Source organism: Nocardioides lianchengensis (genome assembly GCF_900101465.1).
Lineage (GTDB): Bacteria > Actinomycetota > Actinomycetes > Propionibacteriales > Nocardioidaceae > Nocardioides > Nocardioides lianchengensis.
Genome location: NZ_FMZM01000006.1, coordinates 206,984 through 264,654, shown reverse-complemented (window position 1 = coordinate 264,654; position 57,671 = coordinate 206,984). Strand labels below are relative to the sequence as shown.

The following is a 57,671-nucleotide window of genomic DNA, read 5'->3' as shown; positions in this document are numbered from 1 at the left end:
GGGTGACCCCGGTCAGCTCGCCGCCACGGTCCGCGCCGCGTTCCAGGAGCGGTACGCCGCCCCGGCCACGGCTGTCGGTCGCGCACCCGGTCGGGTCAACCTGATCGGCGAGCACACCGACTACAACGCCGGCCTGGTGCTGCCCGTGGCCCTCCCCCATGCGACCTACGCGGCCTGGGCGCCGCGCACCGACGGCGTCCTCCGGGTGGCCAGCCGCCAGCAGGAGACGGTCTGGGAGGGACGGGTCGACGAGATCGGCCCGGACACGGTCGACGGCTGGGCGTCGTACGCCGCCGGGGTGGTGTGGGCGCTCCGGGAGGCGGGGATCGACCTGGCCGGCGGCGACCTGCTCGTCGACGGCACCGTCCCGCTCGGGGCGGGGCTGTCGAGCTCCGCCGCTCTCGAGTGCGCGGTCGCGGTCGCGGTGGCCCCCGACGTCGAGCGCCGACTGCTGGCGGCGGCCTGCATCCGGGCGGAGACCGAGGTGGCGGGCGCGCCGACCGGCGGCATGGACCAGTACGTCGCGCTGCTGGCCGAGCCCGACCATGCGCTGCTCATCGACTTCGCGAGCGACGAGACCACGCAGGTCCCGCTCGAGCTCTCCGGGCACACCCTGCTGGTCACCGACACCCGGGTCAGCCACGAGCTGACGGACGGCGGCTACGGCTCGCGCCGAGCCGACTGCGAGGAGGCCGCGCGGCTGCTCGGTGTCCCGACGCTGCGGGAGGCGGCGCTCACCGCGGTCGAGACGCTCGAGGACGAACGGATCCGGCGCCGGGCGCGGCACGTCGTGACCGAGATCGAGCGCGTCACCGCCGTCGTCGACGCACTGGGCCGCTCCGACTGGGACACCGTCGGGACGCTGTTCCTGGCCTCGCACGCCTCGATGCGCGACGACTTCGAGATCTCCACCCCCGAGCTCGACGCCGCGGTGGCCGTCGCCGTCGAGGCCGGCGCCGTCGCGGCCCGGATGACCGGTGGCGGCTTCGGCGGCTCCAGCGTCGCGCTCGTCCCCGACGAGCGGGTCGAGGCCGCGATGCGGGCCATCGACGCGACGTTCGTGCTCGAGGGGTTCACGCCGCCCGCCCACCTACGGGCCGTGCCGTCGGCAGGCGCGACGCCGGTCTAGGTCGAGCTGACCGCGATCCGGCCGGAGCGGAACGCGTCGACGAAGAGCGCGTGGTCGGCGCGGACCCGCTCGGCGTACTCGACGCCGAAGTCGGTGATCCAGCCCGTGAACTCGCGGCGCCGGCCGTCGAGCGAGGCGGCGATCGCCTCCTCGACCTGGAAGTCGACGAGGTCCTGGTCGCTGTCCTCGTCGGAGGCGCAGTGGATCTTGGCGGTGGCCCGGCCGAGCAGGTCGACCACGCCGGCGATGTCATCGGGCTCGGTGAGGCCGGACCAGTCCAGGTCCTCCTCGTACGGCGAGACCTCGCTGACGACGTACCCGGTCCCGTCGAGCTCGGTCCAGCCGAGCAGGGGGTCGGTGTGCACCTGCAGGGCCCGCTGGCTGACCACCGTGCGGTGGCCCTCGTTCTCGAAGTAGCGGTCCACCTCCGCGGAGTCGACGAACCGGCTGACCGCCGGCACGTTGGCCTGCTTCATCGACAGCACGACGTCGTTGTCGAGCGCCTGGCTGACCCCCTCGATGAGCAGGTTGTACGCCGGCAGCCCCGCCGAGCCGATGCCGAAGCCGCTCTTGCCGACGGCGTCGCGCAGGTCGTAGAAGAGCGCACGGTCGGATCGCTTGTCCTCGGGGATCGTCTCCAGGTAGCGGGCGTAGGCCTTCTCGACCGAGGCCCGCTCGCGCTTCGGGAGTCGGCGCTCGTGGGTGCCCTCGCGGAAGAGCCGGGTCCCGTCCACGCGCAGCGTCACCGTGTCCAGGAGGTCCGCGCGGCGTCGTTCGCGGGCGACGACCAGCGCGTCGTGGATCGGGCCCTCGGTGTTGTCGAGGTGCAGCTCGAAGCCGTGCGCGTCGTCGTCGGTGTCGACGTACGCGTCCACCTGGGCGAGATAGGCGCGCACGTAGCGGCCGATCAGCCGTCGTACGTCGTCCTCGGGCAGCGCCTTCTGCCAGCCGACCAGCGCGAGCGAGGCGGCGAAGCGCTGCAGGTCCCAGGTGAAGCGGCCCAGGTAGGCCTCGTCGAAGTCGTTGACGTCGAAGACCAGCCGGCCGTCGGAGTTGAGGTAGGTGCCGAAGTTCTCGACGTGCAGGTCGCCGTGCACCCAGATCCGGCCGCTGCGCTCGTCGGCGTACGGGTCCTGCTCGGCGGTCACGTCCGCATAGAACAGGCAGGCACTGCCCCGGTAGAACGCGTGCGGATCGGCGGCCATCGTGCGGTACTTGCCGCGGAACGCCACGGGGTCGGCTGCCATCAGCGGCGCGAACGCGTCGTCGAGGGTCGACACGATCAGGTCGGTGCGGTCGTCGGCACGGTCGGTCATGGCCGGGTCGGTGCCCGGATCTGAGCCGTCGTACTCAGGGGCGGTCGGGTACGTCGGCGGAGCCGCCCGGTCCGCGCGAGCGACAGGCTGGTCGCATGAGCACTCCGAAGCAGTCCACCAACACCACCGCCTTCTTCGCCCAGGCCGGGATCTCCTTCGCCGTCGCGCTCGGCGCGATGCTGTTCGCGATCCTCTACCTGCCCGTCGACTCGTGGACCCGGGCCTTCCTCGGCATGACCACGATCTTCCTGACGACGTCGTCGTTCACGCTGGCCAAGTGCATCCGCGACGCCCAGGAGAGCCAGTACGTCGTCTCCCGTCTCGACCAGGCCCGCGTCGACAAGCTGCTGGCCGACCACGACCCGTTCCGCAGCGTGTCGTAGGCCTCAGCCGGGGCCGGCGTGGCGGTCGTCGGGACGGGGTATCGGACCGGGGACCGTCCGTCAACGGAAGGAACCACCGTGCCCAAGAACCCGCTCGGCAAGCTCGTCGATGCCGCCGTCGAGACCGCCGTCGAGACCGTGAAGGACCCGATCGGCACTGGCCAGAAGGTGGTCGGTCAGGCGGTCGGCCAGGTCCGCGGCACCGTCGAGCTCGGCAAGCTGGTGGCCGGTCAGGCGACGAAGGCCGCCGTCGAGCGCGTGGGCGCCGTCACCGGTCGGGGCGCGCGGTCCACCGCACCGACGCGGGTCGAGACCGCGCCCGTCCCCTCGCCCGAGGCCCAGCCGCACGGTGACCCGGTGACGCCCGTGAAGAAGGCGGTCAAGGCACCCGCGAAGAAGACCGCGACCAAGAAGGCGGCTCCTGTCGCCACGAAGGCCGTCCCCGCCGCCAAGAAGGCCGTCCCCGCCGCCAAGAAGCCGGCTCCCGCCGCCACGAAGGCGACGCCGCCCGCCAAGAAGGCCGCACCCGCCGCCAAGAAGCCGGCTCCCGTCGCCACGAAGGCGACGCCGCCCGCCAAGAAGGCGTCGGCGCCCAAGAAGGCGGCCACGAGCATCGACGCCGCCGCCGATCCCGCGGGCGTCGACGTGACCCCTGCCGACATCGCGCCCGCCAAGAAGACGGCGGCCAAGAAGGCCCCCGCCAAGAAGGCCCCAGCCAAGAAGGCGCCCGCGAAGAAGGCCCCCGCCAAGAAGGCAGCTCCGCTGACCGCGGCCCAGGTCGCCGCCGGGGCCAGCTCGGAGCCGGACCTCCCGCCCGCTCCCCCGTCCAGCGAGCCGCTGCTCGACGCCGGCACCGCCAAGGCGGTCGCCACCGAGGCGGCCACGTCCGCGAAGGCGTCCGACCTCGACAAGGGCTGAGGGCGACGCCGACCCGGGCGTGTCCCCTCCACCTCCGTGCTTGAATCCGGGGAAACCACCCCCGACGGAGGGAGTCCGATGAGCGTCACCGCCCGGCTCAACCGCCTCAGGATCGTCACGACCGAGGTGGCGTCCGATGTGGCCCGGGCCACGGTCCGCGTCGCCACCCCGGTGGTGTCCGCGACGGCCACCAAGGTGCGGGCCCGGCTGCAGCGGGAGCCGCAGCCCCTCCGCACCGACCTGCCGGCGACAATGCCGGCACCCGGTGCGGAGCCCGGTGCGGAGCCGGGTGCGGAGCCCGGACGGGTCACGACCGAGCCCACCCGGACCGGGCCGAACCCGGCCACGGTGGCACGCAACATCGCGCCCCTCCCGCCCGCTCCGAAACCGGCTGAGAAGAAGACCGCTCGTCCCTCCGCCCCCGGCGCGAAGCTGCCTCCGCGCCGCAGTCAGGACTGATCGGACCTCTCGACACTCGTGCCCCTGACCGGGCGCCCAGGCGCTCGATCAGGGGCACGAGTGCGTCGGCCGACGGTCTACTTCAGCTCGGCGCTCGACAGGCCCAGGACCCGCCGGGCCACGATGAGCTGCTGGATCTGCTGGGTCCCCTCGAAGATGTCGAGGATCTTGGAGTCGCGGGCCCACTTCTCGAGGAGCTCGCCCTCCGTGTAGCCGACCGAGCCGCACAGCTCGACGCAGGACAGCGTGATGTCGGAGCCGACCCGTCCGGCCTTGGCCTTGGCCATCGAGGCCTCCAGCGAGTTGGGCTGTCGGTTGTCGGCCATCCAGGCCGCCTGCAGCATCAGCAGCCGGGCGCCCTCCCAGTCGGCCTCCATCTGGAGGAACTTGGCGGCGGCCGCGGACTGGGTGATCGCCGGGCGGTCGTAGTCGACGACCACCCCCGCCTGCTCCAGCAGGTCGCGGGTCAGGTCGAGCGCCGCCTTCGCGCAGCCGACCGCCATCGAGGCCACCAGCGGCCGGGTGTTGTCGAAGGTCGCCATCGCCCCCGCGAAGCCCTGCTTCGGGTCGACCTCGGCCGAGCCGAGGAGGTTCTCCTTCGGCACCCGGCAGTCCTCGAAGATGATGGTCGCGGTGTCGGACGCCTTGATGCCGAGCTTGTGCTCGAGTCGGTCGACCCGCATCCCGGGCGTGCCCTTCGGGACCACGAACGACTTGATCGCCGCCCGGCCGAGTGACCGGTCGAGGGTCGCCCACACGACGATGTGGTCGGCCCGGTCGCCCGAGGTGACGTAGATCTTCTCGCCGTTGAGGACGTACTCGTCGCCGTCGAGGACGGCGGTCGTCGAGATGTTGGCCGAGTCCGAGCCGGTCCCGGGCTCGGTGATGGCCATCCCGGCCCACACACCGGCGAACCGCTCCTGCTGCTCGTCGTTCGCCACCGAGGCGATGGCCGAGTTGCCCAGGCCCTGGCGGGGCATCGACAGCAGCAGCCCGACGTCGCCCCAGCACATCTCGGCGATGGACATCACCGAGGCCAGGTTGGTGCCGTTCTTGACGCCGGTGTCGGCCGACGCGTCGGCGTCACGTCGTACGCCGGCCGCGCCCGCGCCCTCGCTCGCCCCGGACTCGGAGAGCCCGTCGATCATCGCGGCGAGCATGTCGAGCTCCTGCGGATACTCGTGCTCGGCCTGGTCGTACTTGCGCGAGATCGGCCGCAGCATGTTCATCGCGACCTGGTGGGCCTGCCCGGTCAGCTGCCGGAACTTCTTCGGGTCGTCCAGATTGATCGCCATCAGACCAACACCACACCTTCCATGACTCCGACGGCCCGGAGGTCGCGGTACCACCGCTCCACCGGGTGCTCCTTGACGAAACCGTGGCCGCCCAGCAGCTGGACGCCGTCGAGGCCGATCTGCATGCCCTTGTCGGCGCACAGCCTGCGGGCCAGGGCGACCTCGCGCGCGACGTCCTTGCCGGCGGCGGCGCGGGCGGCCGCCTTGTATGTGAGCAGGCGCATGGCCTGCAGCTCGATCGCGATGTTGGCGACCATGAACGCGACCGACTGGCGGTGGGCGACGGGCTCACCGAACGCCTGGCGCTCCTTGACGTAGGGCGTCACGTAGTCGAGCACGGCCTGCCCGGTGCCGACGGCGAGCGCGCACCAGGCGAGCCGGGAGAGCCGCACGCACTCGGTGTACGTCGACCCGTCGTCCGCGCCCAGCAGGTGGGTCGCCGGGACGGTCACGTCAGTGAGCACCAGCCGGGTCATGCCGGCGGCCCGGACGCCCATGCCGGGGTCGGCCACGACCTCCAGACCCGGGGTGCTCGACTCCACCAGGACCAGCACGGGGCGACCGTCGAGCGAGGCGCCGACCACGAAGAGCTCGGCCTCGGCACCCCGGGCGACGGCCGACTTCACGCCGTTCAGCACCAGGCCCTCGGACGACCGGACGGCGGTGGTCGCCGGGCTGAGGACGTCGTACAGGACGGTCGGCTCGGAGAGCGCCAGCGCGGCGGCTGGGACCTCGCCCTCGGTGAACGCCGGCAGGTAGGTCTGCTGCTGCTCCTCCGTCCCCCAGAGCCCGAGCGCGGTCGCGACGGCGCCCGGGGCGAGCGACGCGACGGCCAGGCCGAGATCGCCCTTCGCCAGCGCCTCCGCGACCAGCGTCCCGGCCACCGCGGACCGCTCCTCGGCGATGCCGCCGAGGGCCTCGGGAACGCCGAGGATCGGGAGCCCGATCTCCAGGCCCGCCTTCAGGACGGCCTCGGGGGCGGCGCAGGCCTCGTCCGCCTCGGCGGCCGCGGGCCGGACCACCTCGTCGGCGAGCTCGGTGACGACGTCGACGAGCATCTGCTCGTCCTCGGTGGGGGTCAGGTCGAAGACCCCGGTGCGGGGAGCGTCGGTGGGTCGGACGCCCAGGGCCCCCGACCTTCCGGCCCGAGCGAAGGTACGGCCGGCCGCCGAGACGGTCTTGAACCCGCTGCGCGTGGTGGTGAACACCGCCTGCTCGGCCTGCTTGCGCAGGCCGATCCGGTCGAGGAGGTCGCTCTGGGCGAGGCGACTCAGCGCGGCGACGGCGTACCCGATGGGGTCGCGGGTCTCCTGGGAGGACACCCCGTGCTTCCCGCCGGGTCGGAGGCTCTGAAGGAGGGACATGCCGAAACTGTAACTCCGAGTTACACATCGGGCTACAGGCACTCCCCGTGGATCGGGTCACAGGGCGAGCGGTCGGTCCTCTAGGGTTCTCGCCGTGTCCGAGCACCCCGAGCCCCCCGAGAACGCGCCGTACGGCCCCCTCCCCACCGGGGGCACCGTGCGCCCGATGACCCGCTGGGGCACGCCGGTGATGCACCGGCCCCAGGAGCTCGTCACGTCGTACGACGACGAGCTGCGCTCGCTGGTGGCCGACATGGTCGCGACGATGTACGCCGCGGACGGCGTCGGGCTGGCGGCCTGCCAGATCGGGGTCGACCGCGCGGTGTTCGTCTTCGACTGCCCCGATGCGTCGGGTGAGCGCACGGTCGGGGTGGTCTGCAACCCCGAGCTCACGCTGCCCGAGGGCAAGGACCGGCAGCTCGACGTCGCCGAGGAGGGCTGCCTGTCGTTCCCCGGCGCGTTCGTCGACTGCGCCCGGCCCGACCACGCCAGCGTCACCGGCACCGGCCTCGACGGCGCGCCGGTGACGTTCGCCGGCGACGGCCTGCTGGCGCGCTGCCTCCAGCACGAGACCGACCACACCGTCGGCACGGTCTTCGGCGACCGGGTCCCGACCAAGCAGCGCAAGAAGCTCCAGAAGATCCACGACAAGGCCGCCGAGGAGTTCCCTCCCGAATGGCCCACGTGAGCGTGCCGTCGGTCCGGATCGTCCAGCTCTCCCCCGACGTCCTCCAGGCCCTCGCCGACGGCGACCTGGCCACCGCCGACGCCCTCGCTCCGGTGCCCCTGACCGCCTGGCTGGCGTCGGAGGATCGCGTCGCGACCTGGCGGATGCGGGCGCGTCAGGCGGTGGAGTCGCCCGAGGACCTGCCGTGGGTGACCGGCGTCGTCCGGGACGAGCAGGCCGGGCTCACGGTCGGCGCGGGCGGCTTCCACGCCGCCCCCGACGAGCGCGGGATGGTCGAGGCCGGGTACGGCGTCGACCCGGCGTACCGGCGGCGCGGCTACGCCCGGGCCGTCCTGGAGCTGCTGATCGACCGGGCCCGCACCGAGCCGGCCGTGACCGTCCTGCGGCTCACGATCTCGCCCGAGAACGAGCCGTCGCTCGCCCTGGCCCGGCAGTACCCGTTCGTCGAGGTCGGCGAGCAGTGGGACGAGGAGGACGGGCTCGAGACGATCTACGAGCTCGAGGTCTGAGCGCCGCTCACCTCGTCCGCTTGGCCTTCTTCACCGTGATCGAGGTCGTCGCGCTCGAGGCCGTGGTGGTCGTGGAGCCGCCGTACGTCGCGGTCAGCCGGAGGGTCCCCGCCTTGGCCTTCGGGAGCCTGAACGTCGCCCTGCCGCCGCGCAGCGGCAGGGTCGCCCGCTTCGCGCCGTAGCGCAGGACCACCGATCCGGTGGCGGGCGCCGTGCCGCGGAGGACCCGGACCGTGACCGTCGGCCGGGCCCCGGCCCTGGCGGTCCTCGGTGCGGTGAGCGTCGTGCGCGACGCGACCGGCGGGGCCACGACCGTGACCGTGCGGGCCGCGGACGTCGAGCCGGCCTGGTCCGGGCCGGAAGGGACGAAGGTGGCTCGGTAGGTGTGGGACCCGGGCGCGGCACCGCTCAGCACGAGCACCGCGCGGCCAGACACGACGGAGGCCGTGCCCACGTGTCCGCCCGCCTCCTCGAACCGGACCACGCCGGCCGGCTCCTCCCCACCGACGGCGGACACGCTCGACGTGAGGGTGACCGTCGTGGCGCGGACCGAGGGCGCCAGCGCGCTGCTCGTCGACGTCGGCAGCACCCTGCGGGTCTGGACCGCCGAGGACGAGCCCGCGTGGACGGCCGGGTCGGCCGGGAGGTACTCCGCCCGGAACGCGTGGTCGCCCGCCCCGACGACCCGCGACGTCGACGCCGCGCCACCGACCAGGGGGACGACCTGGAGCACGGTCGCGCCGTCGAGGAACTGCACCGACCCCGCCGGGGTGCCGGACCCGCTTCCGACGGTGCCGGTCAGGGTCACCGTCCGGCCGGCGACCGACACCCCGAGTGCCGTCGTCGTCGCGACCGGTTCCACCGGGGGCTGGTCGACGGTCCGGGTCGTCGGGGCCGACTCCGAGGGCGCCCAGGTGTCGTCGAGCGGTCGGTAGACGGCGATCAGGTCGTAGCTGCCCGGTGGCAGCGTGAAGCCGGCCAGGGTCGCTCCGTCGTGCAGCCCGACCGAGCTCACCGGCGGACCGGAGGTGGGACCGGCGTACAGGTCCACGGTGCCCGCCGGGACGCCGTCCGCGCTGGTCACCGCGGCCGACCAGGTCACCTGGGAGCCCTCGACGTCGACGGCCGTGAGGGTCGTGGTCGTCGGGCTCGCGCTGACCGACAGCGGGTACGTCGCGGAGACCGAGGACGCGTAGTCCTGCGGGTCGGCGGGGTGGAACTCGACCTCGTACGTGTGCGCACCGGTGGTGACACCCTGGACCACGAGGGTCGCCGCGCCGCCGCTGACGGGACGCTCGCCGAGCATCACCCCGCCGTCCCAGAACCGGGCGCGGCCCGTGGGGACCCCGAGCTCCGAGGTGGTCGTCGCCACGAGCGTCACCGCCCGTGCGCTGCGCTCGACGCTCAGCGCGGTCGTCGTGGGCACCGCCGGCAGCTCGACCGTGGTCGAGCCGGTGGAGCCGACGTACGCCGCGGCGTCGGACGGGACGAAGGCCGCGGTGAAGGTCCGCGGTCCAGCACCCACGCCCGTCACGACGTACGACGCCGACCCCACGCTGACCGGCACACTGCCGAGGTCGGCCGACCCCGCGCGGAAGACGACCGCGCCGGCGGGCGGGTCGGGCGCCGCGGTGACCTGGGCGGTCAGGGTGACCGTGCGGCCCGTCACCGTGGAGCTGACCACGGTGGTCGTCTCGGCCGGCGGGGTCGGACCGGACCAGGCGAGGGTGAACGGACCCGTGCCGGCGGGGATCCCGGGATAGCCGTCGACCGCGATCGCGTAGGTCGTGCCCGACGTGGCACCGAAGGAGACCCGGGACAGGTGGTCGGCCGCGCCGACGTCGTCGTTGCCCGCGACCAGGTCCAGCCCCGGCAGCGTACTGCCGGCGTAGACCGCCAGGGTGGTGTCGCGGTCGGCGATCGCGGACGAGGTGCTCAGGGTCACCGGTCCCGTCGCTGCGGCGGTCCACGAGAACCAGACCGAGGCCGCCCCGGCTCCCGCGAAGGCGGCCGGCGGGGACGGCTCCCCGGCCTCCGCGGTGGCCGCTGTGTTGTCGCCGGTCACCGAGCCCGAGGGCGCGGCCAGGACGGTCCGCGCGGCGAAGGCGTCGTTGGCCGGGGGGCCGGGGACCACGACGGTCGTCTCGGCGGCCGGGCCCGAGCCCTCGGAGTTCCGGGCGGCCACGCCCAGGGTGTAGCTGCCCGGCTCGAGGCCGGTGAGGTTCACGCCGGTCGTGGCCGCGGGCACCGATCCCACCTCGGTGCGGTCGACGTACAGGTCGTAGGCGGTCAGGGGCAGCCCGCCGTCGGACGCCGGCGCGGTCCACCGCCACTGCACCCCTTCGGTGGCGCGGCTCCATCGCGCCGTCACCGCCTGCGGAACCGAGGGACGCGCCGAGCGGGTGCTCGCCGAGATCGCGGCGCCCACCCCGGGTCCGCTGGCGTTCACCGCCAACACCGTGAAGAGGTACGACGTTCCGCTGCTCAGTCCGCTCCAGGTGTACGACGTCGTACCGGGTCCGAGGTCGACGACCTGGTCGCTCCCGGACCGGGTCAGCCGGTAACCGGTGATCGCGGAGCTGCCGGGGTCCGCGGGAGCGGTCCAGCCGAGCGTCACCGTGGTGGTCGTCTCCGCCGTCGCGGTCGGACCACCGGGCGCCCCGGGTGCACCGGCGGCGACGCCACCGTCGCACCCGCCGACCAGGTCCACGGTGTAGGCCCCCAGCGACCCGTAATCGTCGTACCCGTCGGTCCAGGTGCCGCGCCCCACCCCGTCGACCGACACGAAGTACTCGCCGGGCGGCACACTGGCGGTGATCGTCGCGTCCAGGCCCGAGGCCGTTCGGGCGTCCACCGTCGCCGAGGGCGGGTCGGCCGAGGCCACCACGGTCCCGGAGCCGTCCACCAAGGTCAGCCCGATGTCCAGGTCGGCTCCCCCGGCGAGGAGTGGCGCGGCCGTGACCGTCGCCGAGCCCGTGCAGGTCCCGAGGCGGTAGGTGTCGACGTCGGTCCGGCTAGAGACGTACGACGTGCCGCCCGGGACGGTCGGAGCGCCGGAGGTGGTCGACGGGGCCTCGTCGGTCCGCAGGCCGAGGATCCCGCCGATGACCGCGACGTCGTCCTCCTGGTTGTTGGCGGAGGCGTAGTCGCCCTTGCTCCACTGGCTGATCGGCCGGTAGTAGCCGAGGCCCATGATCGGCGCCCAGGACCCGTGCCCGGCGTCGTAGCCCTCCGTGGCGTTGCCGTCGTGGGCGAGGCCGAGCTGGTGGCCGACCTCGTGGGCGAGGGCCTCGGCGACGCTCTTCGGGTCGTTGCCGGTCCCCTGCGGGAAGACCCAGGCCGGCTGGAGGTAGCCGTAGCCGTTCCCGCCCGGCCCGTAGGCCGTGTCGAAGACGTCGAGGAAGGCGACACCGCCGCACTTCGAGTCGCAGATCGTGACGAACGCGTTGCTGGGCGAAACGAGCGCGTGCGCGCCGTAGACCGGGTCCGCCGCCGAGGACCGCAGGATGGCGGCGGCGCCGGGGTCCTGGGTGGTGACGTCGACGTCGAACGGCGCGAAGTCCTCGGCGACCCGGGCCCAGAGCTCCTGCACGATCGCGAGCTCGGGGTCGGAGAAGGCCGGACCGTCACCGGCCGGATCCCAGGCCGGATGGGTCGTCGGGGTCGCGGGGTACTGCGCGTGCCACTCGGTCCCGCTGACCGTCGCCCCGTCCACGTCGATGAAGATCGTGTGCTGCGAGCCGGGCTTGCTGTGCAGCGCGAAGGTCTGCGCCAGCGGGTACGACGCCGCCTGCGCCGGGGTGGGCCGTGCCGCCCGCTCGGCGACCACCGGCTCCTTGAAGTGCAGCAGTCCCCCGGTGGTCAGCCAGGCCGTGTCGTCGGTGCGCAGGACGTCGCGCAGCTGCGCGGTCGAGACGCCGTTCAGCTCGGCGGCCTCGTCCACCTGGTCGTCGAGGAGGCGCAGCGCCGTACGGCCCTTGACCGGGCGGGGCAGCTCGACCAGGTCGGCGTCCAGGGTCAGGGTCGGGTCCGCTGTCCGCTCGACCCTCGTCGAGGGAGCCGCGTCCGCGGCCGCGAGCGGCGCGAGGGCCGACAGCCCGAGCACCGCGGCCACCAGAGCCGTTCCTGCGCGCCTCATCCGTGTCCCCCTCGTAGCCGGCACCCACGCAGAGCATCGGCCACCCGGACCCGGAGCCGCAGGGAAAGCGTCGAACGCGTCAGCGGCGGGCCGTGACGTAGCAGGCCACGGCACTCGCGGCGGCCACGTTGAGCGAGTCGATGCCCTGGCGCATCGGGATGATCGCCCGCCGGTCCGCGGACCGCTCCCAGCGCGGCGAGAGCCCGTGGCCCTCCGAGCCCAGGACGAGGGCGACCTTGTCGAGCCCGGCGACCGCTTCGTCGATCGGGACGGCGTCCTCGGCGAGGGTGAGCGCGACGGTCGTGAAGCCGGCGGCGGAGAGGTCCGGCAGGGCGTCGTACCAGTCGGGGAGGCGGGTCCAGGGCATGGTGAACACGGCGCCCATGGCGACCTTGATCGCGCGGCGGTAGAACGGGTCGGCGCAGCGCGGGGCCAGCAGCACGGCGTCGAAGCCGAGGGCCGCGCCGCTGCGGAAGACGGCGCCGACGTTGGTGTGGTCGATGAGCTCCTCGAGGACCAGGACCGACCGGGCATCGGCGAGCACCTCGGCCACGCTCGGCAGCGCACGGCGCTCCAGCGACGCGAGTGCGCCCCGGTGCACGTGGAAGCCGGTGACCTCCTCGGCCAGTGCCTCGGACAGCACGTAGCAGGGGGCGTCGGTGGTGGCGAGGACGTCGGCCAGGCCGTCGAGCCAGCGGGGGGCCATCAGGAACGACCGTGGGGTGAATCCGCCCTCGACGGCCCGTCGTACGACCTTCTCGCCCTCGGCGAGGAAGAGCCCGTGCTCGGCCTCGAGGTGCTTGCGCAACTCGACGTCGCGCAGGTCGCGGTAGTCGGCCAGCCGCGGGTCGGCGGGGTCGGAGATCTCGACGACGGTCGCCATCAGGGTCTCGATACGCCGGTTCGTCCCTCACCGGCTACTCGACCACCGGAAGAAGGCGCGCCGGTTCGTCCCTCACCGGCTACTCGACCACGGAAAGCCGCGGGGTGGGCCACCGCCACCACGTCGCCGACCACGATGATCGCGGGCGGCTTCACCTGCTCCTCGGCGAGCCGGGCCTCGAGGGTCTCCAGCGTCGCGAGGACCGTCCGCTCCCCCGGCATGGTGCCGTCGCAGACCACGCCCACCGGGGTGTCGGCGGACCGGCCGCCGGCGAGCAGCGCCTCGGCGATCCGGGGGGCGTTCTCGACCGCCATCATCAGCACCAGGGTCCCGCCCAGCTGGGCGACGGCCGGCCAGTTGGTCAGCGAGTCGGCGTGCCCGGGCGGGATGTGCCCCGAGATGACGGTGAACTCGTGGGCGACCCCGCGGTGGGTCACCGGGATCCCGGCGGCGGCGGGGACGGCGACCGGGCTGGTGAGTCCCGGGATTACGGTCACCGGCACGCCCGCCTCGCGGCAGGCCAGGATCTCCTCGTAGCCGCGGCCGAAGACGAAGTTGTCGCCGCCCTTGAACCGGACCACCCGCTTGCCGGCGAGGGCGCGCTCGACGATCACCCGGTTGATCTCCTCCTGCATGGCGCTGCGCCCGCGCGGGAGCTTGGCGACGTCGACCAGCTCGACGTCCGGACCGAGGTCGCCGAGCAGCTCGCGCGGCGCGAGCCGGTCGGCCACCACGACGTCGGCGTCCATCAGCGCCTTGCGTCCGGCGATGCTGATCAGCTCCGGGTCGCCCGGGCCGCCGCCGACCAGGACGACGCCCGCCGTACGCTCGCGCTGCTTGGGCGCGGCGATGGTGCCCTCACGCATCTCCTCGAGGATCTCGTCGCGGATCCGGGCCGAGCGCTGGGGCTCGCGGTTGCACAGGACGGCGACAGTGACCCCGTCGTGGCGGCCGGTGGCCGGCGTCCAGGCGGTGGCCTTGGTCCCGTCGTCGGCGCGCACGCAGAACACCCGGCGCGCCTCGGCCGCCGCGCTCACCTGCTCGTTGACGGCGGTGTCGTCCGTGGCGGCGATGCAGTACCAGGTCTCGTCGAGGTCGGCGTCCTCGAAGCCCCGCTCGTGCCAGGTCACCTCGCCCGAGCCCACCAGCCCCTCGATGGCTGGCGTCACCTCCGGCGAGACGAGGTGCACGTCGGCACCGACGGCGATCAGCTGCGGCACCCGCCGCTGGGCCACGTGCCCGCCTCCGACCACGACGACGCGTCGGTCGGCGAGTCGGAGCCCGGAGGGGTACGTCGGGAAGTCGTCCACCGGCCCATCATCCCGTGTGGCCCTCCCGGACCCTGGGCACGGGTTCGGTGGCCGGACTACGTTCGGACGAGACCCTCGACTGCGATAGGAGACCGATGACCTCCCTGGACCGCCCCGTCACCCCGAACCCCTACGACCTGCTGCCCGCCGTACCGTCGTTCACGGTGACCAGTGACGACGTCACCGACGGTCAGCCGCTGAAGGACGACCAGATCAACGCCGCCGGCGACACCTCGCCGCAGCTGTCCTGGTCCGGTGCGCCGGAGGGCACCAAGAGCTTCACCGTCACCTGCTTCGACCCGGACGCACCGACCCCGAGCGGCTTCTGGCACTGGGTCCTGGTCGACCTGCCGGCCGACGTCACGTCGCTCCCGGCGGGTGCCGGCGCCGAGGGCGCCCCGTTGCCGGGCGGCGCCTTCACGGTCCGCAACGACGGCGGGACGCAGGCGTTCATGGGCGCCGCTCCCCCGCCCGGCGACCAGGTGCACCGCTACTTCTTCGTCGTGCACGCCGTCACCGAGGAGACCCTCGGCGTCGACGCGTCCGCGAGCCCCGCGGTCGTCTCCTTCAACCTGGCCTTCAAGACGGCCGGCCGCGCCATCCTCCACGGCACCTACGCCCACTGATCCCCGCCTGTGGATGACTCCGCCGAGTCGGCGCACATGTGCGCCGACCCGGCGAGTCTCTCCACAGGTCAGCGGCCGGAGGCGTTCCTCAGGAGCTGCTCGAACGGGGTCGGCTCCGAGAACTCGTCCTCGACCGTACGGCGGGCCCGGGCCGCGCCGGTGCTCTGCACCTTGCCGGCCAGCGCGGCGAGCTCGCCCGCGGCCTGCTCGATCCGCTGCTGCAGACCGGTGTCGCCGAAGTCGTCGGTGGCCGCGAAGACGCCCGTCGGCACCACGATCGCCCGCAGGTAGGCGAACAGCGGCCGCAGGGCGTGGTCGAGCACCAACGAATGCCGCGCCGTGCCGGCCGTCGCGGCGACCAGCACCGGCTTGCCGTCGAGCGTGCCGGCCTCCAGGACGTCGAAGAACGTCTTGAACAGCCCGGAGTACGACGCCGAGAACACTGGCGTGACCACGACCAGCCCGTCGGCCTCGCGGACCGCCGCGATGGCGGCCGCGAGGGCCGGGGCCGGGAAGCCGGTCAGCAGGTGGTCGGTGAGCTCGTGGGCCAGGTCGCGCAGCTCGACCTGGGTGAGCTCGACCTCCTCGAGCGCCTCGGTCGTCGCGGCGGCCAGCCGGTCGGCCAGCAGCCGCGTCGAGGACGGGTTGCTGAGGCCGGCCGAGACGACCACGATCCGCGTCGTCATGCGGACACCTCTTCGGCAAGCTCCTCGGCCCGGTGTCCGGTGACGTCGTCGACCGCGTGCACGGTCGTGTCGTGCGGGCCGCCGGCCTTGGCGACCAGCGACGCGTGGGTGGGCGCCTCGGGGGCGTTCGGGCTGCGGCCCTCGGCGAAGCCCTTGCGCATCTCGGGCAGGATCTCGCCGAGCAGGTCGAGCTGCTCCAGCACGGTCTTCAGCGGCAGGCCCGCGTGGTCGACGAGGAACAGCTGGCGCTGGTAGTCGCCGACGTACTCGCGGAAGGAGAGGGTTCGCTCCAGCACCTGCTGCGGCGAGCCGACGGTCAGCGGGGTGGCCTCGGTGAAGTCCTCCAGCGACGGGCCGTGACCGTAGACCGGGGCGTTGTCGAAGTAGGGCCGGAACTCCCTGACCGCGGCCTGGCTGTCCTTGCGCATGAAGAACTGCCCGCCGAGGCCGACGATCGCCTGCTCCGCCGTCCCGTGGCCGTAGTGCTCGAACCGGCGCCGGTAGAGGTCGACCATCTGCTTGGTGTGGCCGGCCGGCCAGAAGATGTGGTTGTGGAAGAACCCGTCGCCGTAGTAGGCCGCCTGCTCGGCGATCTCGGGGCTGCGGATCGACCCGTGCCACACGAACGGCGCGACGCCGTCGAGCGGGCGCGGGGTGCTCGTGTAGCCCTGGAGCGGCGTACGGAACTTGCCCTCCCAGTTGACGACGTCCTCGCTCCAGAGGCGTCGCAGCAGGGCGTAGTTCTCGATCGCCAGGTTCAGGCCCTGACGGATGTCCTTGCCGAACCACGGGTAGACCGGGCCGGTGTTGCCGCGGCCCATCATCAGGTCGACGCGACCGTCGGTGAGGTGCTGGATCTTGGCGTAGTCCTCCGCGATCAGCACCGGGTCGGTGGTGGTGATCAGGGTGGTCGCCGTCGAGAGGATGATCCGCTCGGTCTTGGCGCCGATGTAGGCCAGGGTCGCCGTCGGATTCGACGAGATGAACGGCGGGTTGTGGTGCTCGCCCGTGGCGAAGACGTCCAGACCCACCTCTTCGGCGTGCTTGGCGATCTCGACCGTGGCCTTGATCCGCTCGTGCTCGCTGGGCGTCCGGCCCGTGGTGGGGTCGGGCGTCACGTCGCCGACGCTGAAGATGCCGATCTGCATGACTGCCTCCGCTGCTGGGGTCCGGATGCCAACCCTAGTGGTTGAATCTCGAACTATCGAGTGAACCGTGGTCGGCACGTCAGTATTCCGTCGCCCCCGAGGTCCTCCAGCACTAGCCTCGGGCCAGTGACCCTGTACGCCGCGATCGCCTCCCGGGCGTTCCGCCGCTACAGCACCTACCACGCCGCGACCATGGCCGGCATCTTCACGAACTCGGTCTTCGGCGTGATCTATAGCTACGCCGACGGGTCGAGGCCCACGCCAGTGGCTCTCCTTCCCGTCCGACGCGAGCGCCGCGCCGATCGTCGCGGCCGTCGCGTCGTCGTACGACGTGGCCGACCTGTCGATCCAGGAACCCGACATCGAGGACGTTATCCGGGACCTGTACGCCGGGCGCTGAGCACTCCCGGCGCCCTACCCTTCCAGCATGGGCTACCGGATCCACGGCGCGCGGGTGCGGGACGAGTCGCTGCCGCGCTCCCACCGACTGTCCGCCCTCGGGTCCTGTCTCCAGCACTCCCAGGCCATGGACTATCCCGCTACTTGGACCTACCTCGAGCGGCGTCTCGGCCGCGCCCGACGCGACCCCGGCTTCCCGATCCTCGAGGCGCTGGCCGCGGTCGACGACGAGCGGCGACTCCGGGCCGTCGCGGAGGCGGCGTACGCCGTGCGGAGGCGGGCGCAGAAGGCGACGCCCCGGCGCCAGCTCCGTCTCACCGAGGTGACGCCGTCCTCGCCGCGGCGGTGGTTCGGTGACGAGGTCCGCGCAGCACGGCACGTCCTGGCCACCCGGTCGACCGGGCACGCAGGCCTCGTCACCGGCGTCGACCCGGCGGCGGATGCCGCTGCGGTGGACCTGCTCACGGCGGGCCCGCCCACGGATCCGACTCGGCTCGCGGCGCTCCAGGCGCTGCTGGCCCGCGCGCGGCGTCGCCGGGAGCTACCGACGCTGCTGGTGCTGGAGCAGGTGCACCTGGCGACGTACGGCGGGTTCCCGATGGGTGCCGACTGGGGCTTCACGTCCTCGGGCGGGCTCTGACCTGGGCCCCGGTCGGACGGCGACCCTCGCGCCGGGAGGCACCGGGTCTCGTCGTCGCTGCGCGACCGGCTCGACCACCGGCGACCCCACCGGTGGCGCGGCCTCGACCAGCGGTGGGCGACGACGTCGCTAGACCGCCGCTCAGGTCCAGCGCCGCGAGGCCGAAGGTGAGGCAGGCGTCCGAGCGCGCCGGAGAGGACCACGGATGCCAGCGCACGCCCGCCTGCCCGCGTGGGCGACCCGTTGCGGGTTCCTCGCGGCGTACGTCGCGATGGCGTTCGCGGGACGGGCGACGATCATCGACGGGCAGGCGCTGAGCCTGGTCTGGCCGGCGGCGGGGATCGCGGTGCTGTGGTTCCTGCGCCCCCGGAAGCAGCAGGAGTGGGTGCTGGACGTCGCCCTCCTCGCGCTGGCGACCCTCGCGGTGAACCGGCTCACCGGGGCGACGCTCGAGCTGGCGCTGATCGCCGTCGTCGCCAACGTCGGGCAGGCGGCCGTGGCGGCCCACGTCCTGCGCCGTCGTACGCCGGAGCTGTGGGGCGTCGGCGGTCGCACGACGTTCTCGACGACGGTCGGTCTGAGCGCCTTGCTGACCGCGGCACTCGCCGGCTCCCTGGTGGGGACGAGCGCAGGCTCGCTCGGGCTGGCGCTGTTCACCGACCTGGCCGGCTGGCAGAGCTCGCTGCTGTGGTGGGGTCGCAACCTCACCGGCATCCTGGCGGTCACCTGCCTGGTCCACCTGGTCGCGCACCGGCTGCGATTCGGCCCGGAGCTGACGCCCGCAGCGAGCGTGCGGACCTGGAGTCGGGTGCCCGAGCTCGCGATGCTGGTCGTGCTGTCGCTGGCCGGCTACCTGAGCGCGTTCCTCCAGCACGGCATGCCGATCGCCTTCCCGCTGCTCGGCCTGAGCGCCTGGGTGGGCCTGCGGTTCTCCCCTGTCGTCGCCGTCGCCCACTCCATCGGCTGTGGCACCGTGGCGGTCACCCTCACCCTGCACGACTCCGGCCCGTTCACGGCGGTCGGCAACCTCGAGGTCGAGGCCGCGCTGACCCAGCTCTTCGTCGCCGCCGTCGTCGTGGTCGCGCTCTCGCTGGCCACCATCCGGCAGGAGCGCGAGGTCGCGCTGGCCCGGCTGCGGTGGACCGAGAACGTCTCGACGGCCCGCGCCGAGCTGTGGCGAGCGGTCGCCGAATCGACGGCCGAGGGGCTCGTGGTGGTCTCCGCCGACGGCAGCATCGCGACGGCGAACGACGCCGCCCGCGCCCTGATGTCCCGCTCCCGGACGGGTCCGGTGAGCCGCGTCCAGGACCTGGACCTGCTCGACCTCGACGGGCACCGCCTCGACGCCCGCCACCACCCGCTGCTGAGCGCCGGTGCGGACGAGTCCGTCGGAGCCCACGACCTCGTCGTCGTCAACGCCGACCACACCGCCCGGTTCCTGTCGGCCACGGCGACCGGGCTGGCCAACATCGCGCCGTACGGCGAGGGCCCCGGCGCGGTCCTCCTGCTCCGCGACGTGAGCGAGGAGCGCGAGCGCCGCGACCAGCTCGCCGACTTCGCAAGCGTCGTCGCCCACGACTTGCGCAATCCACTGACCGCGCTCCGCGGCTGGCTCGACATCGGTCGCGACCTCGCCGGCGACGACCCGGTCGACCCGCCGGAGCTCCAGCTGGCCCTGGGCCGGGCGCTCGAGGCCTCGGTCCGGATGGGCGCGCTCATCGACGACCTGCTCGCCGACGCCCGCAGCGAGGGCCAGCAGATCGAGCCCGAGGTGCTCGACCTGCTCCCGCTGGTCCGCGACGCCGCCGCGCTGCACGGCATCGCCGACGAGGTCGTCGCCGCCCACGTGCCGGCGGTGCTCGCCGATCCCGCCATGGTCCGCCAGCTCCTGCACAACCTCGTCGGCAACGCCGTCAAGTACGTCGAGCCGGGCGTGGTCCCGCGCATCGTGGTCGCCGGACACGCCGAGGACGGCCATGTCGTGGTCGACATCTCCGACAACGGCATCGGGGTGCCGGCCGACCAGCGCGAGGCGATCTTCGACAAGTTCCACCGTGCTCACGCTCAACGCGCCGAGTTCTCCGGCACCGGCCTCGGTCTGAGCATCTGCCGCACCATCGTCGCCCGCCACGGCGGGACGATCGCCGTCCTCGACGGCCCGGGCGGCGCTGGGTCGACGTTCCGGATCACGCTGCCGGCGGCCCCGGCCGACGTCCCGGCCGCGATCACCGCCGAGGTCACCGCCGAGGTACGACGCCTGCGGGTCTCGGCCTGACCGACCACCGATGACTCCGACCCCCGGGCCGGGTCAGCACGCCATGACCACCTTCGTGCTGCTCCACGGCTCCGGCGACAGCGGCTGGGCCTGGCACCTGGTTCAGCGGGAGCTCCAGGATCTCGGGCACGACGCGGTCGCGCCGGATCTCCCGACCGACCGGGCGGACGCGACCTGGGCCGACGTGGCGACCGCGGCTGCCCACGCCGCGGGCGGTGCGGAGGACGTCGTGGTCGTCGGTCACTCGGCGGGCGGGTTCGCTGCTCCCCTGGCGGCCGGGCGCCTCGACGCCCGCCTGGTCGTCCACCTGGCCGGCCTGGTGCCGCAGCCGGGCGAGAGTGCCGCGGACTGGTTCGACCACGTCGGGTGGACGGCGGTCACGGACGACGGACCGGCGGCCACCTACTACCACGACGTCGACCCCGCCCTCGCCGCCGAGGCGATGGCCCGCGAGCGCCCGACGAGCGAGCGTCTCGGCACCGAGCCGTGGCCCGGCCCTCCGTGGCCGCCCGAGCGGACCCGATACGTCGTCACCGCCCACGACCGGTTCCTGGCGCCCAACCTCCAGCGCCGGGTCGCCGCCGACCGCCTGGGGATCACCGACCCCGACGAGCTACCCGCCGGCCACTGCGCACCCCTCAGCCGACCGGCCGCGCTCGCCGCGCTGCTCGTCGGTCTAGCAGCGGCCTGATCCCCGTCGAGGCCTGCCGATCGCTCAGGCGTCGGTAGCGAGGGTCCGGCCGAGGACCAGCACGGCCCGGTCGTCGTCGCCGCGGTCGACCTGGCGGACGATGCGCCGGGCCGCCCCGTCGAGACCGCCCGCCATCGCCTTGCGCGCGACCCCGCGCAGCCAGTCGATCCCGGTGTCGAGGTCGGCGTGCCGCGACTCCACCACGCCGTCGGTGTAGAAGAGGAGCGCGTCGCCCGGGCCGAGCAGCCCGGCGCTGAGGTGCAGCTCCGGGTCGGGTGCGATGCCGAGAGCGGTGCCGCGAGCGTTGTCGACCGACCACTCGCGGTCTCCGGCGTCCCAACGCAACGCGGGCGGGTGACCGGCGCTGAAGATGCCGTACTCGCCCGTCGGCAGGTCCACGAGGACGTGCACCGCGGTGGCGAAGGTCTCGTCGGAGTTCTGGCGCAGCAGGAAGTCGTTGGCGGCGGCGAGCAGCTCGCGCGGCGGCAGCGCACCGATCAGGCCGCCCAGGGCACCGGCGAACTGCAGCGCCCGCGGGCTCGCCTTCACCCCGCTGCCGATCACGTCGACCAGCACCATCTCGAGGCGACGACCGTCAGGAGAGAGCTCGGCGACCAGGAAGTCGCCGGCGTACCCGACGCCGTGAGCCGTGCGCATCGCCGACTGCGAGAGCCAGCCGGCGGGCAGCTCGGGCACCGTCGCCTGGGCCTGCTGGAGGTCGCGGAGGTCGGCGAGCATCGCCTCTCCGAGCGCGGCCGGGAGACCGGAGCGCTGCCGACTCGACTGGAACAGGATGATCGCCACCGAGACGGCCAGCGAGACGAGGGCCGAGACCCGGGCACCGTTGAGCGACATCTCGCTGACCAGCAGAGCGGCGACCGCCGCCGCGCTCGCCGTGAGCGTCAGCACCACCAGTGGCCGGAAGCGCAGCAGCACCATCCCGAGCAGGAGCCAGACGAAGTACGTGGTGAGCGGCATGATCTCGTAGTCGGTCACCGAGACGACGAACGAGACCGCCACGCCGACCAGCAGCGCGGCGAGCACCAGGAGCTGGCTCTGCTGGGAGCCCGAGCGCCAGCCGAGGACCCGCTCCTGGGCGTACCTCGAGACCCGGTCCGTGAACGTCCCCCGCTGGCCTCGCACGCGAGCAGACTATTCCGTTGGCCACCGACGTCACGGATCGACGGCGTGCTCCGCCGTTCACTGGAGCGACTCCAGTCCCCGTGTGCCGTTCGGTACGCCGGGTAACGGTCGGAGACCCCGCAGAACCGCGACCAGGAGGCGACCATGACCGACGTACCCCAGCCCACCGACGGCTCCGCCGTCGCGACCGCGCCGACGTCCGAGGCTGCCCTCGGCTCCACGACCGACAACGGGGCGCCGGCGCCCAGCGACCGGAACTCGCTGACCCTCGGCCCGGACGGCCCGCTGCTCCTCCACGACGTCCACTTCGTCAACCAGATGGCCCACTTCAACCGCGAGCGGGTCCCGGAGCGCAACGTGCACGCCAAGGGCTCGGGGGCCTTCGGGGTCTTCGAGACGACCGAGGACGTGTCGGCGTACACGAAGGCCGCGCTGTTCCAGCCCGGTGCCTCGACCGAGATGCTGGCGCGGTTCTCGACCGTCGCCGGCGAGCAGGGCTCCCCCGACACCTGGCGCGACCCGCGCGGCTTCGCGCTGAAGTTCTACACCGACGAGGGCAACTACGACCTGGTCGGCAACAACACCCCGGTCTTCTTCGTCCGCGACACGATGAAGTTCCCCCACTTCATTCGCTCCCAGAAGCGTCGCGGCGGGTCGGGGCTGCGCGACAACAACATGCAGTGGGACTTCTGGAGCCTCAACCCGGAGTCGGCCCACCAGGTCACCTACCTGATGGGCGACCGCGGCATCCCGCGGACCTACCGGCACATGAACGGCTACGGCTCCCACACCTACCTGTGGATCAACGCCGCCGGCGAGAAGCACTGGGTCAAGTACCACTTCCACAGCGACCAGGGCGTCGAGTCCCTGACCGACGAGCAGGCCACCAAGATCGCGGGTGAGGACGCCGACTTCCACCGCCGTGACCTCTACGAGGCGATCGCCCGCGAGGAGTTCCCCTCGTGGACGCTCTCGGTCCAGCTGATGCCGTACGCCGACGCCCGGACCTACCGGATCAACCCGTTCGACCTGACCAAGGTCTGGCCGCACGCCGACTACCCGCTGGTCAAGGTCGGCACGATGACCCTGAACCGCAACCCCGAGAACTTCTTCGCCCAGATCGAGCAGGCCGCCTTCGAGCCGTCGGCCCTGGTCCCGGGGATCGGGTTCTCGCCCGACAAGATGCTCCTCGGCCGGGCCTTCGCCTACTCCGACACCCACCGCTACCGGATCGGGCCGAACTACCTTCAGCTCCCGGTCAACCGCCCCCGCAGTGCGGTGAACACCTACACGCAGGACGGCCCGATGGCCTACGAGCACCGGGCCGACGACCCGGTCTACGCCCCCAACTCCTTCGGCCGCGGCTACGCCGACCAGGTGGGTGAGGTCGAGGACGGCTGGGAGACCGACGGCGCCATGGTCCGGCAGGCCTACACCCTGCGTGCGGACGACGACGACTTCTCCCAGGCCGGCGCCCTGGTCCGCGAGGTGTGGGGCGACGAGCAGCGCGAGCTGTTCGTGAAGACCGTCGCCGGCCACCTGCTCGGCGGGGTCGAGGGCGAGGTCCTCGAGCGGGCCTTCGACTACTGGCGCCGCGTCGACGCGGACTGCGCGAAGCGGATCGAGGAGCTGGTCCGCGCCGACGCCGACCTCGGTGGGCCGGGGGGTCAGGACGACGTCGCGAAGGAGGACGCCGAGGGCGCCTTCCGGGAGTCCGACACGCACGCCGGCTGAGGCCGGCTTGCCGTCGTCCGGGGTTTCGAGACGGGACTTCGTCCCTCCTCAACCACCGCCCCCCGGCGGTTGAGGAGGTCACGCAGCGACCGTCTCGAAACCCACCGAGCCCCGCCACGGCGTCAACCCGGGCCGTCGCTCGGCAAGACGGGTCTCGAGACGGGACTTCGTCCCTCCTCAATCACCGGCAGCGGGGCGGTGCGGCAAGGTCACCCGGAAGGTGCTGCCGACACCGACCTCGCTGTCCAGCGACACCGTCCCGCCGTGGGCGGCCACGATCGAGCTGACGATGTTCAGCCCGAGACCGGTGCCCGGGATGTGCTGGTCGAGGGCGTGGCCGCCGCGGAAGAACCGGGTGAAGACCCGCTCGACGTCGTCGGGCGCGATGCCGATGCCGGTGTCGGTGACGGACAGCTCGACGGTCTCGCCGAGGTCGCGCAGAGTGATCGTGGCCGAGCCGCCCTCGGGGCTGTACTTCACGGCGTTCGAGACCAGGTTGTCGAGCACCTGGCGGATCCGCTGCTCGTCGACGACCGTGACCAGTCGGTCGGGCAGCAGGACCGCGAGATCGACCTGGGCCTTGTCGGCGTCCGGCCGGGCCGCCAGGACGCACTCGCGCACGACCGCGCTCAGGTCGACGGACCGGGCCTGCAGGCGCAGACCGTGCTCGCCGACCTGGGCCACCAGCAGGAGGTCGGTGACCAGCGCTGCCAGCCGGCTGGCGTTGCGCTGCACGACCCGCAGCTGCGCCTCCACGCCCGGTGGGTGCTCCTCGTCGGCCAGCATCTCGAGGTGGCCGAGGACCGAGGTCAGCGGGGTGCGGAGCTCGTGGGACACCGACGACACGAACTCGTCCTGGACCTGAATCGCCCGCATCAGCTCGGTGATCTCCTGGTAGGCCAGGGCCGCCCCCAGCCGCTCGCCACTCGGCCCCCGCACCTGCCGGGCCGAGGTCGAGAACGCCGCCCGGGTCAGCGGGTCCGAGCCCACCCAGTAGGTGTAGCCGTCGAACTCCTCCCCTTGGGCCGCGCGGTACGACGGCATCTCGTCGCGGGTCATCAGCGTCTGCCCGTCGAGGTGATAGACGTGACCGAGCTGGCCGGCCGCTCCGTCGTGGCCGTCGGGGAACGGCAGCCGCATGGTCTCCTCGTGCCGCCGGTTCATCCGCTCGTAGCGGCCCTCGGCGTCGATCAGCAGCAGGCCCACGGTGACCGTCTCGAAGATCGCCTCGAGCGCGTTGCGCTCCTTCTCCAGGGCCGCGTTGGCGGCCTGCAGCCGCTGCTCGAACTCCTGCTGCTCGCTCACGTCGAGGATCTGCGAGATGAAGTAGAGCGGCTCGCCGTCGGGGTCGCGGACGACGGCGACGGACAGGTCTCCCCACACGACGTGGCCGTCGGCGTGCAGGTAGCGCTTGCGCACCCGGTAGTCGTCGATCTCGCCCTCGAGGGCGAGTCCGAACAGCTCGAGGTCGGCGCCCAGGTCCTCGGGGTGGGTCAGCTGCTGGAAGTCGCGCTGGGTGAGCGACTCGACGTCGTACCCGAGCATCTCGGACAGCGCCCGGTTGACCAGGAGCAGGCTGCCGTCGAGGTCGACCAGGGCCATCCCGACCGGGGAGTACTCGAGCGTCAGCCGCCACAGAGCGGAGTTGTCAGGTCCGTCCACCCCGCACCCCCTCGCTCGCTCGGTAGGGAGAACGGTAGGCGACGTCGATCCGTCAGCCCGCCAGCGGCGCCCGCAGGGTGACCCGGACGTCGTGCCGGTCGCCCCCGACATCCACCTGGTAGCCCCCGGCCGCCAGCTCGTCGGCCGTGACCGGGCCGTCGTGGCGCAGCAGCGCGAGGCCCACGCAGGCACCCACGGTCTCGCCCCAGGCCGCACTGGTCACCTGCCCGACCGGCGCGCCGTCGCGCAGCAGCAGCTCGCCGCCCCACAGCATCGGCTCCGGGTCGGCCAGCGCGATCGACACCACCCGGCGCCGGGCTCCCCCGCGGGCCAGTTCGGCTCGATGCGCCTCCAGCGCCGCCCGCCCGAGGAACGGCTTGTCGCCGGCCAGCGCGGTGGCGAAGACCAGGCCGGCCTCGACCGGCGTGAGCACCGGGGTCAGCTCGCGCCCGAAGGCGCGGTAGCCCTTCTCCAGGCGCAGCGACTCGATCGCCGAGTAGCCCCCGTCGACCAGCCCGTACGACGCTCCGGCCGCCGCGATCGCGTCGTACACGTCGGCCGCCTCGGCGACCGGGACCATCAGCTCCCAGCCCAGCTCGCCGACGTAGGTCATCCGGGTCGCGCGGACGGTCGAGCCCGCGAGCCGGACCTCGCGGCTGGTGGCGAACGGGAAGCCCTCCTCCGACAGGTCGGCGGGGGTCAGGCTCTCGAGCAGCTCGCGCGAGCGCGGGCCCATCACCCCGAGCACGGCGTACGCCTCGGTGACGTCGGTGCCCCGGACGCCGACGCCGGCCGCCGTGCTCTGCCGCCGGATCCAGTCGAGGTCGCGGATCGTGGTCGCCGAGCTGGAGACCAGCAGGAACTCCTCCGGGCCGGTCCTGGTCACGGTGAGGTCGGCCTCGTAGCCGCCGCGGACGTTGAGGAACGGCGTGTAGACGCAGCCGCCGACCGCGACGTCGACGTCGGCCGCGCACAGCCACTGCAGCGCAGCGAGGGCCTGCGGGCCGGCGACGACGTACTTGGAGAACGAGGTCTGGTCGAAGATCGCGACCGCCTCCCGGCAGGCCCGCTGCTCGGCGGCCGAGGCGGCCAGCCAGTCCGGCCGGCCCCAGGTGTGGTCGAGCTCGGCGGGGCCGAGGACGAGCGGCCGCTCCCAGCCCATCCGGGTGCCGAACACCGCGCCCTTCGCGGCCAGTCGCTCGTGCAGCGGCGAGACCCGCTGCGGACGGCCCGACTCGAGCTCGCGGTGCGGCCACGGGATCGCGTAGTGCAGGCCCAGCACCTCGGCGACCCGCGAGCGCAGCCAGGCCTTGTCACCGTGGAACGGCGCGAAGCGTCGTACGTCGACGCCGACCAGGTCGTCCTGCGGCTCCCCCGCCACGATCCACTCGGCCAGCGCTCGGCCGGCCCCGCCCGCCGAGGCGATGCCGACCGAGTTGAACCCGGCCCCGACGAAGAAGCCGTCCAGCTCGGGCGCCTCGCCGAGCAGGAACTGGTTGTCGGGCGTGAACGACTCGGGCCCGTTGTAGAACTTGCGGATGCCGGTGTGCTCGAGCGCCGGGATCCGCAGCAGCGCCTCGTCCATCAGGACCGAGAAGTGGTCCCAGTCCTCCGCCAGGAGCTGGAACTCGAACGGGTACGGCAGGTCGTCGGGCGAGCGCCAGGGCTTGGCCTCGGGCTCGAAGCCGCCCACGACCAGGCCGCCGACCTCCTCCTTGAAGTAGGTCCAGCCGTCCGGGTCGCGCATGATCGGCAGGTCCGGATGGGCGCCCTCGATCGCCTCGGTGACCACGTAGAAGTGCTCGGCGGAGTGCAGCGGGACGGTCACGCCGACCAGGTCACCGAGCGCCTTGGCCCACTGACCGGCGCAGTTGACGACCACCTCGGCCTCGACGTCGCCCCGGTCGGTCCGCACCGCGGTGACGCGTCGCCCGGCCGGGGTCTCGGTCACGTCGAAGCCGGTGACCCGGACCTTCTCGACGATCCGCGCGCCGCGCTGCCGGGCTCCCTTCGCGAGCGACTGGGTCAGGTCGGTCGGGTTGACCTTGCCGTCGCCCGGCAGCCACAGCGCGCCCAGCAGGTCGTCGACCCGCATCGGCGCCCACAGCTCCTGCGCCCGCTCCGGGCTCACCAGCTCGCAGGGCAGGTCGTAGGCCGCCGCGTTGGCCGCCGTACGGCGAAGCTGCACCATCCGGTCCTCGGTGCGCGCGACGATGACGCCCCCGACGTTGCGGTAGCCGGTGGCCAGCCCGGTCTCGGCCTCCAGGGAGTCGTAGAGCTCGGCGGAGTACTGAACCAGGCGGGTGCCGCTCTCGGAGGCCCGCAGCGGGCCGACCAGGCCGGCCGCGTGCCAGGTCGTCCCGCCCGAGAGTCGGCCCTGCTCCAGCAGCAGCACGTCGGTCCAGCCCAGCCGGGTCAGGTGGTAGGCGACCGACGTGCCGATCACGCCCCCGCCCACGATCACGACCCGGGCGCGCGACGGGAGGTCAGCCACTGGTGGCCACCGTCTCGAGCAGGCGGGGCAGCCCCGGCGAGCGGAACCGCGCGACCGCCTTCTCGTACCGTTCCAGGCCCCAGCCGAAGAAGTCGAAGTCGACCGGGCTCGCGGTCGCCTGGATGAAGCCCCACAGCGCCCAGCCGTACTCGCTGCACAGCGCCTGGACCTGCACCCGGGCGAGGTCGGCGGGCGTCGGGTCGCCGAAGTAGGCCACCGTCCAGGCCTCCACCTGCTCCGGCGTGAAGTCGCACTCGGTGCTGGTGTTGCCGAGCTCGAAGCAGGCGTCGTTGGTGCCCGAGTACTCGTAGTCGATCAGCCGCACGTTCTCCCCGTCGTCCACGTAGTTCGCTGCCAGCAGGTCGTTGTTGCAGGGCACCCCCGGACGCGGCGCGGCGGCCAGCGCCCGTCGTACGTCGTCCCACGCGGCCGCGTGGTCGTCGTACGACGCGGGGAGCCGGAAGCCATGCTCGCGCACCGTCGAGCGGTACGACGCCTGCCGCTCGAACATGTCGAACCGGCCCGTGAAGGCGGGCCCGGCGTGCAGCCGTCGGCAGGCGTCCGCCGCCCGCTGCAGGACCCCCGGGTCCGCGAAGTCCGCGTCCTCGAGGGTGCGTCCCTCCAGGAAGCTGATCACCAGCATCCCGAGATCGGGCCGGTACTCGACGACCGGCGCCCCCACCCCGGCCGCCGCGGCGGCCACCGTGTTCGCGTGCTCGGCGTCGCGGTCGATGCCGAGCAGTCCCGGGTCGCCCTGGGAGCAGCGCACCACCAGGTCCAGCGGCGGTCCACCGTCGGTGGTGGTGACCCGGACGTTGCGGTTGGTCAGCCCGCCGGGCAGGTCGGACCCGACCCAGGACCGCCCCGCCAGGCAGGCGAGGCGGTCCAGGCCGACGTCACCGGTCGTCCCCGTCACGATTGGGTCAGTCGTCGAAGGCCTCGATGACGGCGGTGTCGATGGTGTGCTTGGGCCCGGTGAACCACTTCTTCGCCGACACGTTCCACCAGATCGTGAGCAGCAGCAGCGCTCCGAAGGTGAGGATCGGGGCGTAGTTCACGAACTTCCACGTGAAGGCGTCGTCCCACGGCACACCCGCCGGGTAGAGGGGCAGGATGAAGTAGATCGAGATGATGACGATCTCGGCGGTCGCGACCAGGTTCATCCACTTGTACTTCGAGCCGTTGGTCCAGGACCCGGCCTCGAAGGCGTCGCCGATCTTCCAGCGCAGGAAGATCGGGATGGCGAAGGCGAGGTAGAGGCCGATCACCGCCACCGACACCACGGCGTAGAACGCGGTCGGGACGATCAGCGGCTCTTCGGGCGTCCCGATGTTGACCTCGATCAGGGCCGGGAGGGTGATCAGGACACCGACCACGGCGCACAGGAGGACGGCGTTGACCGGGATCTTGTTGCGCGCGACCTTCGACCACAGCGAGGACCCGGGGATGGCACCGTCGCGGCTGAACGCGAAGGACATCCGCGAGGCGCTGGTCAGGCAGGCGGTCGCGCAGAAGAGCTGTCCGGCCGTGGAGATCACCAGGATCAGGATGTGCCAGCCGTCGCTCAGCGCCTGGCCGAAGATCACGTCCGCGCCGTTCAGGCCGGAGTTGATGCCGGCAGTCACGCCGTCGGGGTCCTGCACCGCGAAGAGGAACGACAGCAGCAGGATCCAGCCACCGATGGCGGAGTAGAAGATCGAGCGCCAGATGCCCTTGGCCGCGGCCGAGGACGCCGCCGAGGTCTCCTCGGACAGGTGGGCCGAGGCATCGAAGCCGGTGATCGTGTACTGCGTGAGCAAGAAGCCGAGCGGCAGCACCAGGAACCAGTAGACGCCACCGCTGTTGGACCCGGCGTCGTAGCCGGAGTTGTTGATCCGCTCGCTGATGACGAACGAGATGTCCTGGTGGTGGTCCGGCACGATGACCAGCACCAGGATCACCACCGCGGCGCCGGCGACGTGCCACCACACCGAGATGTTGTTGATGAGCGCCAGCAGGTGCGCCCCGAACGCGTTGAGCAGCACCGCGAGCAGCATGATCAGCACGAAGAGCACGAAGACCCGGGACAGGCTGTAGTCCTCGGCCCAGCCGGTGCTGATGGTGCTCAGCGTGATGTCGAGGAAGGTGGCCGCGCCGTACGCGACGGATGCGGTGACGGCGATCAGGCCGATCAGGTTCAGCCACCCGGTGAAGAACCCGGCCGCCGGGCCGCCGAGCTTCGCCGCCCACCAGTAGATGCCACCCGAGGTGGGGTACGCCGAGACCAGCTCCGACATGGTGAAGCCGATGATGAGGATGAAGATCGAGATGATCGGCCAGCCCCACGTGATCGCGACCGGTCCGCCGTTGCTCCACCCCTGGCCGAACGTCGTGAAGCAGCCGGCGAGGATCGAGATGATGGAGAACGAGATCGCGAAGTTCGAGAAGCCGGACCAGGTCCGGTTCAGCTCCTGCTTGTAGCCGAGCCGGGCGAGGTGGGCTTCGTCCTCGTTCAGCGGCGGGGTCTCTGCGGTCATGCGACACACCTTCCGGGCTGCTCGTGCATTCGTGAACCGGAACCTAGACCCGTCGGAATCCGGGTGTAAACACTCTCCCGTAAAATTGGTATGAACCCAGACCTTTACTCTGTGGGGACGATTGACGCACCACCCCCGCCGACCAGAGGATGAACCGCATGACCGCCGACCCCGCAGCCGGGCTGCCCGAGGCGGTCCTGCGGCCGGTGCGCGGCCACCACGCCTTCGAGGCGTGCGTGGAGCAGCTGGCCACCGCGATGCGGCTCGGCGTCTACCCGCTCGGTTCGGTCCTCCCTCCCGAGCGCGAGCTGGCGGCGCGCCTGCAGGTCTCCCGGGCCACCCTGCGGGAGGCGATGGCGGCCCTGCGGCAGGCCGGACTGGTCGAGACCACCCGGGGCCGCGGGGGCGGCACCGTGGTCACGCTCAAGCCACGGTCACCGTCGGCCCGCGCGGCCGCCCGGGTGTCGCCGGAGCGGCGCGCGGACTGGCTCGACTCGCTCGACTTCCGCCGCGTCATCGAGCCCGGGGCGGCCGCGCTCGCCGCGAGCCTGCCGCTGTCCGAGCCGGCCCGTGCCCAGCTCCAGCTCGCGCTGGACGACGTCACCACCGCCCGCCGGCCCGCCGACCACCGGCAGGCCGACTCGCGGTTCCACCTGACCATCGCCACGCTCAGCGCCTCACCCCGCATGGTCGAGGCGGTGACGTCGGTGCAGTCGGCGCTGCACGAGATGCTGCTGGCCATCCCGGTGCTGGAGACGAACATCGCGCACTCCGACCGGCAGCACGCGGCCGTCGTACGCGCGATCCTCGCGGGGCGCCCCGAGCGCGCCCGAGCGGCCATGGAGGAACACTGCGACGACACGGCCGCGCTCCTGCGTGGTCTGGTGGGCTGACCCGATGAGGAGCACCGATGAGGAGCACCGCATGACCCTGCGCAACGAGCGACACCTGAGCATGAACGACCTGGTCGCCCGGATCGGGGCGGGCGAGATCGACACCGTGATCGTCGCCTTCACCGACATGCAGGGGCGGCTCCAGGGCAAGCGCCTGCATGGCCGCTACTTCGTCGACCACGTCGTGGGCCACGGCACCGAGGGCTGCAACTACCTGCTCGCCGTCGACGTCGACATGAACACCGTCGACGGCTACGCCATCTCGTCCTGGGAGCAGGGGTACGGCGATATGGAGTTCGTCCTCGACGAGCGCACGGTCCGCCTGCTGACCCACCTGCCCCGCACCGCGCTCGTGCAGTGCGACCTGGCCCTCACCGACGGCTCCCCGGTCCCGCAGTCGCCCCGCACCATCCTGCAGACCCAGCTGGACCGCTGCGCCGAGCAGGGCTGGACCGCGCTGGCCGGCACGGAGCTCGAGTTCATCGCTTTCGACACGACGTACGAGGCCGCCCACGACGCGGGCTACCGCGGCCTGACGCCGGTCAACCAGTACAACGTCGACTACTCGATCCTCGGCACCACCCGAGTCGAGCCGCTGCTGCGCTCTATCCGCAACCACATGTACGACGCCGGCCTCGACGTCGAAGGCGCCAAGGGCGAGTGCAACTTCGGCCAGCACGAGATCGGCTTCCTCTACGCCGACGCGCTCACCACCGCCGACAACCACGTCGTCTACAAGAACGCCGCCAAGGAGATCGCCGCCCAGCAGGGCAAGGCGATCACCTTCATGGCCAAGTACGACGAGCGCGAGGGCAGCTCCTGCCACATCCACCTCTCGCTGCGCGGCACCGACGGCGAGCTGGTGTTCTGGAAGGACGGCGAGCGGACGCCGCTCTACGACCGGTTCGTCGCCGGCGTGCTCGCCACCGTCGCCGACTTCACGCTGCTCTTCGCGCCGAACGTGAACTCCTACAAGCGCTTCGCCGACGGCTCGTTCGCGCCGACCACGATCGCCTGGGGCCTCGACAACCGCACCTGCGCCGTACGCCTGGTCGGGCACGGCGCGGGCGCGCGGATGGAGAACCGGGTGCCCGGGGCCGACGCCAACCCCTACCTCGCGCTGGCCGCGATGCTCGCGGGCGGGCTGCACGGCATCGAGCAGGGCCTGGAGCTGGAGCCCGAGCTGGTCGGCAACGCCTACACCTCGGGCCGGCCGAAGGTGCCCGCCACCCTGTCCGCGGCCCGGGAGGCGTTCACGACCTCCGCGGTGGCCCGGGCCGCCCTGGGCGACGCCGTGGTCGACCACTACACCAACATGGCCGACGTGGAGATCGCCGCGTACCAGGCCGCCGTCACCGACTGGGAGCTGCGTCGCGGCTTCGAAAGGCTGTGAGCTCGGGCATGTCCGACCTGTTCACCCTCGTCAACCCGGCCACCGCCGTCCCGATCCAGGACGTCCCGCTGGCCTCGCTCGGGGAGGCCGACGCCGCCATCGCAGCCGCCCACGAGGCGTTCGCGTCCTGGCGCGCCGTCGCACCCGGCGAGCGCGCCCGGCTGCTGCGCTCCTTCGCCGCCGTCGTCGACGCCCACGTCGAGGAGCTGGCCGGCCTGGAGGTCCGCAACGCCGGCCACACCTGGGGCAACGCCCGCTGGGAGGCCGGCAACGTCCGCGACTGCCTGAACTACTACGCCGGGGCGCCGGAGCGGATGTTCGGCCGGCAGATCCCGGTGCCGGGCGGCACCGACGTGACCTTCCACGAGCCGCTGGGCGTCGTCGGCATCATCGTGCCCTGGAACTTCCCGATGCCGGTCGCGGCCTGGGGCTTCGCGCCCGCCCTCGCCGCCGGCAACACCGTCGTCCTGAAGCCCGCCGAGCTGACGCCGCTCACCGCGATCCGGCTGGGCGAGCTGGCCCTCGAGGCCGGCCTGCCCGAGCACGTGCTGACCGTGCTGCCGGGAGCCGGCCCGGTCGTCGGGGAGCGCTTCGTGACGCACCCGCTGGTCCGCAAGGTCACCTTCACGGGGTCCACCGCGGTCGGCAAGCGGATCATGGCGGGCTGCGCCGAGCAGGTGAAGCGGGTGACCCTCGAGCTGGGCGGGAAGTCGGCCAACATCGTGTTCGCCGACACCGACCTGGCCACGGCCGCCGCGACCGCGCCGTACGCCGTCTTCGACAACGCGGGCCAGGACTGCTGCGCCCGCTCGCGGATCCTCGTCGAGCGCTCGGCGTACGACGAGTTCCTGACCCACCTGCAGCCCGCGGTCGAGGGGTTCCGGGTAGCAGTGCCGGAGACCGACGAGGGCGCGGAGATGGGACCGCTGATCTCGGCCGGCCAGCAGGCCCGGGTCCGCTCCTACCTCGACGAGGCCGAGGTCGCGTTCGCCGGGACCACCCCGGGCGGCGACGGCTTCTGGGTGCCGCCGAGCGTCGTGACCGTCGACGACCCCGGCGCCCGGATCTGGCGCGAGGAGGTCTTCGGGCCCGTGGTCGCGGTGATGCCCTTCGACGACGAGGGGCACGCCGTCGAGCTCGCGAACGCGAGCGACTACGGTCTGTCCGGCTCGATCTTCACCGACGACCTCGGCCGCGGGCTGCGCGTGGCCCGCGCCGTCGAGGCCGGCAACCTCTCGGTCAACAGCCACTCCGCGGTGCGCTACTGGACGCCGTTCGGCGGCTACAAGCAGTCCGGTCTCGGCCGGGAGCTCGGACCCGACGCGCCGATGTCGTTCACCGAGGAGAAGAACGTCTTCATCAGTCACTAGGTCTCGATACGCCCCGCTCGTTCCTCACGGGGCTACTCGACCACCGAAAACCCGAGACGCCCCGCTCGTTCCTCACGGGGCTACTCGACCACCGAAAACCCGAGACGCCCCGCTCGTTCCTCACGGGGCTACTCGACCACCGAAAACCTGAGACGCCCCGCTCGTACCTCACGGGGCTACTCGACCACCGAACGGAGAGAAATGGCAGGCAGGATCCAGGACCGGGTCGCGGTCATCACCGGCGGCTGCTCGGGCATCGGCCTGGCGACCGTCGAACGCTTCGTCGAAGAGGGCGCCAAGGTCGTCATCGGCGACATCGACGACCAGCGCGGGCACGAGATCGTCGGTCAGCTCGGCGGGCCCGAGTTCGCGACCTACGTCCACGTCGACGTCACCGACAAGGACCAGGTCGACGCGCTCTTCCAGACCGCGAAGGACACCTACGGCTCGGTCGACATCGCGTTCAACAACGCCGGCATCAGCCCGCCCGAGGACGACTCGATCCTCGACACCGACCTGGACGCGTGGCGCAAGGTGCAGGAGGTCAACCTGACCTCGGTCTACCTGTGCTGCAAGGCCGCCCTCCCCCACATGCTCGAGCAGGGCCGGGGGTCGATCATCAACACCGCGTCCTTCGTCGCGGTGATGGGGGCGGCGACGTCCCAGATCTCCTACTCCGCGTCCAAGGGCGGGGTGCTGTCGATGACCCGCGAGCTCGGCGTGCAGTTCGCGCGGCAGGGCGTGCGGGTCAACGCGCTCTGCCCGGGCCCGGTAAACACGCCCCTGCTGCAGGAGCTGTTCGCCAAGGACGCCGAGCGGGCCGCCCGCCGCCTGGTGCACGTCCCGATGGGTCGCTTCGGCGAGCCGTCGGAGATGGCGGCCGCCGTCCTCTTCCTCGCCTCCGACGACTCCTCGTTCATGACCGCCAGCACGTTCCTGGTCGACGGCGGCATCTCCGGGGCCTACGTCACCCCCCTCTGATGTCGGTCCCGGTCATCGGCCTGTCCACCTACCGCGAGGACGCGGCCTGGGGGGTCTGGCGGCAGCGCGCCGACCTGCTGCCGACGCAGTACGCCGAGGCGGTGGAGGCCACCGGCGGCGTCCCGGTGCTGCTGCCGCCACAGGGGCCGGCCTCGGCCGAGGCGGTCGTGGTCCGGCTCGACGGGCTGGTGATCAGCGGCGGGGCCGACGTCGACCCGGGACGCTACGACGCGCCCCCGCACCCCCGGACCGCCGCCTGGCGGGCCGATCGCGACGCGTGGGAGCTGGCGCTCCTCGACGCCGCCGAGCTCCGCGGCCTGCCCGTCCTGGGCGTCTGCCGCGGGATGCAGCTGATGGCCGTGCACGCCGGCGGGCAGCTCGACCAGCACACGCCCGACCTGGTCGGCGACGAGCGGCACAGTCCCGGCGGAGACGTCTTCGGTGACATCACCGTCGCGACGGTGGCGGGCACCCGGGTCGCCGGACTGGTCGGCTCCGAGCTGGTCGTCAGCTGCCACCATCACCAGTCGGTGCGGACACACCCGGGGTACGTGCCGGCCGCGCACGCCGCTGATGGCACGCTGGAGGCCATGGAGGATCCCCAGGCCCGGTTCCGCGTGGCCGTCCAGTGGCACCCCGAGACCGCTGCCGACGTCGGGCTGCTCGCCGGCCTGGTCCGGGAGGCGGCGTCGTACGCGTTCGGGCGGGACGTGCAGTGAGGCCGCGCGACCCGGTCCTGCTCAGCGCCCACCGGTGCGGCGCCGGCGGCGACAAGGATCTGGAGAACACCCGCGAGGCGCTCGACCGGGCGCTCGGCCTCGGCGTCGACTACGTCGAGTTCGACGTGCACCGCAGCAGCGACGGCGAGCTGCTGCTCCACCACGACGACTGGATCCAGGTCGACGGGCGCAAGCGCTGGGTGCGCGAGTCGACGCTGGCGCAGTTCCAGGCGACCCGGCCCCACGTGCTGCGCTACGACGAGGTGCTGCAGATCCTCGCCGGCCGGGCCCGGGCGCACATCGACCTGAAGTTCTCCTCCCCCGGCGGCGCCCACGAGATCGCCGCGGTCGCCCGGGCCGTCGAGGTGATGGGTGCCGAGAACATCGTGGTCACCACGCTCGACGACCGGTCCGTGCGGGCCGTCCGCGAGTGGTCCGACGCCGAGGGGCTGCCGGTGCTGGCCGGCCTCTCGCTCGGTCGGCGCGTGCGCGGCCTCCCGCTGCGGGCCGCCGTGCGCATCCGGCTGTCGGAGCTCTTCCCGCGGCTGCGCTACCGCGCGTCGCTCGCCAACGTGATGGTCGCCAACCACACCCTCGCCCGCTACGGCGTCGCCCGCTTCGCCCGCCGCCGCGGCCTGCCGCTGCTGGTGTGGACGATCGATACCGAGAAGTCGCTGCACTACTGGCTCAAGCCGGGCCGCGCCTGGCTGGTCACCACCAACCACCCCGACCTGGCGCTCGAGGTCCGGGACCGGCGGGCTGCCAGACTGCGCGCATGACCGAGACCGACATCCTCGGCGAGCCCTACGTCGTCGAGACCCTCGCGCTCGCGCCCGACGACGAGGGCGAGGTGGTCGCCACCCTGGTGCACCGTCCCGCCGACGCCCCGACCGGGCGGGCCGTGCTGCACGTGCACGGCTTCGCCGACTACTTCTTCCACACCGCGTACGCCGAGTGGTGGACGTTGCGCGGTTACGACTTCTACGCCCTCGACCTGCGCAAGTACGGCCGCTCGATCCGGCCGCACCAGACCCCGACGTACGTCGCCGACCTCGACGAGTACACCGAGGACCTCGACGCGGCGTGGGAGGTCGTCACCGGCCGGGACGGGCACGATCACGTCGTGATCTCCGCGCACTCGACCGGCGGACTGACCGTGTCGCTGTGGGCCGACGCCCGCCGGCCCGACGGGCTCGCCGGGATGGTCCTCAACTCGCCCTGGCTCGATTTCCAGGCCGGGCTGCTGATGCGCACCGTCGGCACCGCCGTGGTCAAGCAGCTCGGGGCGCGCCAGCCGCTGCGCGAGATCCCGCGCAAGGTCAGCGGCCTCTACGGCCGCAGCCTGCACCGCGATCACGACGGCGAATGGGACTTCGACCTGACCTGGAAGCCGCTGGAGTCGTTCGCGGTCACCACCGGCTGGCTGCGGGCGATCCGGATCGGGCACGCCCGGCTGCAGCGCGGGCTCGCCGTACCCTGCCCGGTGCTGGTGCTCTCCTCCGGCGCCTCCGCCAGCCCCGTCGAGATGGGTCCGGAGGTGCACGGCTTCGACATCGTCCTCGACGTGAAGCAGATCCGGCGCTGGTCCACCGCCGTCGGCCCGCACGTCACCTACGCCGCCATCGAGGGCGCCCGCCACGACGTCGTCCTCTCCCTCCCCGGCCCCCGCGCGCAGGCGTACGACGAGATCGCGCGCTGGCACTGCGCCTACGTCGACTAGATGACCAAGTCCCGCGGAGCGTGCGAGCCCTGGGACTTGGTCATCTAGGTGAGCGGCTCGCCGTCGAACGTCTCGAGCGTGACGAAGTCGGCGACCTCCTGCCGCTTCAGCCGGGTCAGCTGCTTCACCGGCCGTCCGAGCGGGACGACGGCGGCGAGCGCGTAGCGGTCCGGCGCTCCGAGCAGCGCCAGCACGGCCGGCTCCTCGGCGACCGCCATGGTGGTGATGGTGCCGCCGTACCCCTCGGCGCGGGCGGCGAGCAGCACGTTCCAGACCAGGGGGTAGACCGAGCCACCGGCGACGAGGCCGACCCGGTCGAGGTCCTGGTCCGTGGCCGCGACGACGCCGAGATCGACCAGGAACACGAGCACGGCACCGGCGGTGCGCAGCGGCTCGGTGAACGCCGCCGGCACGTCGGTCGCCGCGATCTCCGCGGCGCTGGGCGTCGGCTCCTCCAGCGGGTTCCACGGGCTCTGGCCGGCCTTCGCCTGCGCGACGTAGCGGCGGACCGCCGGCTCGTTGAGCTCGGCCAGCCGCTCCCGCGTGGCGTAGTCGCGCACGACGACCACCCGCGTCCCCTGCCGGTTCCCGCCGCTCGGCGCGAACCGGGCCTGGTCGAGGATCCGGTGAAGCACCTCGTCGGGCAGCGGGTCGCCGGTGAACTCGCGGACGGCCGGCGTGGTGCGCATGACGTCGTACAGGTCCATGTGACGAGAGTGTCACGTGTTTCGGCGAAGGCCTGCGCCGTCCCGCCCGGACCCGGAGAATCGTTCGGTGCTCCGTCGTCTTCTCCTGTTGGTGGGCGTCCTCAGCGCGCCGACCCTGCTGCCCCTCCCCGCCCTCGGCGCGACGTGGTCGGACCGAGACGCCTCGCGCGACGTCGTGGTCACCACCTACGCCTCCGAGCCCGAGCCGTGCGGCACCTGGACCGATCGGGTGGACCCGGCGGATCGGACCCAGGACATCACCCGGGTGGGCGTCCGGCACTCCCGCAGTCAGGTCCGGGTGACGGTTCGGTTCCGCGACGTCGCCCCACGCGATGCCCGCTCGACCACCGTCTACCTGCGGACCCAGAGGCGCGACGTCGAGATCGAGGTCTCCCGGTTCGCCGGCAGCTCGGCGACACGCGTCGCCCTGATGACGTTGCCGGACTACGACGCGATCGACGTCGAACCGACGGAGGACAATCCGTGCGGGACCTTCGCCATCGCCGGTCCTGACGCGAGCTGCCGCGGGCTGCGTGGGCGCATCGACCACGCCCGCGACCGGGTCGTGGTCGTCGTCTCGCGTCGATGTCTGCGCGACCCGCGATGGGTGCGGGCAGGCGTGTCGTCGTACGCCTTCGGTGGCGACGAGAACGAGACCCTGCGCTCGGACCGCTGGGAGCCTCGGGGCGCCACCCCCTCGACGAGTATCGACGGTCCCTACGGTCCCCGGGTCCGCGTCGGCTGAGCGCCGGCCCGCTAGGGTCCGGGGCATGAATCCTGTGACCGGACTCTCCCTGGGCCGCATCGTCGTCGGCGCCGTCGCGCTGGCCGACCCCCGCCTCGGCGGTCGGCTGCTCAACCTCGACACCACCGGCAACCCGCAGCTCCCCTACGTGACCCGGCTCTTCGGCTCGCGCGAGGTGGCGCTCGGCGCCGCGACCCTGTTCGCCCGCGGCGGCACCCGCCGCAACCTGGTCCTCCTCGGCACCCTCGTCGACGCCGCCGACGCCGGCACCGGCTACCTCGGCATCCAGGACGGCACGGTCCAGCCCAAGGCCGCCGGGCCGTTCATCGGCGTCGCGATCGGCGCGGTGCTCGCGGGCTTCCTGGGGCTGCGGACCAAGAAGAAGGTCAAGGCCGTCGCCTGACCGGCGGGCCCCTAAAGACGCCGCTTGGTCACAAACGTCAACTGAGAGCCGTCTTAGTTGCTGAATGTGACCAACCAGCACCACCGGGTCAGACCGCGAACGACACCAGGGCCGCCAGCCCGACCACCACGATGACCGCGCGCAGCACCGTCGGCGGCAGTCGCCGGCCCACCGAGGCGCCGAGCTGCGCGCCGACGACGGCTCCGGTCCCGATGAGCAGGACCAGCCACCAGTCAACATCGGCGACGAAGACGAACAGCACTCCGGCGACCCCGTTGACCACTGCGGCGAGCACGTTCTTCACCGCGTTCAGCCGCTGCAGCGACTCGTCGATGCCGATTCCGAGGATGCCCATCAGGATCACGCCCTGGGCGGCGCCGAAGTAGCCGCCGTACACGCCGGCGAGGGCGGTCGTCGGCCAGACCCACCAGGGGTCCGGGCGTGAGGCGGGCGCACCGGCCGCCTCCCGACGGGCCGCGACCCGGCGCGACAGCCGCGGCTGGACGACGACCAGCACGATGCCGAGCCCGATCAGCACCGGCACGATCGTCTCGAACGCGCCCTCGGGCAGCACGATCAGGAGTACGGCGCCGAGCAGGCCGCCCAGGAACGACCCGCTGACCAGCCGCAGCACGCGGGCGCGCTGACCGACGAGCTCGCGGCGGTAGCCGATCGCGCCGGACACCGAGCCCGGTGCCAGGCCGATGTTGTTGGAGACGTTGGCGACGACCGGCGGGACGCCGAACGCGAGCAGGGTCGGGAACGTGATCAGCGTTCCCGACCCCACCACCGCGTTGATCCCGCCCGCGGCCACACCCGCGAGCAGGATCGCGAGCGCCTCGAGGAGGGGCGGCACCTAGGGGGCGGGCGCCGGCGGTACCTCACCGGGATCGATCGAGGGATCGGTGCTGCCGACCTGCTCCGGCTCGGCGGGCTTGCGCGGGTTGGCCGCGGACTGCGCCTCGGCGATCGCGGCCTCGACCGCGGCATTGGCCTTCGAGACCTCGGCATCCTCGCCGCGCGCCTCGGCCACCTGCGGCTGGGTCGGGCCCATGTCGACCCGCTTGACCGGGCCGTCCACCTCCTGCGGGATCCCCTGCAGGCTGTTCATCGTCGAGCCCAGGCCCTCGAGCGCCTTGCCGATCTCGCTCGGGACGATCCACACCTTGTTGGCGTCGCCCTCGGCGATCTTCGGCATCATCTGGAGGTACTGGTAGGCCAGCAGCGACTGGTCGGGGCGACCGTCGTGGATCGCCTGGAACACCGTCTGGATGGCCTGGCCCTCGCCCTGGGCCCGCAGGATCGCAGCCTCACGGTCGGCCTGGGCTCGCAGGATCTGCGACTCCCGGTCACCCTGCGCCGACAGGATCGCCGACTCCTTCTGGCCCTGGGCGGTCAGGATCGCCGACTGTCGCTGGCCCTCGGCGGTCAGGATCGCGGCGCGCTTGTCGCGGTCGGCGCGCATCTGCTTCTCCATCGTGTCCTTGATGGACGGCGGCGGGTCGATGCTCTTGATCTCGACCCGACCGACTCGGATGCCCCACTTGCCGGTGGCCTCGTCGAGCACCCCGCGCAGCCCGGAGTTGATCGTCTCGCGGCTGGTCAGGGTCTGCTCCAGATCCATGCCGCCGACGATGTTGCGCAGCGTGGTCATGGTGATCTGCTCGACGGCCTGGATGTAGTTGGCGATCTCGTAGGTCGCCGCCACCGGGTCGATGACCTGGAAGTAGATGACCGTGTCGATCTCGACGGTCAGGTTGTCCTCGGTGATCACCGACGAGGGCGGGAAGCTCACCACCTGCTCGCGCAGGTCGATCAGGTAGCGGACCTTGTCGATGAACGGCACCACGATGTTGAGGCCGGCCGGCAGGGTCTGCTTGTACTTGCCGAACCGCTCCACGATGCCGGCGCGCGCCTGGGGCACGATCCGCACGGTCTTGGCCATCACCGTGACGATGAACAGGAAGATCAGGCCCAGCAGGACGAGGACGATGACGCCATCCACGAGGGCTCCTTTCCGAGAGCTTGGTGTGTAGAGCTGTGGGGTCGAGCGCTAGGGGTCGAGGCGGGGGACGGGGTGGACGTACGCCGTGGCGCCGCGGATCTCCAGCACCTCGACGGCCTCGCCGGGCTCGATGGCCAGCGTGTCGTCGTACGGCGCGGCCGACCAGAGCTCGCCGGCGAGCCGGACCTGGCCGACCTCGACGCCGGTGATCCGGGAGACCGCGACGCCCTGGCTGCCGACCAGCCGACCGTGGCTCATGGTCAGGTCGGGTCCGCCGTGCAGCCGCTTGATGAGCGGCGGCCGGAGCAGGAAGAGGGTCGCGCCGGCGGTGCCGAGGGCCAGCAGGAACGAGACGAGGAACGCCGCTCCGAGCGCGGAGGAGACCAGGCCGACCACGGCCCCGAAGGCCAGCATCGCGAAGATCAGGTCGAGGCTGAACACCTCGATCACGCCGAGCGCGACCGCGGCGCTCAGCCAGCCCGCCCAGTGGTTGTCGCTCAGCCAGTCCATGACCGGACCCTACCGGCGCCGGGTGCGCCGTCGGGCCGCCCAGCGGCCGTCCTCGTGGCTGAGGACCAGCGGCATGCCGAACGTGGCGGACAGGTTGGCCTCGGTCAGCACGTCGTCGAGCAGGCCGGCGGCCATCACCCGGCCCTCCCGCAGCAGCAGGGCGTGGGAGAAGCCCGGCGGGATCTCCTCGACGTGGTGGGAGACCAGCACGGTCGCGGGCGAGTCGGGGTCGTAGGCGAGCACGGACAGCGTCGCCACCAGGTCCTCGCGCCCGCCCAGGTCGAGGCCCGCGGCGGGCTCGTCGAGAAGCAGCAGCTCGGGGTCGGCCATCAGCGCTCGGGCGATCTGGACCCGCTTGCGCTCCCCCTCGCTCAGCGTGCCGAAGGTCCGGTCAACGAGGTGCGTGGCGCCGAGCTCGCGGAGCAGGCTGGTGGCCCGGTCGTGGTCGAGGTCGTCGTACTCCTCGCGCCAGCGGCCGACCACGCCGTACGACGCCGAGACGACCACGTCGTGGACCCGCTCGGAGCGCGGGATCCGCTCGGCGAGCGCGGCGCTGGTGAGCCCGATCCGCGGCTTGAGCTCGAAGACGTCGACCGTGCCGAGGACTTCCTCGAGGATCCCCGCGACGCCTTCGGTGGGGTGCATCTGCGCGGAGGCGACCTGGAGCAGCGTGGTCTTCCCGGCACCGTTCGGGCCGAGGATCACCCACCGCTCGTCCTCCTCGACGGTCCAGCTCACGCGGTCGAGGAGGGTCGACTGCCCGCGCCGCACGGTGACGTCGGCGAAGTCCAGCACGGCGCTCATGAGGCAACCCTATCCAGACGGCTCCACGGCCCGGCGTAGTGTCCTCGGCCGTGACTTCACCGCTGCCGCCCGCCGCCCGTCTCGCGTGGTGGGGCACCTCCTGGCTGCGCGGGTACGTCGTGGCGGACCTGCTCGTCGACGCGGTCGTGGACGACGACGCCACCCACGTCGTCGCCTCCCTCTCGGGCCTCGGCCTCGGGGGCGGCGACGCCGCCGAGGGCCTGCTGACCGGGCTGGGCCGGCTCCGGGCCGAGGGCGCGACCGGGATCGGCGCCGCGTTCCCGGTGGAGGGCGACCCGGTCGGCCTGGGCGGGCCCCGGACGTTCAACGACGCGGCGCTCGACGCCGGTGAGGCGGTCGTGGCCGTCGACGCCGGAGTGGGTCTGGTGCCGGTACGCGTGGGCGCTGCCGTGACCTGGGTGGCCCACCGTGCGGAGCGGCGCCAGATGCCGGACGTCGGCGAGGCCGACCGGGGTCTGCGGGCCGCGCTGATCGAGACGGCGCAGACCCTGGCCGACCTCGACGTCGCCCGCTGGCGTCCCGAGGTGGCCGACCGGCTGATGAACCTGCGGCACCGCGAGCCGCTGAGCGCGCCCGACGGCGTCCCGGCGCGCTGCGTCGAGCTGGCCGCCCGCGGGCTGCAGGCCGCCGAGATCGTCGACCTCGCGCTGGAGGACGACGGCGGCGCGGTGTCGTCGTACGAGATCGCGGCCCGGCGGGAGGCGCTCCAGCCGCTCGCCCGCGCCGGCCGGCGCGCGCTCGTCGCCGCCTGCTCGCCGGAAGGCTGGCCGCCGGCCTAGGGCAGGACGTCGTACGACGGCTGCGCGCTGCGCGAGGATGACCGCGTGCCGACACTTCCGCAGCTGACGCCCACGCAGGCCGACCGCGCCGCCGGCGCACTCATCGGCAGCGCGGTCGGCGACGCACTCGGCGTGCACTACGAGTTCGCCACGCCTCCCGGAGCAGGTCAGGATGCCGCGATGCTGGGCGGCGGGCTCGGCGACTTCGCGCCCGGAGAGTGGAGTGACGACACCTCGATGGCGATCGTCATCGCCGAGGCCGTGCGAGCGACGGGTTCGGTCGCCACTCCGGCAGCGCTGGACGTGATCGCCCAGGGCTTCGTCCGCTGGTACAGGTCCTCACCGCCGGACATCGGGATCCAGACGTCGAGGGTGCTCGGAGCGGCGTCCTCCCGACTGGAGGCCGGCGAGGACGGGCCGGGTCGGGTGCCCGCCCAGGAAGCGACGATCGACGCCCTCGACCATCCCCGCTCAGCCGGAAACGGCGCGCTGATGCGGACCGCCCCCGTGGCGCTCGCCCACCTCGACGACCGAGTGGCGCTCGCCGACGCTGCCCGACGGGTGGCGAGTCTGACCCACGCCGATCCGCTGGCCGGCGACTCGTGCGTCCTGTGGAGCGAGGCGGTGCGGGTGGCGGTCGTGGATGGCCGAATCGACCTGACCGCGAGGCTCGACCTCCTGACCTCGCGGTCCGAGCAATGGGCGGACTGGCTCGCCGACGCGCTCAGCCCGGAGCGGCGGTCCGAGGACGTCCCGGGCCAGGAGTTCACTCCGAACGGGTTCACCGTGACCGCCCTGCAGGCAGCAGCCGCTGCCATCGCCCACACTCCGGAGACGCCAGGTCAGCTCGAACGCGGGCTGCACGGCGCGATCCGGATCGGGGACGACACCGACACGGTGGCCGCGATCGCGGGCGGATTGCTGGGTGCGCGCTGGGGAGCGAACGCAGTCCCCGAGGAGTGGTGCCGCGCGATCCACGGATGGCCCGGCTATCGGTACGCGGACCTGCTCGCGCTCGCGCCAGGTCACTAGCTCGTCGACCACACCCCCAGCTCGGTGCCGCTCGGGTCGGTGAAGTGGAACCGGCGGCCGCCGGGGAAGTCGTAGGGACCCTCGGTGACCGTGCCGCCGGCAGCGCTGACCGCCGCGACGCTGGCGTCGAGATCGTCGGAGAACAGCAGCACCAGCGGCCCGCCGGGCGCGGCGGGGCGACCCGGGGTGAGGCCGCCGACCTCGCCACGGCCCGACGGAGCCCGGATGCCGGCGTAGGCGGGGCCGTAGGCGTTGAACTCCCACCCGAAGGCGGCTGCGTAGAACGTCTGGGCCGACGCGAGGTCGGCGACGCCGATCTCGACGTAGTCCAGGCCGTGGTGCGGGTGTGGCCGGCCGCCGTCGGTGGCGACCGCGTCGGTCCAGACCTCGGTCAGGTCGACGATCGAGCCGGACTCGTCGAGGGTCGCGAAGGAGGCGACGTAGTAGGTCACGGGCTCGGCGGACACCCGGGCCCGGAGGACTCCGGTCGAGCCGGAGGCGACGACGTCCTCGAGGGCGAAGGTCCACGGTCCCGGGTAGTCGCGGTTGAACGCGACGAAGCCGTCCCGGTCGAAGGTCTCCCCCGTGTGCACCAGCCGGGCAGCGAAGTCGGCGGCCAGCAGGGCGGCCAGCCCGTCCCAGTCCCGGGTGGCGATCGCGTCGGCGAACCGGGTCAGGGTCTCGTGGGGATCGGGCCGGGCGTCGAGGTCAGCATCCATGTCCACCACCCTGGCCCAGACCACCGACAGGACTCCAGCAGCGATAGCCTCGGCCCACGATGGCCACCGACGCGAAGCCCGAGACCCTCCTCATCACGCTGACCGGGAAGGACCGGCCCGGCGTCACCTCGGCCGTGTTCGCCACCCTCGCGCGGGCCGGCGTCGAGGTCGTCGACGTCGAGCAGATCGTGCTCCGCCGACGCCTCGTCCTGGGTGTCCTGGTCACCGCGCCCCGCGACTGGAAGCGGCTGCGCACCGCTGTCGAGCAGGTCGCCGACGAGCTCGGGATGAGCGTCGACGTCGACCGCGGCACCGGCGACAACCGGCCCCGCCCCGAGGGCCGCTCCCACGTCACGGTGATCGGCAGCCCCCTCAAGGCGACCGCGATGTCGGCCATCGCCGGTCGCATCGCCGACGCCGGCGCCAACATCGACCGGATCGAGCGGATGGCGCGCTACCCCGTCACCGCCATCGACCTGCACGTCTCGGGTGCCGAGCCCGACGCGCTGCGTGCCGTGCTCGCGGTCGAGGCCGCCCGCCAGAACATCGACGTGGCGGTGCAGCCGGCCAACCTGCTGCGGCGCGGCATGCGGCTGATCGTCATGGACGTCGACTCCACGCTCATCCAGGGCGAGGTGATCGAGATGATCGCCGCCCACGCCGGCTGCGAGGCGGAGGTCGCCGCGATCACCGAGCGGGCGATGCGCGGCGAGCTCGACTTCGAGCAGTCGCTGCGCGAGCGGGTCCGGCTGCTGGCCGGCGTACCGGCCTCCGCCCTCGACGAGGTGTACGACGCCATCCTGCTCGCCCCGGGCGCGCGCACGATGGTCCGGACCCTGCGACGGCTGGGCTACCGGTTCGCGATCGTCTCGGGCGGCTTCACCCACATCACCGACCGGCTCGCCGCCGACCTCGGGATCCACTTCGCCCGGGCCAACGAGCTGGAGATCGTGGACGGCCACCTCACCGGCGACATCGTCGGCGCGGTCGTCGACCGGGCCGCCAAGGCGCAGGCGCTGCGCGAGTTCGCCGCCGAGGTGGGGGTCTCCGAGGCCGCCACGATCGCCATCGGCGACGGCGCCAACGACCTCGACATGCTCAACGCGGCCGGCCTCGGCATCGCCTACAACGCCAAGCCCCTGGTCCGCGACGCCGCCGACACCTCGGTCAACGTGCCCTACCTCGACGCGATCCTCTACCTGCTCGGCATCTCCCGCGAGGAGATCGAGGCCGCCGACGCCGAGGCCGGCTTCGTGACCCCGGCGCCGCCGGTCTGACGACGGGCTGCGGGCCGGCGACACCCCGAGGTGCCACCGGCCCGCCGATCGTGCGAGCGCCCGCTCAGCGCCGGACGCGCACCACCACCCGCGTCGCCGACGCCTTCACCTGCGCGTTGCCGAGGTAGCGGACCGCGAGCACCTTGCGCCCGGGCCGTCCCAGCTTCGCCAGGCGCACGACCAGGCGTCCGTTCGCCGTGACCGTCCCGCGCCCGACGACCTTGCCGCCGGACCGGACCACGACCGGACCGGTGACCGGCCGCGACGCGGTGACTTCGACCGTCAGCCGGGGCCGGGTGGTCCGGGTGACCGCCTTCGGGCGAACCTTCAGGACCCGGGTCTGGGAAGCGACCTTGGCCACGGGTGCGGCGACGACCCGGACCGGTACGGCGGCCGACGTGCCCGCCGCGGTCAGGTCGTCACCGGCGTACGACGCCGTGACCGGGATCGAGCCGGCCGTGGTGAACGGGCCGACCGTCCCGCGGCCGGTGCCGTCGGCACCCAGGACGATCTCCCCGACCGCGACGCCGCCGGCGCGGACCGTGACGGTGCCCGAGGGCGCCAGGTCAAAGTCGTTCTCGGCGGTCACCGCCACCGTGGCGGTCGCCGTACGGCCCTGCTGCAGGCTGGTCGGCGAGACCGTGAGCCTGACCTCCGGCGTCGCCGCCTCGGGCTCCCAGGCGGGGTCGGCGATCCACTTGCGATAGCCGCGCCCGTCCGTCCTGGTCGGGTCGTAGCCCGCCTCGACGTTGCCGGCCGCGTCGACCGCGTACCAGAGGACCCGCGTGCCCTTGGGGACCCGGACCCGCTCACCACCCTCGCGGTCGCCGGCCGACTTCCACTCGGTCGCGGTGCTCGTGGTGGGGACGGTGCCGTCGAGCGTGTAGAAGATCTCGACCGCCTCGTCGGAGGTGAACACGAACTCGACCTGCTCGGGGTCGGACGTCTCCACGAACTCCAGCGCCGTCTTCGGGGCCGTCACGTCGACGTCGTGGTCCCGGGCGACGCGGAGCAGCTCGACGAGGCCGTTGGCGTACTCCATCGCCTCCTGGTGCGCCCCGGGCCCGGTGGGCGTGAGCGACTCGAACGGCGGCTGGAAGGTGCGGCCGACCTCGAAGTTCCAGCCGTAGAGCCCGTACTTGTACCAGGCGAGGTCGCCGGAGTTGCCGGCCGCGGAGTAGAGCACGTCGATGATCGGCCCGGTCCGGGCCGGGGTGACCGTCATGCCCCGCTCACGCTTGATGGCGGTGAGGATCCGGTTCGAGGCCTGCCAGAAGTAGGCCTCCTCGCCGACGCTCGGGCGCGGTGCCGTCTCTCGACCCGCGTCCTTGTAGGAGCCCGGCGCCCACATGAAGTAGTCACCCGACGAGTGCATGTTCATCGAGTAGCGCATGTTGGGCCGCGCCATCATCCAGTCGACGTTGCGAGCCTCCGGCTCCGAGAGCTCGGTCGGGCCGGCGTAGGTGTCGCTGGTGCAGTTGGTCGCCGACGCGCCCGAGTAGCCGTCGTGCGCGCTGTACTCGGTGAAGTTGCGGTTCAGGTCGACGCCCCAGCTGTTGCGGCCGGTCGCGTCGTACACCCCGCCCTTCACGCAGTGCCGGGTCATGTTGCGGCGCTGCGAGGCGAAGTCGAAGAACGAGTAGTGGCCACCGTCGGGGTTGATCGACGGCGCGATCCAGATCTCCAGGTTGTCGACCAGCTCGCGGGTCGGCGCGTGCGTCGCGTAGTTGCGCAGCAGCCGCTCCGCCGCCTCGAGCGTCACCAGCGGGGGCACCCACTCGCGGGCGTGCTCCTGGGCGTAGGCCAGGACGCCCGGCTTGGATCCGTTCCGGGTCTTGCCGATCTTCAGCGCGTAGACCGGGTGCGGGTCCCGCGAGACCCAGGCCGGAGCGTTGAGGTTGTCGCTGAGGCGGACCACCGGGGTCGCGCGAACGACGCCGCTGCCGGTCTCGGTCCGGTAGGGGTAGGCGTCGACCAGGGCCGCGGCAGCGGGCTCCGCGAGCAGCGCGGCGATCACCTGGGTGGCGGTGCTGACGATCGCCCCGGCGCCGTCGGTCGCGGCACTCACGGTGATGGCCGTTCCGGTGACGCTGACGCTCAGCGGCGCGTCGGGCGCGGCGGGGTCGACGACCTGGACGGTGACGTCGTTGCCGCCCTCGTGGCCCCAGGCCAGCGACTCGACGCCGATCCGCGAGCTGTTCGGGACGACCGCGGCCGGCACCAGACGACCGGTCACCGTGCTGCCGCCGTTGCGGATCCGGGTCGCGTCCATCAAGGAGATGCCGACGGTCGGCAGCGTGACCGCCGTCGAGCCGCCGGTCGGCGTGGCACTGCCGCTCGGCGCGGACGCCAGGCCGGTGGTGGCGTTGACGAGCGCCACGGCGACGGCGCCGGCATTCTGCGCGTTCAGCACCTTGTCCGCGAGGCTGCACTCGCCCCGGTCGATGACCGCGATCGCGCCGGTCAGCCCGCTCAGGGTGCCGCACCCCATGGCCGGCGTCGCTGCGGGCCAGGCAGGGTTCGCCGCGGCGCTCACCCGTCGTACGGCGACCGCCGACGGGGTGGTGCCCGCGGTGGGCGCCAGCGTCGCCCAGGCCCCGCTGGTCGCGGCGGCATACGGCAGGTCGACGTCCTGTCCGCTGATCGTCGCCGTCAGGCGGTTGGTCGGCTCCAGCATCGCCTGAGCCTTGCGCCGGTAGCCCTGCGAGGCGTTCGGGAGGGTGACCACCTCGGCGAGGTCGGGGTACGTCGCGGCCAGCTGCTCGACGCGCTGGTAGAGCTCGGTCGGGACCAGGTACTTCGAGATGAAGTCCTCCTGGTAGCCCGCCCCCTTGAACGGGTCGTCCTCGGTCCCGGTGGGCAGCCAGTCGTTGACCTTCGCGATCGCCACGTCACCGCTCGGGCTGGTGATCTGGATCCGGTCGGGACGGACGGACTCCCCGCGGACGTCGACGTTCACGTTGGTCGCGCCGAGGTGGTAGAGGTACACGCCGGCATCGACGAAGCGCGAGACGGTCTGCGTGCCGCCCGAGCCCATCGGCGTCCCGGGCCCGCTGTCGCGCTGCACCGTGAGCGGGGGGCTCGTGGTGCTCGCCGGAAGCAGCTTCGCCTCGACGGACAGCACCCCGACCCCGAAGCTGGTGTAGTAGTCGGCGCGGATGATCCGGACGTCCGAGGAGTCCGCCGGGGTCGAACCCGGGAGCGCCCGGAGGCCGGTCTTCGCCCCCCGCGCGACGGCCCGGTTCGCGGCGGAGTCCGCCGCGATCGTGGCCTCGCGCCCGGCGAGGGCGGCAGCCGAGTCGTCGGCGGTGTAGAGGACCTCACCGAACTCGTAGCCGGCCTTCTTGAGAGTGGCGATCTCGCTGTCGGTGACGACGGCGCGCACCTTCAACCCATCGGGGGTGCGCTCGACACCGTGATCCAGGTCGACGCCGGTGGCGACGAGCCGGTCCATCTCAGCCGTGTCGTCGAGGAGGACGTCGACGACCATCGGCTCCTCGCCGGGCTCGCGCTGCAGCACGACGGGCGGCGATCCGGGCTCCGCGCCGACGCCGGGCAGATCAGCCCCGGCGAGGGTCGTGACGACCAGCGCCACGGGTCCCAGCAGAGCCAGTCCTCGCGCCGACCAGCGGCGCCTCGGGGGGTGAACAGACATGCCACTCCTTCGTGAGGGGACGCTCGCGCCCACCCAGGACCGCCCGTCGAGGGCGGTCGGGGCGGAGATGAGGAGCAGGTGGCGGCGAGGTGTCCGGGGGGTGGCTGAAACCAATCAGATTGCCTGACAATCCGTCAACGGGTTCCTAGTACTTGGTCTTAGCAATTAACCGGGAGGACCCAGGGATCCCAGGTAACGGCGGGTGATCGCGCGCTGCGTCAGCCGTCCGACAGGTCCCGCCAGGCGCGTGAACCACCGCCCCGGCCGAGAGAAGGCTCGGATCACGATCCAGGTGCCGTCCGGGCGCCGTTCGACCGAGAACAGCTCCTCGCCGCACTCGGGGTGGCCGGGCAGGGTGCCGTAGGCGAACCCGCCCCGGTCCGGCTCGTCCAGCACGCCGACCACCTCCACGGGAGCGCGCAGCGGCCCGAGTCCCAGGACGGTGCGCAGGCCGACCGTGGCCGGAGCGAGCAACGGGTCGACGCAGAGACCCGCACCGCGCTGGAGTCCCCAGCCGAGCACGTGCGTCACCGCGTCGTCGTACGACGTCCGCGGGCCGATGCGGCGCTCCACCGAGAGGTGGTGGTAGCCCGCGGGCAAGGGGCCGGCGAGCGTGGCGCCGACCTCCGGGTAGGTCAGCTCACCCACGACCGACGTGGAAGGCCACCACCCGGGCGCCCGCCTCGTCGAGGTCCTCCCAGTCGCCCTCGACCTCGAGGACGGTGGTCGCGCTCGTGGGGTAGCCGACGACCATCTCCGCGCTCGCGTCCTCGTCGCCCTCGCCGTCGTCGAGCAGCTGGGCCAGGTAGGCCACCGTCGGGTTGTGCCCGACCACGATTAGGGTCCGGACGTCGTCGTCGACGCCGCGCACCAGGTCGAGCGCGCTCTCCGGACCGGCCGCGTAGAGCGCTTCGTCGTACGACGCCACGTCGGCGTCCCAGCCCGCACCCTCGGCCACGGCCTCCCACGTCTGGTGGGTGCGCACCGACGCCGAGACCAGGGCGGCGTCGGGCTCCACGCCCTGCGCGGCCAGCCAGGCGCCCGCGGCCCGCGCGTCGCGCTCGCCGCGCTCGGCCAGCCGCCGGTCGAAGTCGGTCGTGCCGTCCTGCTCGGCCTTCGCGTGGCGCATCACGACGAGGGTCCGCTTCTGCTCGCTCACGGGGTGAAAGTCTGGCACCCCCTAGGGTGACTGTCATGGCCCGGGGACCCCTCATGATCATCGGCGGCGCCGAGGACAAGCTGCGCAAGCGCACGATCCTTCGGGAGTTCGTGGCCGCGAGCGGCGGTCCCGACGCACGCATCGCGGTCATCCCGACTGCCTCGTCGCTGGGCGCCGAGGTCGTCGAGGTCTACGACGCCCTGTTCCGCCGCGAGGGGGCCGCCGAGGTGGTCGCGATCCGGCCCGAGTCGCGCGACGACGCCCACGACCCCGTGCTGGTGAAGTCGCTGGCCGACGCGACCGGCATCTTCATGACCGGCGGCAACCAGCTGAAGCTCTCGGCGATCATCTGCGGCACCCCGCTCGGCGACGCGATCGTCGACGCCCACGAGCGCGGCGTGGTCGTCGCCGGCACCTCCGCGGGGGCCAGCATCCAGTCCAGCCACATGGTCGCCTTCGGCGTGGGCGGGTCGACGCCCAAGCAACGGATGACCCAAGTCGCGGCCGGCCTCGGACTGCTGCGCTCCAGCGTGGTCGACCAGCACTTCGCCCAGCGCGAGCGGTACGGACGGCTGCTGATGATCGTGGCCCAGTCACCCCAGCTGCTCGGGATCGGCGTCGACGAGGACACCGCCGCGATCGTCGAGCACGAGGTTCTCGAGGACGGCACCGACCGCGAGGTGCTGCGGGTGCGCGGCCGGGGCGCCGTGACGGTGTTCGACCCGGCCCGGATCACCACCAACGCCTACGAGGCCAAGCGCTCGGCGCCGCTGCTGGCCAGCGGCGTCGTCCTGCACGTGCTGCCGGAGGGCTCGGCCTTCGACCTCACCGCGCGCGAGCTGCTGCCCCACGTCGCGGAGGTGGCGGCCGAGGACGTCGCCGAGCTCGCCGAGGCCGGCCAGGACCTCCGCCGGCTGGCCCGCGACATCGCGGCCGGCGACGTCTCCCCCACGACCCTCAAGCGACGCAAGGCCCGCCAGACCAAGAAGAACCCGCCGTCATCTCGGCAGGACGGAGCTTCCACGTGACCGAACGCCCCACCCCCGACCTCAGCATCGAGGAGACGCGGGTCTACCGCGGCGCCAACGTGTGGTCCTACGACAAGGCCATCCACCTGGTCGTCGACCTCGGCGTCCTGGAGCGCTACCCCACGAACACGCTGCCCGGCTTCACCGACAACATCCTCGAGATGCTCCCCGGCCTGCGCGAGCACTCCTGCTCCCGCGGCAAGCGCGGCGGCTTCGTCGAGCGGCTGCACGAAGGCACCTGGCTCGGCCACGTCGCGGAGCACTCCGCGCTGGCGCTCCAGCAGGTCGTCGGCCACGACGTACGACGGGGCAAGACCCGCGGCGTCAAGGGTCGTCCGGGCCATTACAACGTGGTCTTCGGGTACGTCGACGAGCAGGTCGGCCTGGCCGCGGCCCGGCTCGCCGTACGGCTCGTGAACCACCTGGTCGAGGCCGACCCCGAGTTCGACTGGGACGCCGAGCTGGAGTCGTTCATCACCCGCGCCCAGCGCACCGCGTTCGGGCCGTCGACGCAAGCGATCCTCGACGAGGCGGTGTCGCGGGACATCCCGTGGCTGCGGCTCAACCAGTACTCGCTGGTCCAGCTCGGCCAGGGCGTGCACGCGAAGCGGATCCGGGCCACGATGACCTCCGCGACCAGCGCGATCGCCGTCGACATCGCCTCCGACAAGGACCTGACGACGTCGCTGCTGAGCGCGGCCGGCCTGCCGGTGCCCAAGCAGGAGACGATGCGCACCGTCGAGGCGGCGGTGCGGGCGGCGGAGCGGATCGGATACCCCGTCGTGCTCAAGCCGCTCGACGGCAACCACGGGCGCGGGGTCATCCTCGACAACGAGAACGCCGACGACGTGCGCGCGGCCTTCGAGCTCGCCCAGGCCCAGTCGCGGCGCGGCGCGATCCTGGTCGAGCAGCAGATCGTCGGCAAGGACTACCGCTGCCTCATCATCGACGGCAAGGTGGCCGCGATCGCCGAGCGGGTGCCCGCGTCGGTCACCGGCGACGGCACCTCGACCGTCGAGCAGCTGGTCGACACCGCGAACGCCGACCCGCGCCGCGGCGTCGGGCACGAGAAGGTGCTGACCCGGATCAAGGTCGACGACGCGGCCGTCCTGCTGGTGCGCGAGCAGGGCTACGCGATGACCGACGTACCGCCGGAGGGGGCGCACGTCCGGCTCGCCCTCACCGGCAACATGTCGACCGGCGGCATCTCGATCGACCGCACCTTCGAGGCGCACCCCGAGAACGTCGAGATCGCCGAGGAGGCGGCCCGGATGGTCGGGCTCGACATCGCGGGCATCGACTTCATCTGCCCCGACATCACCGAGCCGGTGCGCGAGACCGGCGGCGCGATCTGCGAGGTCAACGCGGCCCCGGGCTTCCGGATGCACACCCACCCGACCATCGGCGAGCCGCAGTTCATCGCCAAGCCGGTCGTCGACATGCTGTTCCCGCCGGGTGCGACGTCGCGGATCCCGATCGTGGCCGTGACCGGCACCAACGGCAAGACGACCACCTCGCGGATGATCAGCCACATCTTCAAGGGCATGGGCCGAAAGGTCGGCATGACCTCGACCGACGGCGTCGTCATCGACGAGCGCCTGGTGATCCGCTCGGACGCCTCCGGTCCGCGCTCGGCCCGGATGGTGCTGCAGAACCCGCGGGTCGACTTCGCGGTCTTCGAGGTCGCCCGCGGCGGCATCCTGCGCGAGGGCCTCGGCTACGAGCGCAACGACGTGGCCGTGGTGCTCAACGTGCAGCCCGACCACCTCGGCCTGCGCGGCATCGACACCGTCGAGCAGCTGGCCGATGTCAAGGCCGTGCTGGTCGAGGCTGTCCCCCGCGACGGGCACGCCGTGCTCAACGCCGACGACCCGCTGGTGCGCGAGATGCGCCGGCGCTGCTCCGGCCAGGTCGTCTGGTTCTCGATGGAGGAGCCCGGCTCGGAGGTCCGCGAGATGATCGACGCCCACTGCCGCCGCGGCGGCAAGGCGCTCGTCCTCAATCCCTCCGAGCGCGGCGAGATGATCGTGGTCAAGCACGGCCCCCGGGAGATGCAGCTGGCCTGGACCCACCTGCTGCCGGCGACCTTCGGCGGCCGGGCCCGGATGAACGTCCAGAACGCCCTCGGTGCCGCAGCCGCGGCGTTCGCGGCCGGCGCCCCGCTCCACGACATTCGCCAGGGCCTCCGCTCGTTCTCGACCAACTACTACCTCTCCCCCGGCCGGCTCAACGAGGTCGACGTCAACGGCGTCAACGTCATCGTCGACTACTGCCACAACGCACCCGGCATGAGGATGCTGGGCGACTTCGTCGACCGCGTGGGCGACTCGATGGCCTCCTCGCACGACCTGGCCCGGCCGTCGCGGATCGGCATCATCGCCACCGCCGGCGACCGGCGCGACGAGGACATGCGCGAGCTCGGCCACATCGCCGCCCAGCACTTCGACGTGGTCATCGTCCGCGAGGACCTGTCCCTGCGCGGCCGCGAGCGCGGCGAGGTCGCGGGCCTAGTCCTCGAGGGCGTCCGTACGGCGATCGCCGAGGGCGCGCGCTGCAAGCAGGTCGAGGAGGTGCTCGACGAGATCGAGGCCGTCCGGCACGCCATGTCGCGCGCCAACCGCGGCGACCTGGTCGTGGTCTGCGTCGACAAGCACGCCGCCGTGATGAGCGAGTTGGAGACCTGGTCCTCCCAGGCCCAGGCCGGCGCCGGTGTCTCCTCCGAGGCCCCGGGCGCCGACCCCGACCTGGTGGCGGGCTCGGTGGGCGACGAGTGAGGGTGCTGACCCTCGGCGACCGTCCCGGCCGTCCCGTCGACGCGCACGGCAGCCGCGGCTTCGACGTCACCGCGTTCGGGATCACCGCCGAGGCCCACCTGGTGACCGTCCGCCTCAGGCCCGGCGGCGTGGTCGGGCGTCATCCCGCCGCCGGTCGCCAGCTGCTGGTCGTCCTGTCCGGGGACGCGACCGTCTCCGGGTCCAGCGGCGACGCCGTCGTACTCGCTCCCGGCCAGGCGGCCGTCTGGGAGCCCAACGAGCTCCACGAGACCCGCTCCGAGTCCGGCCTGGTCGCCCTCCTGGTCGAGGGCGACGTGGACGTCGCCAGCGCGCCGCGCGAGGTCGAGTACCCCTAAACCGGTCGCCGGGCCTCACCCCGCGCTGCCAGGCTGGCCCGGTGAGCGACCTGGACGAGCGGACGGTGATCGACACGGGCGGCTGGGACGGCCGGTACGCCGTCGTCCGCGCCGTCGGCACCCTCGGCGACCAAGCCGCGGCGGTCGTCGACGCGAACGGCGACGGCGCCGACATCAACCTTGAGTTCTTCTGCCGGACCGGCGACAACTGGGAGCTGTGCGTCAGCAGCGGCGGAGCGGGCGACTGGGGCCGCGGCTCGCACGAGGACCTCTGGGCCGAGCACGACCGCGACGAGCACGGGTGGCGGCTGACCCTCACGCCGCGGGCCGGCGAGGTCGACGACTCCTCCGTCCCGGCGTCGGGCGGGTATGGCTGGTACGCCTACACGCCGCACCGCCGCTGACCGCCCGGGACCTCCCGGCCTTTCCCGGACGTTCCTGGGTGAAGTTTCGCCCGGGAACGTCCGGGTTTCCTACTTACCCGGGGAACCGGGTAACTAGGACCACCGGCTCAGACCGACCCGGCTCGGGGTTTCGAGACGGCTCACGAGCGCGTCGCTCCGCTCCGCCCTCGTCGACCCTCCTCAACCTCCTCGCCGACGCTCGTCCTTCGCAGGCTCAGGCCGAGCTGACCCTGACCTTGTCCGCGAGGTCGGCGGAGGAGTCCGGCGTACCGCCGTGCTCGGCCAGCCAGTCGTAGACCTCCTGGCGCTCGGCGTGGCACATCAGCCCGACGACGTCGCCGGGGAGCGCCTGGCCCACGAGGGCGGAGAGCACGGCGACCTCGGTCGGGTACGCCGGCACGCCCGTGACGCCGACCCGCTCGGCGCCGGCGCGCATCAGGGTCTCCAGCTCCTCGGTGGTCCGGCCACGCAGGTACTTCTCCTTGTGACCGATGGCGATCACGTCGCTGTCGCGGGCCGCGATCTCGCCGAGCTTCTCGATCAGCTCGTCGGTGCGGTCGCCGACCACGCCGAGGCCGAGGAGCAGGCGGGCGTCGGGACGTCGTACGCCGTTCATGATCTCCAGCAGCGCCTCGAGACCGGCCTCGTTGTGGGCCAGATCGACGACGACGGAGACCTCGCCGACGGTGAAGAAGTTCATCCGGCCCGGGTTGTGCTCGGCGTCGGGCAGGAACGAGCGCAGGCCCTCGACGACCACCGAGCGGTCGATGCCGATCGCCAGGGCCGCCGACGCGGCCGCGAGGGTGTTCTCGACGTTGAAGCGGGACAGCCCGGCGAGGGTCATGGGCACGTCGACCAGCTCGACCAGCGGGTCGGGGTCGGCGTCCGGGGTCAGCACGCTCACCCAGCCGTCGATCACCGTGGTCGCGCGGCCGCCCTCGCCCAGCACCTCCCGGATCGCGGGCGACTCGACGTCGCGGGTGAACACCCACGGCCGGGCCTTGATCACGTGGCGCATGGCGAAGACCCGCGGGTCGTCGCCGTTCAGCACGGACCAGCCCTTGCGGCGGGTGATCCGCGGGACGACCGCCTTCACCTCGGCCAGCTGGTCGACGGTGTCGATGCCCTGCAGCCCGAGGTGGTCGGCGGTGACGTTGGTGACGACCGAGACGTCGTTGCGGGTGAGTCCGATGCCCTTCAGCAGGATCCCGCCGCGGGCGGTCTCGGTCACCGCGAGCTCGACCTGCTCGTGAGCCAGGATCCGACCGGCCCCGCTCGGACCGGAGTAGTCACCGGCCTCCACCATCTCGCCGTCGATGTAGATGCCGTCGGTGTTCGACCAGCCCACGACGCGGCCGTCGGCCCGACCGATGTGGGCGACCATCCGCGACGTGGTCGTCTTGCCGTTGGTGCCGGTCACGGCCACCACCGGGATGGCCGGCTTGATCGTGCGCGGCTCGTCGCCGGGCTCGGCCCCCGCCACCAGCGCCGCGGCCTCGCCGACGGCGGCCTCCACGTCCGCGGACGGTACGGCGTCCAGCACGTCGGCCACCGCCCGGCCCATCGCCTCCGCGCGACCACGGTGCTTCCACGGGTAGGCGACGACCACCCGGTGCCGGTCGCTGGTCGGGCGGACCCGGACCCCGAGGCCCGTCGTACCGGCCTCGTCGGCGACGGCCCGGACCAGGTGGCCGACCGCCCGCAGCGCGAAGCGCTGCCGGAAGCCGGTCTCCGGTGCGCCCGGTCGGGCGTTCGCCAGCCCGATCCGCCGCGCGAACCGGCCGGCCGTCTCCTCCGACGCCGCGGCCAGG

Annotated in this window: 50 protein-coding genes (2 of these 50 running past the window's edge); 27 read left to right on the top strand and 23 right to left on the bottom strand. The window is 72.7% G+C overall.

The window, feature by feature from the left end; all coding sequences use genetic code 11:
- Positions 1–1,129: the 3' portion of a galactokinase gene (gene galK / locus BLT76_RS12945; RefSeq protein ID WP_090856377.1), read on the top strand. 17 nt of this gene lie to the left of the window's left edge; only the last 1,129 of its 1,146 coding nucleotides appear in the window; its start codon lies beyond the left edge, outside the window; it ends in the stop codon at positions 1,127–1,129.
- On the opposite strand, the gene BLT76_RS12940 is transcribed toward galK, so the two are convergent.
- Positions 1,126–2,445, bottom strand: a complete 1,320-nt coding sequence (locus BLT76_RS12940; RefSeq protein WP_090856374.1) for a DUF2252 domain-containing protein — start codon at positions 2,443–2,445, stop codon at positions 1,126–1,128. The genes galK and BLT76_RS12940 overlap by 4 nt on opposite strands.
- A gap of 95 nt (positions 2,446–2,540) precedes the next feature.
- On the opposite strand from BLT76_RS12940, the gene BLT76_RS12935 reads away from it, so the two are divergent.
- The 3 genes from BLT76_RS12935 (at position 2,541) to BLT76_RS12925 (ending at position 4,205) form a co-directional block, all read left to right on the top strand.
- Positions 2,541–2,828, top strand: coding sequence for a YiaA/YiaB family inner membrane protein (locus tag BLT76_RS12935; RefSeq protein WP_090856371.1), 288 nt, complete (start codon positions 2,541–2,543; stop codon positions 2,826–2,828).
- A gap of 78 nt (positions 2,829–2,906) precedes the next feature.
- Entirely contained in the window at positions 2,907–3,746 is an 840-nt protein-coding gene (locus tag BLT76_RS26165; RefSeq protein ID WP_179714423.1) for a hypothetical protein, read from the top strand.
- Between the two features lie 78 nt (positions 3,747–3,824).
- On the top strand, positions 3,825–4,205 hold the full coding sequence (locus tag BLT76_RS12925) for a hypothetical protein (RefSeq protein ID WP_090856368.1): 381 nt from the start codon (positions 3,825–3,827) through the stop codon (positions 4,203–4,205).
- Between the two features lie 77 nt (positions 4,206–4,282).
- Here BLT76_RS12925 and BLT76_RS12920 read toward each other — a convergent pair whose 3' ends face one another.
- Complete coding sequence (locus tag BLT76_RS12920) at positions 4,283–5,500, bottom strand: acyl-CoA dehydrogenase family protein (protein WP_090856365.1); 1,218 nt, start codon at positions 5,498–5,500, stop codon at positions 4,283–4,285.
- Positions 5,500–6,864 (bottom strand): acyl-CoA dehydrogenase family protein, encoded by a 1,365-nt coding sequence (locus tag BLT76_RS12915; RefSeq protein ID WP_090856363.1) that lies wholly within the window; start codon positions 6,862–6,864, stop codon positions 5,500–5,502. The genes BLT76_RS12920 and BLT76_RS12915 overlap by 1 nt, the downstream gene beginning before the upstream one ends.
- Positions 6,865–7,030: 166 nt before the next feature.
- Between BLT76_RS12915 and def the strand changes: the two genes are divergently transcribed.
- The gene (gene def / locus BLT76_RS12910; protein ID WP_090856651.1) at positions 7,031–7,552 is read left to right on the top strand and encodes a peptide deformylase; all 522 of its coding nucleotides are present in this window, start codon (positions 7,031–7,033) and stop codon (positions 7,550–7,552) included.
- A complete protein-coding gene (locus BLT76_RS12905; RefSeq protein ID WP_090856360.1) occupies positions 7,540–8,061 on the top strand; it encodes a GNAT family N-acetyltransferase in 522 nt (173 codons plus the stop codon). Before def ends, BLT76_RS12905 begins: the two co-directional genes overlap by 13 nt.
- 7 nt (positions 8,062–8,068) lie before the next feature.
- Here BLT76_RS12905 and BLT76_RS12900 read toward each other — a convergent pair whose 3' ends face one another.
- From BLT76_RS12900 to cobA, 3 genes are all read right to left on the bottom strand, one after another.
- Positions 8,069–12,199 (bottom strand): Ig-like domain repeat protein, encoded by a 4,131-nt coding sequence (locus BLT76_RS12900; RefSeq protein ID WP_139175514.1) that lies wholly within the window; start codon positions 12,197–12,199, stop codon positions 8,069–8,071.
- Between the two features lie 79 nt (positions 12,200–12,278).
- Entirely contained in the window at positions 12,279–13,082 is an 804-nt protein-coding gene (locus tag BLT76_RS12895; protein WP_090856354.1) for a TrmH family RNA methyltransferase, read from the bottom strand.
- Positions 13,082–14,392, bottom strand: coding sequence for a uroporphyrinogen-III C-methyltransferase (cobA, locus tag BLT76_RS12890; protein ID WP_090856351.1), 1,311 nt, complete (start codon positions 14,390–14,392; stop codon positions 13,082–13,084). Before cobA ends, BLT76_RS12895 begins: the two co-directional genes overlap by 1 nt.
- A 95-nt stretch (positions 14,393–14,487) precedes the next feature.
- Between cobA and BLT76_RS12885 the strand changes: the two genes are divergently transcribed.
- Positions 14,488–15,018 (top strand): YbhB/YbcL family Raf kinase inhibitor-like protein, encoded by a 531-nt coding sequence (locus BLT76_RS12885; RefSeq protein ID WP_090856348.1) that lies wholly within the window; start codon positions 14,488–14,490, stop codon positions 15,016–15,018.
- A 68-nt stretch (positions 15,019–15,086) separates the two neighbouring features.
- Here the strand turns inward: BLT76_RS12885 and BLT76_RS12880 are convergent, their stop codons facing one another.
- Both BLT76_RS12880 and BLT76_RS12875 read right to left on the bottom strand, forming a co-directional pair.
- Positions 15,087–15,704: an FMN reductase gene (locus tag BLT76_RS12880; protein WP_090856345.1), complete on the bottom strand. Its 618-nt coding sequence runs from the start codon at positions 15,702–15,704 to the stop codon at positions 15,087–15,089.
- Entirely contained in the window at positions 15,701–16,852 is a 1,152-nt protein-coding gene (locus BLT76_RS12875; RefSeq protein ID WP_090856342.1) for an LLM class flavin-dependent oxidoreductase, read from the bottom strand. The genes BLT76_RS12880 and BLT76_RS12875 overlap by 4 nt, the downstream gene beginning before the upstream one ends.
- A gap of 427 nt (positions 16,853–17,279) precedes the next feature.
- Here BLT76_RS12875 and BLT76_RS25715 point away from each other — a divergent pair, with 427 nt between their 5' ends.
- From BLT76_RS25715 to BLT76_RS12855, 3 genes are all read left to right on the top strand, one after another.
- On the top strand, positions 17,280–17,891 hold the full coding sequence (locus BLT76_RS25715) for a hypothetical protein (RefSeq protein WP_170867043.1): 612 nt from the start codon (positions 17,280–17,282) through the stop codon (positions 17,889–17,891).
- A gap of 205 nt (positions 17,892–18,096) precedes the next feature.
- Positions 18,097–20,166, top strand: coding sequence for a sensor histidine kinase (locus BLT76_RS12860; protein WP_090856333.1), 2,070 nt, complete (start codon positions 18,097–18,099; stop codon positions 20,164–20,166).
- Positions 20,167–20,176: 10 nt separating this feature from the next.
- Complete coding sequence (locus BLT76_RS12855; protein WP_244509388.1) at positions 20,177–20,857, top strand: alpha/beta hydrolase; 681 nt, start codon at positions 20,177–20,179, stop codon at positions 20,855–20,857.
- A gap of 24 nt (positions 20,858–20,881) precedes the next feature.
- Here the strand turns inward: BLT76_RS12855 and BLT76_RS12850 are convergent, their stop codons facing one another.
- Positions 20,882–22,000 carry a PP2C family protein-serine/threonine phosphatase gene (locus BLT76_RS12850; protein ID WP_090856327.1) on the bottom strand — a complete coding sequence of 373 codons (1,119 nt, stop codon included), beginning with the start codon at positions 21,998–22,000 and terminating at the stop codon, positions 20,882–20,884.
- Positions 22,001–22,144: 144 nt separating this feature from the next.
- On the opposite strand from BLT76_RS12850, the gene BLT76_RS12845 reads away from it, so the two are divergent.
- The gene (locus tag BLT76_RS12845; protein ID WP_090856324.1) at positions 22,145–23,734 is read left to right on the top strand and encodes a catalase; all 1,590 of its coding nucleotides are present in this window, start codon (positions 22,145–22,147) and stop codon (positions 23,732–23,734) included.
- Between the two features lie 177 nt (positions 23,735–23,911).
- Here BLT76_RS12845 and BLT76_RS12840 read toward each other — a convergent pair whose 3' ends face one another.
- The 4 genes from BLT76_RS12840 to BLT76_RS12825 are packed head-to-tail and all read right to left on the bottom strand — an operon-like array spanning position 23,912 to position 30,406.
- On the bottom strand, positions 23,912–25,396 hold the full coding sequence (locus BLT76_RS12840; protein ID WP_170867042.1) for a PAS domain-containing sensor histidine kinase: 1,485 nt from the start codon (positions 25,394–25,396) through the stop codon (positions 23,912–23,914).
- 52 nt (positions 25,397–25,448) lie between these two features.
- Positions 25,449–27,890, bottom strand: a complete 2,442-nt coding sequence (locus BLT76_RS12835; RefSeq protein ID WP_090856319.1) for a GcvT family protein — start codon at positions 27,888–27,890, stop codon at positions 25,449–25,451.
- Positions 27,883–28,806 carry a phosphotransferase gene (locus tag BLT76_RS12830; RefSeq protein ID WP_170867041.1) on the bottom strand — a complete coding sequence of 308 codons (924 nt, stop codon included), beginning with the start codon at positions 28,804–28,806 and terminating at the stop codon, positions 27,883–27,885. Before BLT76_RS12830 ends, BLT76_RS12835 begins: the two co-directional genes overlap by 8 nt.
- A gap of 7 nt (positions 28,807–28,813) precedes the next feature.
- Positions 28,814–30,406, bottom strand: a complete 1,593-nt coding sequence (locus tag BLT76_RS12825; protein WP_090856316.1) for an amino acid permease — start codon at positions 30,404–30,406, stop codon at positions 28,814–28,816.
- A 158-nt stretch (positions 30,407–30,564) separates the two neighbouring features.
- Here BLT76_RS12825 and BLT76_RS12820 point away from each other — a divergent pair, with 158 nt between their 5' ends.
- The 7 genes from BLT76_RS12820 to BLT76_RS12790 all read left to right on the top strand — a co-directional run bounded on the left by BLT76_RS12820 (position 30,565) and on the right by BLT76_RS12790 (position 37,482).
- Entirely contained in the window at positions 30,565–31,299 is a 735-nt protein-coding gene (locus BLT76_RS12820; RefSeq protein ID WP_211752916.1) for a FadR/GntR family transcriptional regulator, read from the top strand.
- 31 nt (positions 31,300–31,330) lie between these two features.
- Positions 31,331–32,692, top strand: a complete 1,362-nt coding sequence (locus BLT76_RS12815) for a glutamine synthetase family protein (RefSeq protein ID WP_090856310.1) — start codon at positions 31,331–31,333, stop codon at positions 32,690–32,692.
- Positions 32,693–32,700: 8 nt separating this feature from the next.
- On the top strand, positions 32,701–34,062 hold the full coding sequence (locus BLT76_RS12810) for an aldehyde dehydrogenase family protein (protein WP_090856646.1): 1,362 nt from the start codon (positions 32,701–32,703) through the stop codon (positions 34,060–34,062).
- A gap of 201 nt (positions 34,063–34,263) precedes the next feature.
- Positions 34,264–35,043, top strand: coding sequence for a 3-oxoacyl-ACP reductase (locus tag BLT76_RS12805; RefSeq protein ID WP_090856307.1), 780 nt, complete (start codon positions 34,264–34,266; stop codon positions 35,041–35,043).
- On the top strand, positions 35,043–35,762 hold the full coding sequence (locus BLT76_RS12800) for a gamma-glutamyl-gamma-aminobutyrate hydrolase family protein (RefSeq protein ID WP_090856304.1): 720 nt from the start codon (positions 35,043–35,045) through the stop codon (positions 35,760–35,762). Before BLT76_RS12805 ends, BLT76_RS12800 begins: the two co-directional genes overlap by 1 nt.
- Positions 35,759–36,541 carry a glycerophosphodiester phosphodiesterase gene (locus BLT76_RS12795; protein ID WP_170867040.1) on the top strand — a complete coding sequence of 261 codons (783 nt, stop codon included), beginning with the start codon at positions 35,759–35,761 and terminating at the stop codon, positions 36,539–36,541. The genes BLT76_RS12800 and BLT76_RS12795 overlap by 4 nt, the downstream gene beginning before the upstream one ends.
- On the top strand, positions 36,538–37,482 hold the full coding sequence (locus tag BLT76_RS12790) for an alpha/beta hydrolase (protein WP_090856297.1): 945 nt from the start codon (positions 36,538–36,540) through the stop codon (positions 37,480–37,482). Before BLT76_RS12795 ends, BLT76_RS12790 begins: the two co-directional genes overlap by 4 nt.
- A 44-nt stretch (positions 37,483–37,526) precedes the next feature.
- On the opposite strand, the gene BLT76_RS12785 is transcribed toward BLT76_RS12790, so the two are convergent.
- Positions 37,527–38,189, bottom strand: coding sequence for a nitroreductase family protein (locus BLT76_RS12785; RefSeq protein WP_090856294.1), 663 nt, complete (start codon positions 38,187–38,189; stop codon positions 37,527–37,529).
- A gap of 67 nt (positions 38,190–38,256) precedes the next feature.
- Here BLT76_RS12785 and BLT76_RS12780 point away from each other — a divergent pair, with 67 nt between their 5' ends.
- Positions 38,257–38,934, top strand: coding sequence for a hypothetical protein (locus BLT76_RS12780; RefSeq protein WP_139175512.1), 678 nt, complete (start codon positions 38,257–38,259; stop codon positions 38,932–38,934).
- A 25-nt stretch (positions 38,935–38,959) separates the two neighbouring features.
- A complete protein-coding gene (locus tag BLT76_RS12775) occupies positions 38,960–39,337 on the top strand; it encodes a hypothetical protein (protein WP_139175510.1) in 378 nt (125 codons plus the stop codon).
- 88 nt (positions 39,338–39,425) lie between these two features.
- Here the strand turns inward: BLT76_RS12775 and BLT76_RS12770 are convergent, their stop codons facing one another.
- From BLT76_RS12770 to BLT76_RS12755, 4 genes are all read right to left on the bottom strand, one after another.
- Positions 39,426–40,193 carry a sulfite exporter TauE/SafE family protein gene (locus BLT76_RS12770; RefSeq protein WP_090856285.1) on the bottom strand — a complete coding sequence of 256 codons (768 nt, stop codon included), beginning with the start codon at positions 40,191–40,193 and terminating at the stop codon, positions 39,426–39,428.
- Complete coding sequence (locus tag BLT76_RS12765) at positions 40,194–41,282, bottom strand: SPFH domain-containing protein (protein ID WP_090856643.1); 1,089 nt, start codon at positions 41,280–41,282, stop codon at positions 40,194–40,196. It abuts the gene before it with no gap.
- Between the two features lie 108 nt (positions 41,283–41,390).
- Positions 41,391–41,852, bottom strand: a complete 462-nt coding sequence (locus BLT76_RS12760) for an NfeD family protein (RefSeq protein WP_090856282.1) — start codon at positions 41,850–41,852, stop codon at positions 41,391–41,393.
- Between the two features lie 9 nt (positions 41,853–41,861).
- Positions 41,862–42,656 (bottom strand): ABC transporter ATP-binding protein, encoded by a 795-nt coding sequence (locus BLT76_RS12755; protein WP_090856278.1) that lies wholly within the window; start codon positions 42,654–42,656, stop codon positions 41,862–41,864.
- 50 nt (positions 42,657–42,706) lie between these two features.
- Between BLT76_RS12755 and BLT76_RS12750 the strand changes: the two genes are divergently transcribed.
- Complete coding sequence (locus BLT76_RS12750; protein WP_090856275.1) at positions 42,707–43,456, top strand: hypothetical protein; 750 nt, start codon at positions 42,707–42,709, stop codon at positions 43,454–43,456.
- Positions 43,457–43,501: 45 nt separating this feature from the next.
- Positions 43,502–44,488: an ADP-ribosylglycohydrolase family protein gene (locus BLT76_RS12745; RefSeq protein WP_090856273.1), complete on the top strand. Its 987-nt coding sequence runs from the start codon at positions 43,502–43,504 to the stop codon at positions 44,486–44,488.
- On the opposite strand, the gene BLT76_RS12740 is transcribed toward BLT76_RS12745, so the two are convergent.
- Positions 44,485–45,207 (bottom strand): VOC family protein, encoded by a 723-nt coding sequence (locus tag BLT76_RS12740; protein WP_090856270.1) that lies wholly within the window; start codon positions 45,205–45,207, stop codon positions 44,485–44,487. The genes BLT76_RS12745 and BLT76_RS12740 overlap by 4 nt on opposite strands.
- Positions 45,208–45,266: 59 nt before the next feature.
- Between BLT76_RS12740 and serB the strand changes: the two genes are divergently transcribed.
- Positions 45,267–46,484 carry a phosphoserine phosphatase SerB gene (gene serB, locus BLT76_RS12735; protein WP_090856267.1) on the top strand — a complete coding sequence of 406 codons (1,218 nt, stop codon included), beginning with the start codon at positions 45,267–45,269 and terminating at the stop codon, positions 46,482–46,484.
- Positions 46,485–46,548: 64 nt separating this feature from the next.
- On the opposite strand, the gene BLT76_RS12730 is transcribed toward serB, so the two are convergent.
- From BLT76_RS12730 to BLT76_RS12720, 3 genes are all read right to left on the bottom strand, one after another.
- Positions 46,549–50,079, bottom strand: a complete 3,531-nt coding sequence (locus BLT76_RS12730) for a M14 family metallopeptidase (protein WP_139175508.1) — start codon at positions 50,077–50,079, stop codon at positions 46,549–46,551.
- A 225-nt stretch (positions 50,080–50,304) separates the two neighbouring features.
- Positions 50,305–50,787: a DUF1990 domain-containing protein gene (locus tag BLT76_RS12725; protein WP_090856261.1), complete on the bottom strand. Its 483-nt coding sequence runs from the start codon at positions 50,785–50,787 to the stop codon at positions 50,305–50,307.
- Positions 50,780–51,298, bottom strand: a complete 519-nt coding sequence (locus tag BLT76_RS12720; RefSeq protein WP_244509387.1) for a SixA phosphatase family protein — start codon at positions 51,296–51,298, stop codon at positions 50,780–50,782. The genes BLT76_RS12725 and BLT76_RS12720 overlap by 8 nt, the downstream gene beginning before the upstream one ends.
- A 35-nt stretch (positions 51,299–51,333) precedes the next feature.
- On the opposite strand from BLT76_RS12720, the gene BLT76_RS12715 reads away from it, so the two are divergent.
- The 4 genes from BLT76_RS12715 to BLT76_RS12700 are packed head-to-tail and all read left to right on the top strand — an operon-like array spanning position 51,334 to position 55,860.
- Positions 51,334–52,326, top strand: coding sequence for a cyanophycinase (locus BLT76_RS12715; RefSeq protein ID WP_090856258.1), 993 nt, complete (start codon positions 51,334–51,336; stop codon positions 52,324–52,326).
- On the top strand, positions 52,323–55,100 hold the full coding sequence (gene cphA / locus BLT76_RS12710; protein WP_244509386.1) for a cyanophycin synthetase: 2,778 nt from the start codon (positions 52,323–52,325) through the stop codon (positions 55,098–55,100). Before BLT76_RS12715 ends, cphA begins: the two co-directional genes overlap by 4 nt.
- 2 nt (positions 55,101–55,102) lie before the next feature.
- Complete coding sequence (locus BLT76_RS12705) at positions 55,103–55,456, top strand: cupin domain-containing protein (RefSeq protein WP_090856252.1); 354 nt, start codon at positions 55,103–55,105, stop codon at positions 55,454–55,456.
- Between the two features lie 41 nt (positions 55,457–55,497).
- Entirely contained in the window at positions 55,498–55,860 is a 363-nt protein-coding gene (locus BLT76_RS12700) for a hypothetical protein (protein ID WP_090856249.1), read from the top strand.
- 214 nt (positions 55,861–56,074) lie between these two features.
- Here the strand turns inward: BLT76_RS12700 and BLT76_RS12695 are convergent, their stop codons facing one another.
- Positions 56,075–57,671, bottom strand: the 3' portion of a protein-coding gene (locus BLT76_RS12695) for a Mur ligase family protein (protein WP_090856247.1). 89 nt of this gene lie beyond the right edge of the window; only the last 1,597 of its 1,686 coding nucleotides appear in the window; its start codon lies off the right edge, out of view — the gene reads right to left on this strand; it ends in the stop codon at positions 56,075–56,077.

Coding starts and splice junctions, on each gene's coding strand:
- BLT76_RS12940 (WP_090856374.1), bottom strand. CDS start 2,445: ATGACCGACCGTGCCGACGACCGCACCGACCTGATCGTGTCGACCCTC.
- BLT76_RS12935 (WP_090856371.1), top strand. CDS start 2,541: ATGAGCACTCCGAAGCAGTCCACCAACACCACCGCCTTCTTCGCCCAG.
- BLT76_RS12925 (WP_090856368.1), top strand. CDS start 3,825: ATGAGCGTCACCGCCCGGCTCAACCGCCTCAGGATCGTCACGACCGAG.
- BLT76_RS12920 (WP_090856365.1), bottom strand. CDS start 5,500: ATGGCGATCAATCTGGACGACCCGAAGAAGTTCCGGCAGCTGACCGGG.
- BLT76_RS12915 (WP_090856363.1), bottom strand. CDS start 6,864: ATGTCCCTCCTTCAGAGCCTCCGACCCGGCGGGAAGCACGGGGTGTCC.
- def (WP_090856651.1), top strand. CDS start 7,031: ATGACCCGCTGGGGCACGCCGGTGATGCACCGGCCCCAGGAGCTCGTC.
- BLT76_RS12905 (WP_090856360.1), top strand. CDS start 7,540: ATGGCCCACGTGAGCGTGCCGTCGGTCCGGATCGTCCAGCTCTCCCCC.
- BLT76_RS12900 (WP_139175514.1), bottom strand. CDS start 12,199: ATGAGGCGCGCAGGAACGGCTCTGGTGGCCGCGGTGCTCGGGCTGTCG.
- BLT76_RS12895 (WP_090856354.1), bottom strand. CDS start 13,082: ATGGCGACCGTCGTCGAGATCTCCGACCCCGCCGACCCGCGGCTGGCC.
- BLT76_RS12885 (WP_090856348.1), top strand. CDS start 14,488: ATGACCTCCCTGGACCGCCCCGTCACCCCGAACCCCTACGACCTGCTG.
- BLT76_RS12880 (WP_090856345.1), bottom strand. CDS start 15,704: ATGACGACGCGGATCGTGGTCGTCTCGGCCGGCCTCAGCAACCCGTCC.
- BLT76_RS12875 (WP_090856342.1), bottom strand. CDS start 16,852: ATGCAGATCGGCATCTTCAGCGTCGGCGACGTGACGCCCGACCCCACC.
- BLT76_RS25715 (WP_170867043.1), top strand. CDS start 17,280: ATGGGCTACCGGATCCACGGCGCGCGGGTGCGGGACGAGTCGCTGCCG.
- BLT76_RS12860 (WP_090856333.1), top strand. CDS start 18,097: ATGCCAGCGCACGCCCGCCTGCCCGCGTGGGCGACCCGTTGCGGGTTC.
- BLT76_RS12855 (WP_244509388.1), top strand. CDS start 20,177: ATGACTCCGACCCCCGGGCCGGGTCAGCACGCCATGACCACCTTCGTG.
- BLT76_RS12845 (WP_090856324.1), top strand. CDS start 22,145: ATGACCGACGTACCCCAGCCCACCGACGGCTCCGCCGTCGCGACCGCG.
- BLT76_RS12825 (WP_090856316.1), bottom strand. CDS start 30,406: ATGACCGCAGAGACCCCGCCGCTGAACGAGGACGAAGCCCACCTCGCC.
- BLT76_RS12820 (WP_211752916.1), top strand. CDS start 30,565: ATGACCGCCGACCCCGCAGCCGGGCTGCCCGAGGCGGTCCTGCGGCCG.
- BLT76_RS12815 (WP_090856310.1), top strand. CDS start 31,331: ATGACCCTGCGCAACGAGCGACACCTGAGCATGAACGACCTGGTCGCC.
- BLT76_RS12810 (WP_090856646.1), top strand. CDS start 32,701: ATGTCCGACCTGTTCACCCTCGTCAACCCGGCCACCGCCGTCCCGATC.
- BLT76_RS12805 (WP_090856307.1), top strand. CDS start 34,264: ATGGCAGGCAGGATCCAGGACCGGGTCGCGGTCATCACCGGCGGCTGC.
- BLT76_RS12800 (WP_090856304.1), top strand. CDS start 35,043: ATGTCGGTCCCGGTCATCGGCCTGTCCACCTACCGCGAGGACGCGGCC.
- BLT76_RS12790 (WP_090856297.1), top strand. CDS start 36,538: ATGACCGAGACCGACATCCTCGGCGAGCCCTACGTCGTCGAGACCCTC.
- BLT76_RS12785 (WP_090856294.1), bottom strand. CDS start 38,189: ATGGACCTGTACGACGTCATGCGCACCACGCCGGCCGTCCGCGAGTTC.
- BLT76_RS12775 (WP_139175510.1), top strand. CDS start 38,960: ATGAATCCTGTGACCGGACTCTCCCTGGGCCGCATCGTCGTCGGCGCC.
- BLT76_RS12765 (WP_090856643.1), bottom strand. CDS start 41,282: ATGGCCAAGACCGTGCGGATCGTGCCCCAGGCGCGCGCCGGCATCGTG.
- BLT76_RS12760 (WP_090856282.1), bottom strand. CDS start 41,852: ATGGACTGGCTGAGCGACAACCACTGGGCGGGCTGGCTGAGCGCCGCG.
- BLT76_RS12755 (WP_090856278.1), bottom strand. CDS start 42,656: ATGAGCGCCGTGCTGGACTTCGCCGACGTCACCGTGCGGCGCGGGCAG.
- BLT76_RS12740 (WP_090856270.1), bottom strand. CDS start 45,207: ATGGATGCTGACCTCGACGCCCGGCCCGATCCCCACGAGACCCTGACC.
- serB (WP_090856267.1), top strand. CDS start 45,267: ATGGCCACCGACGCGAAGCCCGAGACCCTCCTCATCACGCTGACCGGG.
- BLT76_RS12715 (WP_090856258.1), top strand. CDS start 51,334: ATGGCCCGGGGACCCCTCATGATCATCGGCGGCGCCGAGGACAAGCTG.